The sequence below is a fragment of the Streptomyces sp. NPDC046122 genome (assembly GCF_056429965.1).
Genome location: NZ_JBWKLQ010000004.1, coordinates 165752 through 211932 on the forward strand (window position 1 = coordinate 165752; position 46181 = coordinate 211932).

Sequence of the window (46181 nt, forward strand, 5' to 3'; positions counted from 1 at the left end):
GCCCGCCGGGCTGCTGCGCACCGCGCGCCCCCGCCAGTGGGTCAAGAACGTACTGGTCCTCGCCGCACCGGTCGCCGCCGGCGAGCCGGCCTCCTCCGGTGCCGTCGCCCAACTCGCGGTCGTCTTCGCGCTGTTCACCGCCGCCGCGTCGGCCGTCTACCTGATCAACGACGCCCGCGACGCCGCCGCCGACCGCGCGCACCCGGTCAAGTGCCGCCGCCCCGTGGCCGCCGGACAGGTCCCCGTGCCCGTGGCGTACGCGGCCGGGGCGCTCCTCGCCGTCTTCGCGGCGGCCTTCGCGGCCCTGCTCTGCAACCCGATGACGGCCGCGCTCCTCACGACGTACGTCGTCATGCAGCTCGCGTACTGCGTGTGGCTGAAACACGTCCTCGTCGTGGATCTCGTCGTCGTCACGACCGGCTTCCTGATGCGCGCGATGATCGGCGGCGTCGCGCTGGACATCCCCCTCTCCCGCTGGTTCCTGATCACCGCGGGCTTCGGCGCGCTCTTCATGGTCGCCGCCAAGCGCTACTCCGAGGCCGTGCAGATGGCCGCCCGCCCGGGGAAGCGCGGCGCCACACGCGCTCTGCTCGGCGAATACACCACCGGTTACCTGCGCTTCGTCTGGCAGCTCGCGGCCGGGGTCGCCGTACTCGGGTACTGCCTGTGGGCGCTGGAGAGCGGCGGCACGGCCAACGGCAGCCTGCTGCCGTGGCGCCAGCTGTCGATGGTCCCGTTCATCCTCTCCGTGCTGCGGTACGCCGTGTTCGCGGACCGGGGGACGGCCGGAGCCCCGGAGGACGTCGTCCTGCGCGACCGGGGGCTGGCCGTCATCGGCCTGGTCTGGGTGGCGATGTACGGGCTCGCGGTGGCCGATCTGTGAAAGGGGCGACAGCGGGCGTGACCTGGGCCGAACTGCGCGCCTTCGCGCTGGCCGGCGGCTGTGCGTACGCCGTCGACCTCGCGCTGTTCGTCTGGCTGCGCGGCCCGCTCGGCCATGACCCGCTCACGGCGAAGGCGCTGTCCTTCGTCGCCGGGTGCACGGTCGCGTACGCGGGGAACGCGCTCGGCGCCTGCCGGCGGCGGACGGCGGGGGAGCCGGCGGCCGGCGTACGGGTGCGGGTGCGGCAGTACGCCGTCTTCTTCGCCGTCAACGTCGCCGGCGCGGCGGTCCAGTTGCTCTGCGTCGCCGTGTCGCACCACGGACTCGGGCTGACCTCCGTGCGCGCCGACACCTTCTCCGGAGCGGTCGTCGGCATGGCGCTCGCGACGGTGCTGCGCTTCTGGGGGACACGGACACTGGTTTTCGCCCCGCGGGGTAGACAGACGTCATGGACTGGCTGAAGAACCTCCCCGTCGTCGGCCCGTTCCTGACCCGGCTGACGTTCACGCACGCGTGGCGCACGTACGAAACGCTCGACCGCGTGCACTGGACCCGGCTGGCCGCCGCGATCACCTTCATCAGCTTCCTCGCGCTGTTCCCGCTGATCACGGTCGCCGCCGCGATCGGCGCGGCCCTGCTCTCCGACGACCGGCTGCGCCGCATGGAGAGCAAGATCGCCGAGCAGGTTCCCGGCATCTCCGGCCAGCTCGACCTCGCGTCCCTCGTGGAGAACGCGGGCACCATCGGCGTCGTCGCCGGAGCCCTGCTCCTCGTCACCGGCATCGGCTGGGTCGGATCGATGCGCGAGTGCCTGCGGGCGGTCTGGGACCTGGACGACACCGACGAGGGCAACTTCTTCCTGCGCAAGCTCAAGGACGGCGGGGTGCTGGCCGGCCTCGGCCTGATCGGGCTCTCGTCCTGGGCCGCCTCCTCGATCGGCTCGACGGCCGTCGGCTGGACCGCCGAGCGGATCGGCGTCTCCGAGAGCGGCGCGGGCGGCGTGCTGTTGCAGATCGCCGCGCTCGTCCTCGCCGTCGGGGCGGACTTCCTGATCCTGCTGTACGTCCTGACGCTGCTGCCGGGGGTGCACCCGGTGAGGCACCGGCTGATCACCGCGTCGCTCATCGGCGCGGTCGGCTTCGAGCTGCTCAAGGTGCTGCTCGGCAGTTACATGAAGGGCGTCGCGGCGAAGAGCATGTACGGCGCGTTCGGCGTCCCCGTCGCCCTGCTGCTGTGGATCAACTTCACGGCGAAGCTGCTGCTGTGCTGCGCGGCCTGGACGGCCACGCGGCACGCCGACGAGCTGGCGGCGGAGGGCGCGGAGTCCGGGGACGAGGCCCGGACGGACGGCGAGGCCCGGACCGACGAGGACCGCGAGGCCCGGACCGACGACGCGGACGACGCGGACGGCGAGGACCCCGCCGGCGGCGAGGGCAGCCCCCCGCCCCGCCGCTCCGCTCCCCCCGGCGCGCCCCCTACCGGCGCCGGCGACGGGACAGGGCGGGCAGCGGCCAGCGCCGGTTGACCAGGAGGACTCCGGTGGCCAGTACCACCAGTACGCCGCCCGCGACGGCGAGCGCGGTGCCGACGCCACCGCCCCCCGCGCCGTCGTCGTCCGCCGCGAGCTGCGTCCGCGTGTCCTCGGCGCCGGCGGTGTCACCGGTGCCCGCGCCCTTGCCGCTGCCGCCCTTGCCCTGGGCGGCCGGCGCGCCCTGCCCCGTGTCGGCCGACTTCGGCGGGACCAGTTCGCCGACCGGCGTGACCTTGCCGGACGCCTCGAAGCCCCAGTCGAGCAGGCGGGCCGCCTCCTTGTAGACGGCGCTGCCCTCACTGGCGGACGGGTTCATGACCGTCACGAGCAGCACCCGCTCGCCGCGCTGCGCGACACCCGTGAACGTCGCGCCCGCGTGGGTGGTGTTGCCGTTCTTGACGCCCGCCAGACCCTTGTACGGCTCGACGCCCCAGGCTCCCGTCAGCAGGCGGTTCGTGTTCTGGATCTCGAAGCTCTCGCGCTTCTTCCCCTTCTTCTTCTCGCCGGGGAAGGTGGCGGTCGTCGTCGAGCAGTACTCCCGGAAGTCCTTCTTCTGCATGCCGCTGCGGGCGATGAGCGTCAGGTCGTACGCGCTGCTGACCTGGCCCTTGGCGTCGTAACCGTCGGGTGAGACGACGGTGGTGTCGAGTGCCTGGAGTTCCTCGGCGTGCGCCTGCATGTCCTGGGCGGTCTTGGTCCAGCCGCCGTTCATCTCCGACAGGACGTGCACGGCGTCGTTGCCGGACCTCAGGAACACCCCCAGCCACATGTCGTGGACGGAGTACGTGTGGTCCTCCTTGATGCCGACGAGGCTGCTGCCCGCGCCGACGCCCGCCAGGTCGCTGTCCTTCACCTTGTAGACCTGCGACTTCGACAGACGGGGCAGGACCGTGTCCGCGAAGAGCATCTTCAGGGTGGACGCGGGCGGCAGCCGCCAGTGGGCGTTGTGCGCGGCGAGTACGTCGCCCGACTCCGCGTCGGCGACGATCCACGACCGGCCGCTCACCTCCTTGGGGAGGACCGGCGCGCCCTGACCGAGACGCACCTGCGTGCCGGGCAGGCCGAGTTGGGCCCCGCCGACCGTCGACATCGACGCGGGCGGCTGCGGCTGCTTGGCGCCCGGCTTGTCGTCCGCGACGGCCGCCTGCGCGGGAAGTGCGGTGAGTGCGGGCAGCAGCGCGGCGGAGAGGACCGTCAGCGCGGTCCTTTTGACGGCAGACACGAACGTGAACGTACAGGGCGTGTCTGTGGTTGTGGACATGGCGGCGGTGAACCGCCGTGAGCCGGGCCGGGTCGGCCCAGCAGGGGCGCCGGCCCCCCGGCCCGCACCCCGGCAGTGGGCCCCGGGGGCCGGCGGCGATACTGGCTCCATGAAGCTCAGCCGCTCCGTCTCCTGGTTCCTGCTCGCCTTCGGGGTGTGGAGCTGGTTCATCTGGGTCACTTTCGTTAAAAATCTGTGGAAGGACGGCAGCGGGCTCGCCTTCGACGACGCGGGTGACCCGACTGCGTACTTCTGGGTGCATCTGCTGCTTGCCGTCACGTCCTTTCTTCTGGGGACGGCGGTTGGGGTGATCGGGTTCCGTGGTGTGCGGGCCCTGCGACGTGAGCGGAGCCAGGGATAACAGTGGTCGTCGTCTTCGTTCTCATCGCGCTTTCGGTCCTCGGCCTGCTCGCCGGGGCCCACTGGTACGTGTGGCGCCGGCTGGTCCGCGACACGACCCTGCCGGGCGGCGCCGCCCGGCGGGCGGGGACCGTCGCGGCCGTCGTGCTGCCGCTGCTGTCCGTCGGGACGATCGTCGCGTCGCAGGCGCGTGCGCCGTTCCGGGTGCAGCAGGTGCTGGCGTGGCCCGGGTACCTGTGGCTGGCGGTGCTGCTGTACCTGGTGATGGCCCTGGTGGTCGGCGAGGCGGTACGGCCGCTGCTGCGCCGGGTGCTGGGCCGCCGGGACTCCGCGGTGCGCGGCGGCGGGACGCCCCCCGCCGGGCCCGTTCCCGGGACGCCGGAGCCCGGCCCGGCCGCCGGCACCGGCCCGAACCCGCCGACGCGCGCCACCGCCGACGCGTCGTCCGCGCCCGCTGCCGTTGCCGCTTCTACGTCCGCGTCCGTCTCCGCGTCCGTCTCCGCGTCCGCCCCCGCCGCCGGCGGCACGGACACCGTGACGGAACCCGCACCGCCCGCGCCCCCCGTGGTCACGCCCGCGGTCGCGTCCGACGGGCCCGCCGGATCCACCGCCTCCGGGGACTTCTCGCGGCGGTTGTTCGTCTCGCGGGTGGTCGGCGCGGGTGCGGCCGTGGCCGCGCTGGGGACCGTGGGGTACGGAACGTACGGAGTGCTGCGCGGGCCCCGGCTGAAGCGGGTCCGGGTGCCGCTGGCGAAACTGCCGCGCGGCGCGCACGGGTTCCGCATCGCCGTCGTCAGCGACGTCCACCTCGGGCCGATCCTCGGACGCGCGCACACCCAGCGGATCGTCGACACGATCAACTCCGCCCAGCCCGACCTGGTCGCGGTCGTCGGCGACCTGGTCGACGGGAGCGTGGCCGACCTCGGCCACGCCGCCGAACCGCTGGCGCGGATCAAGGCCCGGCACGGAGCGTTCTTCGTGACCGGCAACCACGAGTACTTCTCCGGCGCCGAGCAGTGGGTCGACCACGTGCGCGAGCTGGGACTGAAGCCGCTGGAGAACGACCGCGTCGAGATCGCCGGCTTCGACCTCGCCGGGGTCAACGACGTGGCGGGCGAGCGGGAGGGCCAGGGCCCCGACTTCGTACGGGCGCTGGGCGACCGGGACCGGTCCCGCGCGTCCGTTCTGCTCGCGCACCAGCCGATCGTCATCCACGACGCCGTACGCCACGGGGTCGACCTGCAGCTGTCCGGTCACACCCACGGCGGCCAGCTCTGGCCCGGCAACTACATCGCCGCCCAGGCGAACCCGACGGTCGCCGGGCTCGAGCGGTACGGCGACACGCAGCTGTACGTCTCGCGGGGCGCGGGCGCGTGGGGCCCGCCGGTCCGGGTGGGCGCCGAGTCCGACATCACCGTGGTGGAACTGGAGTCCCGCCAGGCGTAGCCGGGGTCCGGCCCCCGCCGGGGAGCCGGACCGGGCGGCGGTCTCAGCCCTTGGCGCGGGCGGCCGCCGCCTCGGCCATGCCCGGCAGGAAGTCCGTGAACAGCTCGTGCACCTCGCGGACGAGCGGACGCAGCACCCGGAAGCGGGCGAGCGCGACCCCGCGTGTGGTGAGGCGGGCGCCGCGTTCGGCGAGGCGGTGGCTGCGGTCCCGGTCCTCGGAACGGTCGAAGACCCAGTACAAAACCAGTCCCATCTGGGAGAGCCACATCAACTCGGGGAGTATGTCCCGCAGTTCCTCGGGCACCTTGGCCCTGGAGCCGGCGAGCACCTCCCGGTGGACGGCGATGGCGGCCTCGCGGGCGTGCTCCGACTCGGGGGAGAAGGGGCTCAGCGGGCTCTCGGGGTCCGCCGCGTTCTTGAAGAACTGGGCCGCGAACTCGTGGTACGGCGCCGCGATGTCCAGCCACGCCTTCAGCACCCCGGCCAGCCGCACCTCCAGGTCGGTCTCCCGGTCCAGTACGGGACGGACCGCCGCCTGGTGCTCGGCGGCGATCCGGTCGTAGAAGCCCTGGACCAGGTGTTCCTTGGAACCGAAGTAGTAGTACGCGTTGCCTGTGGAGACCCCCGCCTCCTTGGCGATGGCCCGCATGGTCGTCTTGTCGTAACCGCGGTCCTGGAAGAGCCGGAGGGCGGTTTCGAGGATGAGCGTGCGGGTCTGCTCGCTCTTGGGGGCCTTGTCTTCAGTCACGGTGTCCGAGCCTAACCGGGTACGGCGCACCGGTCGTCGCAGGGCACCGGCACACCCGCTCCCGGCGCACCGGCCGTCGTCACCTGCCGGTACTTGGCCGCCGCGAGCATCGTCACCCGTACGAAGGGGGCACCCGCCGGGGTGGCGAGCCAGTTCGCCTTGGAGCGGTGTTCGGCCAGTGCCCAGAGGCAGACCACCCAGGCGGCGGGTCCGCCGTAGATCTGGCCCTTGTCGCCGATGACCGTGATCTCCCGCAGGGTGCGCTCGTGGTCGAGGCGGGGGTACCTGCGCCGCGCCTCGACCGAGCCGGCGGGCACGAGGTCCAGCGGTACGAGCTGACGCTGGCGCAGCAGCCAGTTCCGCAGGTGGACGCAGAGGGAGCACTGGGCGTCGTACAGCACGGTCAGTCTGCTGACCGGGAGCCCGCTCATCGCGCTCACGCCCCGGCGGCGGCGGTGGTGGTCCAGCCCTGCGGCGGGACCGGCGGGAGCTGCTCGCGCTCCATGACGGAGCGCCGCCGGATCTTGTTGAGGACCCAGACGTTGCCGAGGTGCATGACGCCGAGGACGAGCAGGACCACGCCGATCTTCACCGAGAGCGCCTCGAAGAGTCCCCGGGCGTTCTCGACGGTCTCCGCCGCCTTGAGGTACAGGGTGACGAAGCCGAGGTTGACGAGGTAGAAGCCGACCACCAGCAGGTGGTTGACGGCGTCGGCGAGCTTCTCGTCACCGCGCACGACGCTGGCGATGAAGATGCGTCCGTTGCGGCTGAGGGTGCGCGCGACCCAGACGGTGAGCCCGACGCTGATCAGCAGGTAAACGGCGTACGCGACAACAGTGAGGTCCATACCCCACCCCTTCTTGAACGTGTTCAAAAGGCTGGCAGGAATGAATCTAGACCTCTTTTTGAACATGTTCAAGGCGACTGTCGCCCGCTGCGAAGCGGGGCTTGGCGAGGGGATCCGCCTCTTTTGGATAATCCGCAACGGATCGAATTGTTACGCTGGCTGCATGACCGCCATGACGCCCGCCCGCACGGAACCCGACCTGTCCTTCCTCCTCGACCACACCAGTCATGTGCTGCGCACCCGGATGTCGGCCGCGCTCGCCGAGATCGGCCTGACGGCCCGTATGCACTGCGTCCTCGTGCACGCGCTCGAAGAGGAACGCACGCAGATCCAGCTCGCCGAGATCGGCGACATGGACAAGACCACGATGGTGGTGACGGTGGACGCGCTGGAGAAGGCGGGCCTCGCCGAGCGCCGCCCCTCCAGCACGGACCGGCGGGCGCGGATCATCGCCGTCACGGAAGAGGGTGCCCGCGTGGCCGTCCGCAGCCAGGAGATCGTCGACCGCGTGCACGAGGAGGCCCTGGCGGCACTCCCCGACGCCGACCGGGAGGTGCTGCTGCGCGCCCTCGAGCGACTGGCCGGCGACGGTCTGGCCGTCCCCGCAGACCTCCCGCGTCCGGCTCGCCGCGCGCGCCAGTCCCGGAAGTGAAGGCTGAGCGGTACCGAAAGAAATAGTCTTTAACGAAACAATCTGCTACGGTCTCACTCGTCGTCCGACGGACAGGAGAGACCGCCACCGAAAGCCTCGTGGCCGACGGTGCGCGGTGGGCGCCGGTCTCCTGGGCGCCGCCTTCGCCGTCGCCGCCACGATGCTGCGCGGCCCCGCCCGCCCCGAGCCGGCCGGCCGGGGCGACAGCGCCTCCCGGGGCGGCGGCGCACCCAAGGCCCCTCGCGGCGTTACTGTCTGACAGACCATCACACGAAAGGCCGCTCCCGATGAACGCGAACGCTCCCACGAAGAACGACGGTGTGCCGCCCCGGGCGCTCACGGACGACGAACTGACCGCCCTGCTGCGGCAGCAGCAGTTCGGCGTGCTCGCGAGCGTCAGGAGCACGGGCCACCCGCACCTGTCCACCGTGCTCTACTCCTGGGACGCCGAGCAGCGGGTCCTGAGCGTCTCGTCCACCGCCGCCCGCCTCAAGGTGCGCCAGCTGCGCCGCGACCCGCACGCGTCGCTGCACGTCAGCGGCCCGGACGTATGGTCCTTCGCGGTCGCCGAGGGCAAGGCGGAGATCATCGACCCGGCGGGCGAGTCCGCCGCCGCGTCCCAGGAGCAGCCGGACCCCGACCGCCGCGTGGAGATCCGCATCCGGGTCTCCCGCCTCTACGGAGCCGCGCTCGACATGCCGGCCGGGAGCTGACGCCCCGGCGCGTACGCCGAGGGCGTCGCGGCAGTGCGCCGTGCGCGCCTCAGGCGCTCAGCGAGCGGGCGTAGTTGACCTGGCCCATGACCAGGGGGAAGGTGTGCGGACCGAGGGCCGGGACGACCGTGGAGTGGTGACGGCCGCCGCTGGTGACCGTGACCTGGATCCAGCCGGTCGTCACCTTCTCCCGCATCAGCAGGAACAGCAGACCGAGCAGGCAGAACACCAAGAACACGACGGCGAGGACGACCGCGACCGCCGGCATCCGCTCCTCGGTCCGGGACATGTCCGTCACCGTCCACACCGCGCCCTTGAGCGGCATCGTGCCGGACGGCGTGACGACGGAGTCGGGCAGGACGGTGATGTCCCCGAGCCACATGAGCGGAGCCGGCGCGAAGCCCCCGGGCACCGGCGCCCCCGGAAGCGCCGGCTGATACTGCGGCGGCCCGCCGGGGCCGGGCGCGGGGCCGGGGTAGCCGTAGCCGGGGACCGGGCCCCACTGGTAGTCGCCCCGCGGATCGCCGTCCGCCGCGTACGGGTTCGGATTCTGATCGCTCATGCTTCCCGGTGCTCCCCTCGGCGCGCCTGCAATGTCCTGATAGTGGCACATGACGGCGAAAGGCCCCGGCCTCCGGTGAGAACCGGGGGCCGGGGCCTTTCGTACGTACAGCCGGAAGGGCTAGAAGCGACGCGTGATCAGCGCGCGCTTCACCTCCTGGATGGCCTTGGTGACCTCGATACCGCGCGGGCAGGCGTCCGTGCAGTTGAACGTCGTGCGGCAACGCCACACGCCGTCCTTGTCGTTCAGGATCTCCAGGCGCTGCTCGCCGCCCTCGTCGCGCGAGTCGAAGATGAAGCGGTGCGCGTTGACGATCGCCGCCGGGCCGAAGTACTGGCCGTCGTTCCAGAACACCGGACACGACGACGTGCACGCGGCGCACAGGATGCACTTGGTGGTGTCGTCGAAGCGCTCACGGTCCTCGGCGGACTGCAGACGCTCGCGCGTCGGCTCGTTGCCCTTCGTGATGAGGAAGGGCATGACGTCGCGGTACGCCTGGAAGAACGGGTCCATGTCGACCACGAGGTCCTTGAGGACCGTGAGGCCCTTTATGGCCTCGATCGTGATCGGCTTCTCCGGGTTGATGTCCTTGATCAGCGTCTTGCAGGCGAGCCTGTTCTTGCCGTTGATCCGCATGGCGTCGGAGCCGCAGATGCCGTGCGCGCACGAGCGGCGGAAGGTCAGCGTGCCGTCGGTCTCCCACTTGATCTTGTGGAGACCGTCGAGCACGCGCTCCTTCGGGTCGATCTCGATCCGGAAGTCCTGCCACTCGGCCTCGGCGGAGATCTCCGGGTTGTAGCGGCGGATCCGGAACGTGACGGTGATGTACGGAGAGGGGACGGCCGCGGGCTTCGCGTCGTCGACCTTTTCCAGAGTCGGGGTAGCCATCAGTACTTACGCTCCATCGGCTGGTAGCGGGTCTGGACGACCGGCTTGTAGTCGAGACGGATCGACTCGGTGCCGTCGTCGCCGACCTCGCGGTACGCCATGGTGTGGCGCATGAAGTTGACGTCGTCGCGGTTCGGGAAGTCCTCGCGGTAGTGCCCGCCGCGGGACTCCTTGCGCGCCAGGGCGGACACGGCCATGACCTCGGCCAGGTCGAGCAGGTTGCCCAGCTCGATGGCCTCGAGGAGATCGGTGTTGAACCGCTTGCCCTTGTCCTGGATGGACACGTTCAGGTAGCGCTCGCGCAGCTCGCCGATCTTCTCGACCGCGGTCTTGATCGTCTGCTCGGTGCGGAACACCATCACGTTGGCGTCCATCGTCTCCTGCAGCTCACGGCGCAGGTCGTGGACCCGCTCGGTGCCGGTGGAGTTGCGCAGGCGCTCGACCTGCGCGACGACGAGCGACGCAGGGTCTTCGGGCAGCTCGACGTAGTCGGCCGTCGCGCTGTACTCCGCCGCGGCGATGCCGGCGCGCTTGCCGAAGACGTTGATGTCGAGCAGCGAGTTGGTGCCCAGGCGGTTCGCGCCGTGCACCGAGACGCAGGCGACCTCACCGGCGGCGTACAGACCCGGAACGACCGTGGTGTTGTCCGCGAGGACCTCACCCCTGACGTTCGTCGGGATGCCGCCCATGGCGTAGTGCGCGGTCGGCTGGATCGGGATCGGGTCCGTGTACGGCTCGATGCCCAGGTACGTACGAGCGAACTCGGTGATGTCCGGGAGCTTGGCGTCGAGCTGCTCCGGCGGCAGGTGCGTGAGGTCGAGGAAGACGTGGTCGCCCTCGGGACCGCAGCCGCGGCCCTCACGGATCTCCGTGTAGATGGAGCGCGAGACGACGTCACGGGACGCGAGGTCCTTCATGACCGGCGCGTACTTCTCCATGAAGCGCTCGCCGTCCTTGTTGCGGAGGATGCCGCCCTCACCGCGGGCGCCCTCCGTCAGCAGGATGCCCATGCGCCAGATGCCCGTCGGGTGGAACTGGAAGAACTCCATGTCCTCCAGCGGCAGCCCGCGGCGGTACGCCGCGGCCTGGCCGTCACCGGTCAGGGTGTGGGCGTTCGACGTCACCTTGAAGAACTTGCCGGTGCCGCCGGAGGCGAAGATGACGGCCTTCGCCTGGAAGACGTGGATCTCGCCGGTCGCCAGCTCGTACGCGACGACGCCCGCGGACCTGCGGACCCCGTCGACCTCCTGCATGAGCAGGTCCAGGACGTAGAACTCGTTGAAGAACTCCACACCCTCCTTGACGCAGTTCTGGTACAGCGTCTGGAGGATCATGTGGCCGGTGCGGTCCGACGCGTAGCAGGACCGGCGGACCGGGGCCTCACCGTGGTTGCGGGAGTGGCCGCCGAAGCGCCGCTGGTCGATGGTGCCGTCCGGCGTGCGGTTGAACGGCAGGCCCATCTTCTCCAGGTCGAGGACCGAGTCGATGGCCTCCTTCGCCAGGATCTCGGCGGCGTCCTGGTCGACCAGGTAGTCGCCGCCCTTGATCGTGTCGAAGGTGTGCCACTCCCAGTTGTCTTCCTCCACGTTCGCCAGCGCGGCGGCCATGCCGCCCTGCGCGGCGCCCGTGTGGGACCGGGTGGGGTACAGCTTCGTCAGCACGGCGGTGCGGCTGCGCTTCGTCGACTCGATGGCCGCGCGCATGCCCGCGCCGCCGGCGCCGACGATGACGGTGTCGTACTTGTGAATCTTCATGGGTGGATTACCTCAGCCCCGGGCCTAGCGGATGTTCGGGTCGAAGGTGAAGATCACCAGCGTGCCCAGAAGGACGGTGAACACCGTGGCGGTGTACAGCAGGTTCTTCAGCCAGAAGCGGGTGGTGGGCCGCTCCGCGTAGTCGTTGATGACGGTACGCAGGCCGTTGGCGCCGTGCAGCATCGCCAGCCACAGCATGACGAGGTCCCAGGTCTGCCAGAACGGCGAGGCCCAGCGGCCGGCCACGAAGGCGAAGCCGATCTTGGACACGCCGCCGTCCAGCACGAGCTGGATCAGCAGGTGGCCGAGGACCAGGACGACCAGCACGATGCCGGACAGCCGCATGAACAGCCAGCCGTACAGCTCGAAGTTGGTGCGCGTCGACCTGGGGGTCTTCTTGGTGCGCTTGCGGGGCGGCTCGATGAGCGGAGCCGGGTTGTCCACGTCGTAGAGGCTTTCGCCCTCGACGGGACCGACAGCGGAAGTGGTGGTCTCGGACATGTGCGTCAGCTCCCGAAGACTTCGCGTGCGGCGTGGCCGAGCACGGGGTACAGGGCGCCTGCCATCAGCACGATCCAGACGGCCATGACGGCCCAGAGCATCTGCTTCTGGTACCGCGTGCCCTTCGTCCAGAAGTCCACGGCGATGACACGGAGACCGTTCAGCGCGTGGAAGAGGATGGCGGCGACAAGGCCGTACTCGAGCAGTGCGACGAGCGGGGTCTTGTAGGTGGCCACGACATCGTCGTACGCCTCGGGAGAGACGCGGACGAGAGCGGTGTCGAGGACATGCACGAACAGGAAGAAGAAAATGAGGACGCCGGTGACTCGATGAGCCACCCAGGACCACATACCTTCCCGGCCGCGATACAGCGTTCCAGCCGGCACGGAAAAACCCTCCGGGAGCGGGGATCAGGGCCATGCCGGCTTCTCTGTCGGTCTGGCCCGGCCGGGTACGGTCCACCGGCCCCGGCCATCGTAGCGACGAGTTGTCGGTTCGCTCGCGCGGGGTCCACACGTGTGATCAAAGTGGCACTCAAACGGGCACGGACGGGCTATCGGGCCGGTCCGTGCAGCCGCCGTGACCTGGAGAATCCGTTTTTGTCAGACAAACGTCCGCTTTCTGTGGATCGGAAACGAGACGGGCGAGCCGTCCCCGGGCGAGTCCCCGCAGCTCGTCGGCGGCGACCGCCCGCTCCTCGTCCGGCTCGTTGCCCAGCCGGGATCTGATCCCGGCGAGCACCTGGTCGAGCCGTTCCTCGGGCCGGAAGCCGTCGAGGCAGATGACGAAGGCGTGGCCGAAGCTGCTCTCGTACGCCGCGTGGGCGGCGCGCAGCGCGGTGTGCGCGACGGCGGGCGCGCCCGCGCGCGGGCCGGCGGAGGACTCGCCGCTCAGCGCCTCGGCGATCTCCTCGTGCGACAGGTCGTACGACGCCTCGTCGGCCGCCGCCAGCAGCGCGCCGAGATCCGGGTACGGGCGGTGCGCGGCGACGCGGCGGCCCCAGCGCGGGCTGGCGCAGCAGGTGAGCAGGGCGGCCTCGGCGGCGTCGGCGGACGCGGCGTTGAACCGGTCGAGCCCGGCCGCGGCGGCGGGGTCGGGTTCCGGTGGGCCGGCGGGGGCGGGTCCGCGGTTCTGTGCGGGTAAGGCCGTACGTCCCGGCGATGCGCTGGACAGCGGGAGCTCCTCGAAATGGGGCCGGCGAGACGAATGGAGTGGGCGGAGAGGGGAACCCTAGCGATGCTCCGGGACAACCGTCCGACGGTGGCGCGAACCTCACCCTAACGGGAGAGGTTGGCCACACATACCGCCCGATTGGTGGACTATTGGGGGGTTGGTTGGGCATCGTTCGTCCAATGATGTCGCAATTCCGTGGGCCGCTGGCCATAGCCGCGGTCGTCCTGACCGTCCCGCTCGTCGCCACCGTCACGCACGCGGAGCCGTCCGCCCGGTCCGAACCGTCCGAACCCTCGGCGTCCCCGGCCACCCCGGCCGCGCAGCCGAAGCGAGCGGTCCCCCCGACGCCACCGGCCGCACCGCCGAAGAAGCCGTCCGCGAAGCCAGGACCGACGAAGGCGCCCAGCGCCGTCCCCTCCGTGCGGGACTACGACGCCGCCTCCGGCCCCGGCTGGCAGCCGCAGCGCTCCACGCGGGTCGTCGTGGCCCCGGGCGACCGCGGCGCGCTCGGTGACGAGGGCAGGCTCCTGGCCCAGGAACTGAAGCGCGGCTACTCGGCCGCCGGGGCCGGCCGCGCCGGGGACATCGAGCTGGCGCTCGCCCCCGGTGGCGCGCCCGAGTCGTACACCCTCACCGTGCGTGACGGACGCGTCCGCGTCACCGGTGCCGACGAGGCCGGCGTCTTCTACGGGACCCGCACCGTCAAGCAGGCGCTGGCCGCCGAGGGCCGCCTGTCCGAGGGCGTCGTACGGGACAGGCCGGCGAAGCCGCAGCGCGGCGTCATGCTCGACACCGCGCGCAAGCACTTCACCGCCGACTGGATCGAGGACACCGTCCGCGAGATGGGCGACCTCAAGCTCAACCAGCTCGGCCTGCACTTCTCCGACGACCAGGGCTTCCGCATCGAGTCGGACAGCCACCCCGAGATCGTGTCCGAGCAGCACCTCACCAAGGCCGAGGTGCGGCGGATCGTGAAGCTGGCCGAGAGCCGTCACATCACCGTCATTCCGGAGATCGACTCGCCCGGTCACCTCGGCGCGGTCATGCGCGCGCATCCGGACCTCCAGCTGCGCGACACGCGGGGTGTGGCGACGCCCGGCGCGGTGGACATCGCCAACCCCAGGTCGGCCCGGATCGTGGACGACCTGCTGAGCGAGTACGCCGACGTCTTCCCCGGCAGGTACGTGCACCTCGGCGGCGACGAGTACGCGGCCCTGCTCAAGCGGAACCCGGAGCTCTCGTACCCGGGTCTCGCCGGCGAGGCGGTCCGCAAGTACGGCCCGAACGCGAAGGTCCAGGACCTCGCCACCGGCTGGCTGAACGACCGCGCCGCGGCGCTGCGCAAGCACGGCAAGACCCTCAAGGCATGGAACGACGGCCTGCACGCCGGCGGCGTCGTCAAGGCCGACCAGGACCGCGAGGTCGAGTACTGGACCGGCAAGGAGATCGGCGCGCGGCAGCCGCAGGAGTACCTGAGCGAGGGCCGCAAGGTGGTCAACGCCAACGACGAGTTCCTGTACTACGTGCTGGGCGAGCCCAACACCTTCACCTACCCGACGGGCCGCCGCATCTACGAGTCCTGGACCCCGCAGGTCCTGCGGGGCACCACCCCGGTGCCCGCGCGCTACGCGGACCAGATCCTCGGCGGCCGCCTGGCGATCTGGTGCGACCTGGCGAACGCGCAGACGCAGGAGCAGGTCGCACGCGGCATCCACCTCCCGATGCGCGCCCTGGCCGAGAAGACGTGGGACACGGGCGCCCCGGCCCTCAGCTGGGAGGGCTTCAAGGCACTGGCCGAGCGCACGGGCTGAGCCCGCGATACGTGATGGACGGCCCGGCCGGCGGCGGCGTATGTTCCGCTTGCAGCCGCCGGCCGGCGTCCGCACCACCGCCACGCCTCTGGGGAGGGGCCGGCGCTTGGAACACCGCGGGGGCGGCGGACGGCGGCGACGCGGACGGGCCCGGCGACGGCACGGCGTTCGCGAGGACGCCGACGTCTTCGCGCCCGACCTCCAGCGCAAGGGGCGCGGCTGGGCGATCGGCTCCTGGTTCGTCCCGATCGGAAACTTCTGGCTCCCGCGAGGGGTCGCCGTGGACGTCTGGGCGGCCAGCAGGCAGGACCCCCACGGCCTGGACGCCCGCAAGGAGGAGCCGCACGCCGTCCTCACGGCGTGGTGGACGCTGTGGGTCGTCTCGGCGCTCTTCACCCGGTTCGCCGTGAGGCGTTACGCGGGGGCCGAGGAGCCGGCCGCGATCCGGGACGCCGTCGACCAGCTGATCGTCGCCGATCTCCTCGACATCGCGGCCGCCGTGCTCGCGATCCTCTTCGTGCGCGCGCTGACGCGCATGCAGGCCGTGAAGGCCGAAGCCCGGTCCGCCGCCTCAACCGAGCGTCCCGCAGAGGCACTTGATGCGGGCAGAATATGACAGCACTGTTGGGAACCGTGGGGGGACCGGGGCATGGGTTTCTGGGGTTACTTCGTCGTGGGCCGGAGCGCGCGGCCGCTCTCCGAGCTGGCGGCGCTCGCCGACGTACGGGAGGGGCTGTCGCTCCACGAGACGCGGGGCGACGGGTGGCAGGTGTGGGCGCGGCCCAGTGAGCCGCAGGTCGGTGACATGGGGGCGCTCGCCCGCGGGGTGTGCGGGGAGACGGGGACGCCGGCGCTGTTCGCGTTCGTCATGGACAGCGCCTGCGTGGTCGTGGAGGCCGCCACCTCCAGGACGGCGGACGGGTCCTGGTTCGGCTGCCTGGGGCGTGAGGCCATGGCGCGGCACCTGAGCGCCGACGGGATGGTCCTGGAGGACCTGTTCCTGCCGCCCGAGCGGGCCGCGGCGAAGGCGGTGGAGTGGGCGGCCGCCACCGGGCGGACGGTGGCCTCCGGCGCGCTGCTCGAGGTGCTGCGCGAAGAGGCCGATCCGGTGGCCGAGGAACTCTTCGCGCGCTTCCTGGACCGCCTGGGGCTGTGAGCGGCGATGAGCGCACTGTGACGTAATCGCCGCCCGGTACGCAGTCGGAAGGAGAAGGCCCGCACCGAGCGGGCCCAGCAGTGCCGAGGGAGGCACCGTGACCCTGGTGGAACTGATCGGCCGTGCCGACGAGCGGACCCTGGCGGCGAGCGCGGTGGCCTGCCTGGACCGCTGCCTGCCGCTGCTGGAGTACGTCGAGGGCGCCGAGCGCATCGGGCTCGACACGGACGAGGCGCTCCGGCCGCTGTGGGTCGCGGTGGAGGGCGGCGACGCGTGGCTCGGCCGGCTGCGCAGGGTCGCCACCGTCGTCGAGCGCGTCGCGGGCGCGGCCCCCGGCGAACTCGCCGGCTTCGCCATCCGCATGGCCGCCGCGGTCCCCTCCGCCTTCGACGGGCCCGCGCTGCGCGCCTGGGCCGAGGACTGCTCGGCGGCCGTGCTGGAGGTCCACCTGCGGCTCGACGGGGCGGCGCCCGGCGGCCACGAGGAGCGGGTGAAGGCGTACCGCAACGGCGAGACCGACGGGATCAGCCCGCTCACGGCCGGCGAACTGCGCCGCCAGTGCCAGCTGCTCGACATGCTCTCGGAGGTCTCGGGCGGCGGCCTGAACCACGCCCTCCAGCTCTCGAACGAGGGCAAGCGCGTCCTGCGGGCCGCGGCTTCCCGCCGGGCCCGCAGCAGCGGCTGAACGGCCGCCCCCGGCAAGAGGGCCCCGCCGCTCAGACGTCACGCCGGGGGATCGGCGTGCGGCGCGCATCACCGAAGACGCTCCGTGTCGCACGGCAGCGCGCTCGGGAACAGACTGGGACGAGGCGGAGATTTCGGCCTCGCAAACGGTCCGCCGTGGAGGAGACATGCAGGCGACGACCCGGAACGACGCACCTGTCGCGATCGAAGGCGGCGGAGTGGAGCTGCGCGTGCGGGAGATCGGGGGCGACATGAGCGTCGCCTTCGCCCGCTTCCCCAAGGGCACGGACATGGGCCCGCTGGCCAAGGGCCTGCCCGGCGACCTCTGCCAGTGCCCGCACTGGGGATACCTGCTCAAGGGGCGGCTGAGGATGCGCACCGAGGACGGCGAGCAGGTCTACGAGGCGGGACAGGCCTTCTACTGGGCGCCCGGCCACGTGCCGGAGGCCCTCGAGGACTGCGAGTACGTCGACTTCTCGCCCACCGAGGAGTTCAACGAGGTGATCGGCCACATCAAGGCGCAGATGGGCGGCTGACTCCGGACGGTGGCGAGCCTGTGACGTTTCTCCGCCCCCGGGCGCAGAGCAAGGGGGGGCCGGTGTCTCCCAGGGGGCATGGGCACGGTGACCAGTGCCGGGTCGGCACGAAGAGGGACGTGTGGTCAGGGGTGGGGAACGGCGTCGTACGCAGGTGTGCGACGCGGAACTGGGCGCTGCCGTCGAGCGGGCCCAGCAGGGGGACGAGCAAGGCTTCGCCGCGGCGTACCGGATCGTGCATCCGGGGCTGCTCGGATACGTGCGGGGGCTCGTGGGGGAAGACGCCGAGGACGTGGCGTCCGAGGCATGGCTGGAGATCGCCCGGGACCTCGGGCGGTTCCGCGGCGACGGGGCGGGGTTCCGCGGCTGGACGGCGACGATCGCCCGGCACCGCGCGCTCGACCACCTGCGCAAGCAGAAGCGAAGACCCCGTACGTCGCTGATGGAGCAGGACGTGCTGGAGCTGCCCGGCAGGCAGGACACCGCCGACGACGCGATCGAGGCGCTGTCGACCGGGCAGGCGCTGGAGATGATCGCCGGGCTGCCGCGCGAACAGGCGGAGGCGGTGCTGCTGCGTGTGGTCGTGGGGCTGGACGGACCGGCGGCGGCCAGGGTGCTGGGCAAGCGGAGCGGGTCCGTACGGACGTCGGCATACCGGGGGCTCAAACGGCTGGCCGAGCAACTGGCGGGCGACGAGGCGGGCGCTGTGACGTCTGCGGCGCCGCGCACGCTGGGAGATGAGACATGAGACGGGCATCGGAACGAGCACTGGCGCAGGCACGGTCGCGGATCCGACGCGGGGCCGCCGCCGATGCGCGGGACCCCGAAGCGGTGGGCGAGGAGCCGGCCACTCCCGAGGCCGAGGCGTTGCTGGCCGCCGTACGCCGGTCGGCGCCAGGGTCCGGCGGCGCGGACGCCGCTGCCGGTGCGCGGGCGGCGCTCGCCGCGTACCGGGAGGCACGCGACTCGGGCCTGCACGCCTCGCCCGGACGCCGCCGGTGGGGAGCGCGCGGGCGCGACGACTGGCGGCCGGCACGGCGGCGGCGCGGAGCCCTCCCGGTGCGGGCGGCGTTCGCCTCGCTGGCGGTGACGGTGACGCTGGGCGGAGCGGCGCTGGCCGCCGGCGCGGGGGTGCTCCCGGCGCCGTTCGGGATCGGCGGGGGCGACTCCCGCAGCCCGGGTCCGGTGGCGACCGCCCCGCACGGCGGTGCGCCGGCGACGGCGGGTGCGGGGCACGGGGACGGTGCGGCGGAACGGGACGCGGCGCGGATCCCTTCGGCCGGCGCCACCCCCTCCGGGGCGGCGCTCGCGGCGCGGGCGCGGGACGAGGTGGCGCACTGCGTCGCGTACCTCGTGCCGCGGGGGCGCTCGCTCTCCGGCCGGGGTGCGGCGACCGAGCGGCTCACGGCGGCCGCCGCCGACGCGGGCCTGACGCTCGAGTCGTACTGCGAGGGTCTGCTGGCGGCCGGGGAGAGGCGGCCGGGGGCCGGCCGCGAGGGCGCCACGAACCAGCCGCAGGACACCGGAGCCTCCGCAGGCGCGAAGGCCCCGAAGCCGGACACGGCCCCCGGGGCGCCGAAGCCGCCGGGGGAGCCGGCCGGCGGGACGACCGCACGGCCCGACGGGCCCGCGGGCGAGGGAGAAGCGGGGGAGGACGGCCGACCGGCCGGCGAGGAGAACGACCGGGGCGGCAGCGGCGGCGACGGCCACCGGGACGGCACCCGCGACAAGGCCGGAAGCGGTTCCGGCCCGCGCTGACGACGGCCGCCGGGACGCGGGGAAGGGGCGTCCCGTACGGCGGATGTCTCCTGCGGCGTGAATCTCCGTACGAGGGGACGAGGTGGGGCCGCCGCCGGCCGCGGAAGGACGACCGGGGCCGCCACCCCCCACAGGAGAGGCCCCGGTCGTCGTCCGCGGACCGTGCGGCGGCCCGTACTACTCTCAGCGCCGGGCATGCGTTTTCTGTCACACCGCTCTGTGTCAGTGAACGGTTGCGCGTTGTACAAGACGTGGACGCGACCCCTTCCGACGCCGTAGCGTGCAGACTCGCGCTGGGCTGCGCGGCAGTGGTGACCAGCTGCGACTCGGGACAGGTTGAGGGAGTGCTGGGGGACGACGCGGAGCTGACCGCCGCGGTGCTCGCGGCACAGGACGGGGACGAAAGCGCCTTCCGTACTGTGTACCGCGCCGTGCACCCACGGCTGTTGGGCTACATACGAACGCTGGTCGGCGACCCGGATGCCGAGGACGTCGCCTCCGAGTCCTGGCTCCAGATAGCCCGCGACCTCGACCGGTTCAGCGGGGACGCCGACCGGTTCCGGGGCTGGGCGGCGCGCATAGCGCGCAACCGCGCCCTCGACCACATCCGAATGCGCGGCCGGCGGCCCGTCGTCGGCGCCGACGAGACGGAACTCGCCGCGAAGCCCGGCGTCTCCGACACCGCCGGCGAGGCGATGGAGGCCCTCGCCACCGGCGACACCCTCGCGCTCATCGCCCAGCTCCCGCAGGACCAGGCCGAGGCGGTCGTCCTGCGCGTCGTCGTCGGGCTCGACGCGAAGAGCGCGGCCCAGACCCTGGGCAAGCGCCCCGGCGCCGTACGGACCGCCGCCCACCGGGGCCTCAAGCGCCTGGCCGAGCTGCTGAACGCGCCGGACCCCGGTGCTCGCGGCGAGGGCGGCGACGGCAGCGGCGCGGGTGGTGCAGACGACAGCCGCGAGAGGGAGGAAGGCGCCGGCGGTACGGTTGCGGGGCGGCCGGAGCTCGGCGCGGTACCGCCGCAGCGAGGTCCCCGGGCGGCCCGGGTCACGTCCGCCGGTGTGACGCATTGGCGCGTGCGGACGCAGAAGGACATGTGATGGCCGACGAGCGGTACGAGTGGCTCGACAAGGACGCGGCGGAGCGCCTGCTGCGCGGAGAACCCGTCGGGCCTGTCGGTGATCACGCGCGCGCCCAGGCCGAGCGCCTCGCCGCCGCCCTGGACGGCGTGGCCCGGGCCGGCGGCCACGAGCCGGGCGAACTCCCCGGCGAGGCGGCCGCGCTCGCCGCCTTCCGCAAGGTCCGGGCCGCTTCTCCCGAGAATTTCTCCACGGTGCGCATCGGCCGCCCGGCGCCCGTACCCGTGCGCTGGGCGCGTCCCGTGCGCATCGGCCTGGCGGGCGCCCTCGCGGGCGTCGCGCTCGGCGGCGTCGCGGTGGCGGCGGGCACCGGCGTGCTGCCCAGCCCGTTCGGCCGGGACGGCGGCCCCGCCCCCGCGTCCACCGTGTCCGCCGCCGCGACACCGCCCCCGCCCGCCCCCGGCACCACCGCCCCCGGGCCCGGCGGCACAGGCGGCCCGACCCCGGACGGCACCGGCGACGCGCACGGGAAGCCCGACAGCGGGGACGGCGGAACGGACGGTACGCACGAGCCCTCGGCCGGGCCGGACACCGCCGTGTCGCCCACGTCCCCCGGCCGGCCCGGCGCCGGCACCCCGGGAACGGGCGAGGACGGCCCGGTGCCGGGCTCCGACGACTGGTACCGCAAGACCGTCCAGGCGTGCCGGGACCACCGCTCCGGCAGCCTCGCCCCCGATAACGAGCGGCGCCTGGAAGAGGCCGCCAAGGGCGCCGACCGGGTGGAGCGCTTCTGCGACCGCCTGCTGGACGGCCCCGACGACCGTGACGGCGCGGACGACGGCTCCGCCGACGGCGGCAAGAACGGCGGCCGTGACGGAGACGGCCGCTACGACGACGGTGGGAGAGGCCGGACCGGCGACGGTGGGGCGACCGGCGGGCGGGAGAACGCCACCGGCGGGGCGCAGCGGCGTGTACCGGCCGTCTCGTACACCGTGTCGCCCTCGGCGGCCACCGGGCCGGTCGCCTCGGCCACGGCCCTGATGCACGTCGGCTGAACCCCGCTGAGCTGGGCTTTCTCATCTTCGCTCGCGCAGGTGTGACGTTTTTGGAGTGGGTGACGCAGTAGAGAGTGAGCCGACTGGTCATCGGCAGCGCGACGAGCCGGGGTTCCCCCCGTACCTTCGGCTCCGCGCAACAGGCGCGGGCGGGACACGTTCCCCCGGTCCCGCCCGCGCCACTCTTCTTCTCCTGCTGGTCGCCGCCTACCAGTGGATGACGACCTTGTCGCCGTCGCGCACCTGCGCGAACAGGCTCGCGATCCTCCCCTCGTCCCGGACGTTGACGCAGCCGTGCGACGCGCCGCTGTAGCCGCGTGCCGCGAAGTCCGACGAGTAGTGGACGGCCTGCCCACCGCTGAAGAACAGGGCGTACGGCATGGGGCTGTCGTACAGCGTCGACACGTGGTGCCGGGACTTCCAGTACACGGTGAAGACCCCTTCGCGGGTGGGCGTGTACTGCGATCCGAACCGCACGTCCATCGCCGAGACGACCCGCCCGTCGATCATCCAGGACAGCGTGCGGCTGGTCTTGCTGATGCACAGGACCCGGCCCGTCAGGCAGCGCGGGTCGGGCTTCGCCACCGGACGGGCGGTCGCCGGGTACAGCTCGGCGCGCGCCGGCTCGCGGGTCATCCCGAGGAGTCTGCTCCAGGTGACGGTGTCGGTCGTGCCCGTGCGGGGCAGTCCCCGCTTGAACTGGAAGGACGAGACGGCGGCGGCGGTGACGGAGCCGTAGTGGCCGGTCGGCGTGCGCGTGAAGTGGCCGATCTGGCGGAGCCTGGCCTGGAGTTCCCGTACCCGGGCGCCTTCGGACCCGCTCCCCATGAGGGTCCTGGGGGCGGGCGGTGCGGACCTCGGCGCCGTGGGCGGCTCGGCGGGCGCCTTCGTCCCGCCGGTCATCGGCGGCTCGTACGCCGTCGCCGGGGGAGCGTGGGCGGGACCCCGCGTCGGGGCCCCCGCCGCCCGCCCGGCGGCGCCGGGCCCGGCCTCCGTCGCCTGTGCCCGGCAGCCCGCCGTGACGGCGGCCAGGGCCACCACGGCCGCCACCGCCACCGCTGCCCGCCCCGGCCCGCTCCCGCGCTGCCTCACGTCCATCCCCGCCCCCGTGTCTCGGCCGTCCCGGGGATGATTCCCGCTGCACCCGGTCGCGAAAGCCCCCGCCGGTCGCGAAAGCCCCCGCCGGTCGCGAACGCGCCCGCATGATGGGAGGAGCGACGTTGTGAGCAAGGTCCCAGCCTGCGGCTCTCCACCGGCCGCACGCCCGCCGCTACAGTCCGTCGCGAGGGTCGGTTCATTACCAGCCAGTACGTTCAGCGGGAGGCACAGCAGATGGCGCGCGAGTCGGAGTCGGGACTGCCTATTGAGCCGGTGTACGGGCCGGACGCCCTGGAGGGCTGGGACCCCCGTGAGAAGCTGGGCGAGCCCGGCTCGTACCCCTTCACGCGCGGCGTCTACCCGTCGATGTACACCGGACGGCCGTGGACCATGCGGCAGTACGCCGGCTTCGGCACGGCCACCGAGTCGAACGCCCGCTACAAGCAGCTGATCGCCAACGGCACGATGGGCCTGTCGGTCGCCTTCGACCTGCCGACCCAGATGGGCCACGACAGCGACGCGGCGATCGCGAGCGGCGAGGTCGGCAAGGTCGGCGTCGCGATCGACTCGATCGACGACATGCGGGTGCTCTTCGGCGGCATCCCGCTGGACAAGGTCTCGACGTCCATGACGATCAACGCCCCCGCCGCGCTCCTCCTGCTGATGTACCAGCTGGTGGGCGAGGAGCAGGGCGTGCCGGCGGACCAGCTGACGGGCACGATCCAGAACGACGTGCTGAAGGAGTACATCGCGCGGGGGACGTACATCTTCCCGCCGAAGCCGTCGCTGCGTCTGATCGCGGACATCTTCAAGTACTGCAAGGCCGAGATCCCGAAGTGGAACACGATCTCGATCTCCGGCTACCACATGGCGGAGGCCGGGGCGTCGCCCGCGCAGGAGATCGCGTTCACGCTGGCCGACGGGATCGAGTACGTGCGCACGGCCGTGGCGGCCGGGATGGACGTGGACGACTTCGCGCCCCGGCTCTCGTTCTTCTTCGTCTCGCGCACCACGATCCTCGAAGAGGTCGCCAAGTTCCGTGCCGCGCGCCGGATCTGGGCCAGGGTCATGCGTGAGGAGTTCGGCGCGAACAACCCCAAGTCGCTGATGCTGCGCTTCCACACCCAGACCGCCGGTGTGCAGCTCACCGCCCAGCAGCCCGAGGTCAACCTGGTGCGCGTGGCCGTCCAGGGCCTGGCGGCCGTCCTCGGCGGAACGCAGTCCCTGCACACCAACTCCTTCGACGAGGCCATCGCGCTCCCCACCGACAAGTCCGCCCGCCTGGCCCTGCGCACCCAGCAGGTCCTCGCGTACGAGACCGACGTCACCGCCACCGTCGACCCCTTCGCCGGCTCGTACGTCGTCGAGAAGATGACCGACGAGGTCGAGGCCGCCGCTCTCGAACTGATGGAGAAGGTCGAGGACATGGGCGGCGCGGTCAACGCGATCGAGCGCGGCTTCCAGAAGAACGAGATCGAGCGCAGCGCCTACCGCATCGCACTGGAGACGGACAGCGGCGAGCGCGTGGTGGTCGGCGTCAACCGCTTCCAGCTGGAGACGGAGGAGCCGTACGAGCCGCTGCGCGTCGACCCCGCCATCGAGGCCCAACAGGCCGACCGCCTCGCGAAGCTGCGGGCCGAGCGCGACCAGGCGGTGGTGGACGCGGCGCTGGTGGAGCTGAAGAAGGCGGCGGAGGGCACCGACAACGTCCTCTACCCGATGAAGGACGCGCTGCGGGCCCGTGCGACGGTCGGCGAGGTCTGCGACGCGCTGCGCGAGGTGTGGGGGACGTACGTCCCGACGAACGCCTTCTGAGGCCGGCGGACGCCTTCTGAGACCGGCTGATGAGACCCCCCGGACGAGACCGGCGGCGGGGCCCCGTCGGCGGTCCCGCCGCCTGCCGGATGAAACACAAAGGCGGAGTGCCGTACGGGCATGCGACACTCCGCCCATGCTGGGTGTAACCGATCTGCCGACCTACCTCGTCGGGCTCGTACTGATCATTCTTCTGCCGGGACCGAACTCCCTCTACGTCCTGTCCGTCGCGGCGCGCCGAGGCATACGCACGGGCTACCGGGCCGCCGCGGGCGTCTGGTGCGGCGACGCGGTGCTCATGGTGCTGTCCGCGGCCGGTGTGGCGTCGCTGCTCCAGGCGAACGCGTTGCTGTTCGGCATCGTGAAGTACGCCGGCGCCGGCTATCTGACCTGGCTGGCGATCGGCATGATGCGCGCGGCCTGGTCGCTGTGGCGCACCCGGGAGGAGCGCACCGAGCAGGGCGCGCCCGCCGCCGACGCCGCTCCGGCCGCCGAGCGCCCGTACCGCCGCGCTCTGGTGATCAGCCTGCTCAACCCGAAGGCGATCCTGTTCTTCATCTCGTTCTTCGTACAGTTCGTCGACCCGGCGTACGCCCACCCCGCCCTCTCCTTCGTCCTGCTCGGCGCCCTCGCCCAGCTCGCGAGCGTGCTCTACCTCTCCGCCCTGATCTTCGGCGGCACCCGCCTGGCCGCCGCCTTCCGCCGCCGCAGGCGCCTGTCGGCGGGCGCGACCTCGGCGGCGGGCGTCCTGTTCCTGGGCTTCGCGGCGAAGCTGTCGGTCAGCAGCGTCTGAGCACGCCCGCGCGGACGCCGGCGCAGCGTCGCGGTACGTCGAAGCCGGTCCACGCCGTGGCGCGGACCGCTTATCCCGTGGCGACGACCGGCCGGCGTCCCTACGCTGGCCGGCATGACCGACACCGTGCCGCTCAGTGACACGCTGCGTTCGCTGGTCGGCACGCCCGAGCGCGCCGCCCTGCTGGACAGCAGCCCGCGCTCACGGGTGTGGCGGGTGGAAGTGCGCGGCGGCGGGCGCGTGATCGTCAAGCAGGCCGTCGAGGGGAACGGCGGCGGGGTCGCCGCCGACGGGCGGTACGCGCGCGAGGCGGCGGCCCTGCGGCTCGCCGCCCGGGCCGGCGCCCCCGGCGTGGCGCCCGCGCTGCTCGGGGCGGACCCGGCGGCCCGCGTGCTGGTCCTGGAGCACCTGGACGACCTGGGGCCCGGCGACGACTGGCTGCCGGCGTACGCCGAGTCGCTCGCCCGGCTGCACGCGCTGACCGGACCGGCCGACGCCGGCACGCTGCCCGCCTGGTCGGGGCCGACCGGCGCCGACGCCGACGCCTTCCTGAAGCTCGCGCGCACCCTCGGCGTGCCCCTTCCCCCGGGCGTCGAGGACGAGCTCGCCGGTCTCCTCGGCCGGCTCGACCCCGCACCCCACCACGCCCTGCTGCACGGCGACCCGTGCCCGGGCAACGACCTGCGCACCGCCACCGGCGTCCGGTTCGTCGACTTCGAGCACGCCTCGCTCGGCAACGGCCTCGTCGAGCTCGCCTATGTCCGGATCGGCTTCCCGACCTGCTGGTGCGCCATGTCGGTCACCGGCCCCGCGCCGGCGGAGGCGGAGGACGTCTACCGCGCCACCTGGCGCGGTCTCACCGGGGCCGACGTGCCCGGTGACCTCGCCGACGCCTGCGCCGGCTGGCTCATCACCGGCGACGCCCTCGTCGAACGCGCCCGCCGCGGGTCCGTGGACCATCTCGCCCGGGTCGCCGCCGAGGACTTCCGCTGGGGCCCCGCCTCCGCCCGGGAGCGGCTTCTCTACCGGCTCACCGTGGTCGCATCACTGGCCCGCGACCACGACCGGCTGCACGCCCTGGGGCGCCTGAGCGACGCGCTCGCGTCACGGCTGACGGAGCGCTGGCACGCTCTGCGCCCGCTGCCCGCGCACACGGGGCGGCCCGGGTTCTGACGGGCCCCCGGCGGCCGTCCGCCCGGCGCCCGACTATTTCCCTCGCCGACAAGGGGAGTTCACCCCCCGGTAGGCAGCGGTTCCTAGGGTGACGCGGACCCGCGATCTGTCAGCGGGGCGGAATGACCTTGGAGCATCATGACGAAGGCCCGCAACCGATGGCCGAGACCGCGCGACGGCGAGAACCCCACCGGCGCGCCGGACGGCCAGGCGCCGTCGAACGTGCCGCCTGCCGGGACCGAGGGAAACAAGGGGATCAACCCGACCGGGCTCGACGCGTGCCTGCGCGCCTGCGCCGTGCACAGCGGCAAGCTCGTCGCGGGGCTCGACCGCAGGCGCGCCGAACTCGCCGAGAAACTACGGCAGGTGCTCGCCACCCGGGCGATGGCGCAGGCCCCCGCGCCGGCGCCGGCCGCCTCCGGCGCCACGGCCCTGCTCCGGCGCGCCGCCAAGGCCCCCGCCGGCTCCGCCGACGAGCTGAGCGGTGAGCTGCTCGACGCGTTGCTGGCCGTCGGCGGCAAGGCGCTGGAGTGCGGATACGACGACGAGCTGCGGCTGGCCCTGCTCATCAGCGACACCGTGCTCACCCTGCGCAGGAACTCGCGCGCCGGCTGGCGGCTGCGGGCCCGGGCGCTGGAGGCCCTCGGCGACGAGGCCGCCACCATCGAGGCGTACGAGCGCTACCTGGCCCTCACGGACGACGACGGCTTCGGGGTGGCCCCCAGGATCGCCGGACTGCGCGAGGGAGGCCGCCGTCAGGACGAACTGCTGCGGCTGCTGGAGCGCGAGTGCCCGGAGGCGGCGGCGTACTCCGCCGGACCGGCCACCGACGTCTGGGCCGAGGGGCTCGCGCTGCACGCGCGCGGCAGCGTGGAGCAGGCCGAACCGCGCCTGGTCGGCGCGCTGCTCGCGATGGAGCGCGACCACAGCCCGGTGGGGGACGTCCAGGCGGCGGTGAGCCAGTACCTCGACCTGCGGATCGGGGCGAACGGCGGCCGGGCCGCCGGGCTGCGCGAACTGATCACGCTCTACGCCGAACAGCGCCGCAACCGCATGCGGGGGCCGGTCCCCGACCCCACCTTCGGCGGCGTCGACTGGATCAGCCTGGGGGAGTTCCGCAACCAGATCGCGGGCAAATCCATCTGCCTGATCGCCAACAGCCAACGGGTCGGCAGTGGTTCCCTGGGGCCCGAGATCGACGCGTACGACCTCGTCGTCCGCTTCAACTCGTACACGATCGACGCGCCCGCGACCGGCAGCCGCACCGACATCCACGTCACCATCCACAAGCACGGCTTCAACTGGGAGCGGCCGGTGACGACCCGGCTCGTCTTCGGCGGGGTGTCCGGCGACTGGAAGCACTCGCTGCGCAACCGCCTGGTGCCCGGGGCCCAGAAGTACCTCGGCGACGAGTCGCTGCGCTGGCCGCTGCGCAATGTCGGCAGGGTCGGCGCGGAGGTGTGGCCGTCCATCCCCACCAGCGGGTTCAACATGCTGTGGCTGCTGGACTTCCTCGACGTCAGCCCGACGCTCGACCTCATCGGCTTCGACTTCTACGAGAGCGGCGCGTACCGCCTCCAGGAGGCGATGCGGATGCCCATCACGTCCGTGCACGAATACACCAGCGAAAAGGCGTGGGTCATGGAACGCGCCCAGAGCGTCAGTGACATGAGGATATCCCTGCGATGACATCCACTGCCCCGGCCACCGGTCCCGCCCGCGCCAACGCGCTCACCGGCAAGCGCCGCATCGCCTTCGCCAGTTTCGTCGACGAGAACTACCTGCCCGGCTTCCTCGCGCTGCTGCGCAGCCTCGCTCTGTCGAACCCGGGCCTGTGCGAGGACTTCATCGTGCTGCACGACGATCTGAAGCCCTCCTCCGTCGCCCGCATCCGGGCGCTGCACCCGCGCGTCGAGCTCCGCCGCGTGGACGCCGCCCGCTACGACGCCTACGCCAAGGGCGACCAGGACAACTACCTGGTGCGCAAGGCCTACTTCATCCTCGATGTCTTCCGCATCCGCGACTACGACACCGTCATCACCCTGGACACCGACATGGTGGTCCTCGGGGACCTGGGCGAGCTGCTGAAGCTGCGCGAGGGGCTGGCGGCCGTGCCGCAGTTCTTCTACGGACAGCACAAGCTCAACAGCGGTCTGCTCGTCATCCAGCGCGAGTACCTCAGCGACGAGTTCTGCGCGCGCCTCGACGCCACCGGCCGCAGCGGCTCGTACGAGCTCGACAAGCACGACCAGGGCGTTCTGAACGCCGTGCTCGACGGGGACTTCGTCCAGCTCGACGCCCGCTACAACTTCGTCAAGCGGCGGCTGTCCGGCGACCTTCCCGTGCCGGACGGCACCGCGATCCTGCACTTCACCGGGCGGCACAAGCCCTGGCAGGGCGGCGAGGCGGGTTACGGACAGGCGGAGGAGCGCTGGCGGGAGTTCGAGCTGTCGGACGCGCAGTTCCACGCCGCCTTCATGGCGCAGGCCAAGGGCGCGCACCACGACCTGCTCGTGCACTTCGGCACCCCGCACGTCCGGCGCACCGGCGACGTGGAGAGTGCCCGCAGGGTCGCCGCGGCCCACATCGCGGCGGGGGAGTACCAGGAGGCGGTGGACGTGCTGGAAAGCGTGCACATCCCGCTGGACTCGGCCTGGCCGCACGAGGTGCTGGGCCACGCCCTGATGAGCGTCTCCCGCTACGACGAGGCCCGCGCGCAGCTGCTGCTGGCCACCGCCGCCCCGAACCGGGCCGCCACGGCCTTCGGCCGGCTCGCGCAGATCGCCTGGATCCACGGCGACGACGAGGCGGCGCGGCAGTACGCGCTCGACGGGCTGCGGGTCGACCCGACGCACCGCGCGAGCCGGCTGATGCGCCTGCGCACCGAGAACCCGCAGGCCGCACCGGAGGGCGTGGCCGGCGAGCAGCTCGCCCACGTCGCCTTCTACATGGAGCGGCAGGGCAACGCGGGCGACAAGCTGCTCCCGGAGACCGTGCGGCTGGCTGTCGACCCGGACTCCGCCCCCGGCCCGCGCGGGTGGCTCTCCGTCCACGCGCACCGCCTCTTCGACGAGGCGGCCCTGGAACGCGTCAACGCCCGGCGCGGCCTGGTCGTCGGCGGCGGCGGACTGTTCATCCCGGACACCGCTCCCAACGGCAACAGCGCCTGGCAGTGGAACGTCCCCGACGCGCTGCTGAACCGCGTCGAGGTACCCGTCGTGGTGTACGCGGTCGGGTTCAACGCCTTCGACGGCCAGTCCTACCGGGCCGGGCGCTTCAACACCGCCCTGCGCACCCTCGTCGAGCGCTCCTCCTTCTTCGGGCTCCGCAACCACGGCTCGATCGAGAAGGTCCGGGCGCTGCTCCCCGCCGAGCTGCACGACAAGGTGCGCTACCAGCCCTGCCCGACGACCGTCACCCGGCAGCTGGTGGACGGCTGGACGGACCCCGAGCACCGCGAGAACACCGTCCTGGTCAACGCGGCGTACGACAGGGCGGGTCTGCGCTTCGGCCACGACTACGGCCACTTCCTCGCCGAGATGGCGAAGGCCGTGCGGGCGCTCGGCGCCCACGCCGAGGTGAAGTGCGTGGCGCACTCGCTCGACGACGAGAAGATCGCGTTCGACCTGCGGCGCGAACACGGCGTCTCGCTGCCGGTGATCCCCATGTACGACTTCGGCAACGACGCGATCAGGGACACCTACGCCCGGACCAGGCTGGTGATCGGGATGCGGGGCCACGCGGGGATGATCCCGTTCGGCTGCGGCACGCCGGTCATCAGCCTGATCTCGCACCCGAAGATGGCGTACTTCCTGTCGGACATCGACCGGCCCGAGTGGGGCATCTCCGTCCACGACAAGGACCTCGGAGCGGTGCTCACCGAGCGCGCGCTGGGGCTGCTGGACGACCACGCGGCGTCGGTGGCCGACGTGCACGGCCGCCAGCAGGAGCTGTGGAAGGTGACCGAGGCGAACGCCGCGGACCTGCGGGTGATCCTGGGCCGCCCGGCGTTCTGACGCGGAAGGCGGACACGGGTGAGGGCGGGCCACTGATCGTCAGTGGCCCGCCCTCACGTCGTACGGCCCGCCCTCAGCCCAGCGCGGCCTTCTTCAGCGCGGCCCGCTTGAGCGACCGGGCCCTGCGGACCACGCGCCGCAGCGCCGCGCTGCGCCGGACGAAGGCGAACTGCCGCGGCACCGCGCCGGGCAGCGCGAGCGTGGTCAGCCGGCGGCGCTTGAAGTACCGCCAGGTGCGGCCCCCGAGGTGCTGGGAGAGGAAGCGCTCGGCCGCCGGGCGCAGGTCCGCACGGATCCGCGGCTGCATCGCGAAGCCGACGGCCCGCAGGAGGCCGGTCAGGTAGGGCAGCGACGCCGGTTCTTCCGCACGGCCGTCGTCCCCGGCCAGCGCGGGCAGCAGCGCGTCGACGATCGTGACCGGCACGCGGTTGCTGTTCTGGTACGGCGAGAGGCGTTCCAGCAGGACGTCCGTGCCCGTGCGGGCCACCGGCACCCCGTAGAACGTGCTCGCCGTCATCAGCGCCGTCGAGAAGCACCCGACCACGAGCGCCGGACGGAACCGCTGGTAGAGCACCTCGGCCAGGACCGGGCTGTCCAGCACGGTCAGTTCGACGCCCAGCTTCCGCGCCTCGCGCTCCAGCACCCGCGACCAGCGGGCGGGCGCCGTGGGATGCGGCTTGAAGACCACCTGCCGGTGCCCGCGCTCGACGGCCCCGCGCAACATCGTGACGTGCAGGTCCTCCTCCTCCTCGGCGGTGAGGATGGACAGCGCCGACAGGTACTGGCCGAGCAGCAGTGCCGCGCTGGCGGGAATCGCCGACTCGTCCTCCGCGTCGGCCAGTTCCGCCAGGACCTTCAGGAACGCCTCGGTGGGCACGACCTCCGGCGGTACGTCGAACTCGCCGAGCAGCAGCGGCGTCAGCCCCGGCACCAGGTCGAGGTGGAGGAGGCGGCGTACGCGCGTACCGACCAGCGGGTCGAGCTTGTTGCGGGTCGGGCCGTAGCTCATCAGCCCGTCGGCGTAGACCTCGACGGGCGCGTCCGTGAACAACTGGGTGAGGGCCAGGGCCGGGTCGACCTGGATGGACTCGACGACCAGCTCCACCGTGTCGTCGCCGAGCCCCCACAGCAGCCGCAGGTGCCGTTCCCACAGGGGGACGTCGTCCACGCGCGGCGACCAGGCGCCGGGATGGAAGGGCGCGACGGCCTCGTTCCACGAGAGCACGCCGTCGAAGCGGGTCCGCAGCCGCTCGAAGCCCGGCATTCGGTCGACGGAGGGCGTCGTCTCGGGCGTCGCGGCGTTGTTGCTGACCAGCAGCAGACGCCGGCCGGCCGGGCCGAAGCAGCCGCTGTCGATCGCGGCGGCGAGCGTGGCCGCGCCGTACAGGGTGGAGGCGAAGAAGATCTGCGTCGTGGGCATCAGGCGGCCGCCCCCGGCGCGGCGGACGCGGGCACGGGCCGGCGGCGCAGCCGCCGCAGCCGTCCCGAACGCTCCATGTCCATGGATTCCAGTGCGTCCTTGAGAACATCCTGCGGCATACGCCTGAGCGCCGCCGCACTCATCGCCCGCAATTTCCGGGCCACCGCCGGTTCGAACCTTTCGATGCCGCTCAGATGGTGGGAAATGATGGCGCAGTACGTGCGGACGGCTTTGGGAAGAAGACGGTCCGCGTCCGGGTCCTTCGCCGTCTCCTCGACGACCTGGTCGAAGGCGCGGATGAAATCGAGCTGCCGTACGTCGCCGATCTGCGTCAGCGAGGACGAGACGCCCCGCCGGTAGAAGACGCCCAGCGCGCCGAGCACCGCGAAGCTGTCCGCCTCCCGGTGCAGCCGCCAGATCCACGGCCGGTCCTCGGCCGTGCGCAGGCCGTCGGTGAAGTGCAGCAGTCCCCGGTCGGCGAGCCTGCGGTGGTACATGCCGGCCCACGCGTACGCGTAGTCGACGGAGGTGGAGCGGCCGGCGGGCAGGATCGCGTCGCGCGGCGACATCACGACCCCGCGCCCGCCGTGCGGGACGCGGTGGACCGTACGGGCGCGCCCGGTGCACTGCACATGGTCCGTGCGCACGAAGTCGCAGCCCAGCTCCTCCACCGTGGCCAGCAGGCGCGCGAAGTGGCCGGGGGCCAGCCAGTCGTCGCCGTCGAGGAAGGCCAGGTACTCGCCGCGCGCCGCGTCGAGCCCGGTGTTGCGGGCGGTGGCCAGGCCGCCGTTGGTCTCGTGTCTGACCAGGACCGCCCCCGGCAGATCGCGCTCGGCGCGCCGGAGTATCTCCGGCGTTCCGTCGGTCGAACAGTCGTCGACGAGGATGAACTCGAAGTCCTCCCGCGCGTTCGCGCGGAGGCTTCGAAGGGTGTCCGGGGCGTATGTCTGCACGTTGAAGAACGGCACGACGACAGAGAGCTTGACCACCCCGGCGACGCTAGGGCGCGCCACGGCATTCGCCGCGACCCCCGGAGGGATGCCGGGTGAACGAAGAATGGCGGAACGGTTAACCCGCCTGCTTTCCGGGCCGCGAATCCGATCGTCGATGTGCTGTTAACCGTTTGTTGCGGCTGAGTTGGGCCGTCAATCGGAATGCCTCCCTAGTTTCTTCGACGTGCCAGCAAGTACCAGCAATGCCCTGCGGATCGCCGTGATCGCCGATTCCGACACGCGATGGAAATGGGGCGCCCTCACCGCCCGCCGCATCGCGCCGGAATCCCGTGTCGACGGATTCCTGCTGCGCGGCCGGGCCACCCCCACACCCCGCCAGCTCGCCGAGGTCGGCGTGCCGGTCGAGGGCGTGCGGGAGGTGACCGCCGCCGAATTCGTCGCGGAGGTCGAACACGAGCCGTACGACGTCGTCCTGCTCGCCCTCGTCGGAGGAGCCGTGCAGGCGATGCTGCACGGCCTCGCGCCGCTGTGGCCGGGCACCGGCCGCCGGCCGGTCATCGGCACCGGATACGTCGGCGTCGTCTACGAGAAGCTGGCCGACGGGCTGCTGCTGCGCCACGGCGCGGACATCGTCCTGGCCAACTCCCTCCACGACGCGGAACGTTTCCGCGCGGTGTACGAGGGCGTGGGCGCCGACGCCTCGGCCGTGACCGAGGCGGCGCTGCCCTTCCTGGGCGGCGACCGCTACACGGGCACGGAGACGGGCACCGTCGTCTTCGCCGCCCAGCCCTCCGTACCGCAGTCCCGCGCCGACCGCGCATACCTGCTGCGCCGCCTCGTCCGGCACGCCCGGCTGCACCCCGGCCGCGAGGTGCTCCTCAAGCTCCGCAGCAGGCCGGGCGAGCACACCACGCACATCGAGGAACTGCCCTACCAGAAGCTCGCCGCGCGGCTGGAGGGCGGCACACCGCCCAACTTCCGCCTCGTCTACGGGCACATGGGCGAGGCGCTCGACCGCACCGACCTGCTCGTCACGGTCAGTTCGACCGCCGCTCTGGAGTCCCTGCACCGCCGCGTGCCGACCGCCGTCCTCACCGACCTGGGCGTGCGCGAGACCCTCGGCAACCACCACTTCCTCGGCTCCGGATGCCTGGCCTCCTGGGACCAGCTCGACGCCGGCCACCGCCCGCACCCCGACGAGGAGTGGCTCCGGCGGCAGGGAGTGGCCGCGGACGGCTCGTACGAAACGGCCTTCGACGCCGTACGCGAGCGGGTCGCCGCACTCCTGGAGCGCCCCGGCCTCCCGCCGATCGCCCCGTACTACACCTGCGCCACCGCGCCGGGCTACCTCCCCGGCATCCTCGCCCGCCACCGCCTCGACGGCGCCCGCGCCACCACCGACGTCACCGGCGTACGCCGCGTCCTGCGCGACGCCGTACGGGAGGCGGCGCGCGGGGCGTACCGCCACGGGGTGCAGCGCGTGGCCCCCGTCATCCGCCGCATGGGAGAACTATGAGCAGCCAGCCGCAGCAGCAGTTCAGTACGGCCGAGCCCGTGCCCCGGGTCCTGGCCGTCATCCCCGCCCGCGGTGGATCCAAGGGCGTGCCGGCGAAGAACCTCGCCGCCGTCGGGGGAGCGCCGCTCGTGGCGCGCGCCGTCCGGGCGTGCCTGACGGCCGGCCGCGTCACGCACGTCGCGGTCTCCACGGACGACCCCGCCATCGCGGCGGCGGCACGGGACGCCGCGGCGGCCCTCGGCCACGCCGGCCGGGTGGACTGCGTGCCGCGCCCGGCCGACATCGCGGGTGACACGGCCACCAGTGAATCGGCCGTACTGCACGCCATGGACGCCCACGAGGCGATGCACGGCGCGGTGGTGGACGTGGTGCTGCTGGTGCAGTGCACGAGCCCGTTCCTCACCGGCGAGGACGTCGACGGCGTCTGCGCCGCGGTCGCCGAGGACGGCGCGGACACGGCGCACACGGTGGCCCCGTTCCACGGCTTCGTGTGGCGCGGGGCCGCCCCGGACGCCACGACCACCGGCGCCGTCGGGGTCAACCACGACAAGAACTTCCGCCCCCGCCGCCAGGACCGTCCGCAGGACTACCTGGAGACGGGTGCGGCGTACGCCATGGACGCCGCCGGGTTCCGCAAGACCGGGCACCGCTTCTTCGGACGGACCGCCCTCGTCGTCACGGACCCGGCCCGCGTCCTGGAGATCGACGACCCGCACGACCTGGCCCGCGCCCGGGCGCTCGCGCCCCTCCTCGACCCGCGGGTCGAGGAGGGCGCCCTTCCGACCCGCGCGGACGTCGACGCGGTCGTCATCGACTTCGACGGCACCCAGACCGACGACCGGGTGCTGATCGACTCCGAAGGACGCGAACTCGTCGCCGTGCACCGCGGCGACGGGCTCGGCATCGCGGCCCTGCGCAGATCCGGCCTCAAGCTGCTGATCCTGTCCACGGAGGAGAACGCCGTCGTCGCCGCGCGGGCCCGCAAGCTGCGCATCCCCGTGCTCCACGGCGTCGACCGCAAGGACCTCGCCCTCGAGCGCTGGTGCGAGGAGCAGGGCGTCGCACCCGAGCGCGTGCTCTACGCCGGCAACGACGTCAACGACCTGTCCTGCCTGGCCCTGGTGGGCTGGCCGGTCGCCGTCGCGGGCGCCCACGACACCGTCCGCGACGCCGCCCGCGCCGTCACGACCGTCCCGGGCGGCCAGGGCGCGATCCGCGAGATCGCCACCTGGATCCTCGGGCCGTCCCTCACCCCCACCCCGTAAGACACCTCCCCCACCTACCCGTTAGGAAAACGAACCACATGAGCACCAACTCGCGCCTCCGCACCCTCGGTTCCAAGACCGCGGGCCCGGGCCACCCCGTCTACGTCACCGGCGAGATCGGCATCAACCACAACGGCGACATCGAGAACGCCTTCGCGCTCATCGACGCCGCCGCCGACGCCGGCTGCGACGCGGTCAAGTTCCAGAAGCGCACCCCGGAGATCTGCACGCCGCGCGATCAGTGGGACATCGAGCGCGACACCCCGTGGGGCCGCATGACGTACATCGACTACCGCCACCGCGTGGAGTTCGGCGAGGACGAGTACCGCGCCATCGACGAGTACTGCAGGAAGCGCGGCATCGACTGGTTCGCCTCCCCGTGGGACACCGAGGCCGTCGCCTTCCTGGAGAAGTTCGACGTACCGGCCCACAAGGTCGCCTCCGCGTCCCTGACCGACGACGAGCTGCTGCGCTCGCTGCGCGCGACCGGCCGCACGGTCATCCTCTCCACCGGCATGTCGACCCCGCGCCAGATCCGCCACGCCGTGGAGGTGCTGGGCAGCGACAACATCCTGCTCTGCCACGCCACGTCGACGTACCCGGCGAAGGCGGAGGAGCTGAACCTGCGGGTCATCAACAGCCTCCAGGCCGAGTACCCCAACGTGCCGATCGGTTACAGCGGCCACGAGACGGGCCTGCAGACGACGCTCGCCGCCGTCGCCCTCGGCGCCGCGTTCGTCGAGCGTCACATCACCCTCGACCGCGCCATGTGGGGCTCCGACCAGGCCGCGTCCGTCGAGCCGGGCGGCCTGACCCGCCTGGTCCGCGACATCCGCACCATCGAGGCGTCCCTCGGCGACGGCGTCAAGAAGGTGTACGAGTCCGAGCTCGGCCCGATGAAGAAGCTGCGCCGGGTCGCGGGCGTCGTCGCCGAGGGCGCCGACCGCGAGCCCGTCGCGGTCTGACCGGAGAGACGGTCGACGTCGCCGTGAACGGCACCCCCGCCACCGAGGCCCCCGGCACGCTCGCCTTCGTCGAGAGCCCGGTCCAGCTCCTGAACGTCCTGGAGTGGGCCCACGCGAAGGCAGCCGCCTCCGGGACACGGGCGCACGACCTGACGGTCGTCGTCCTGTCGCCCACCGACCCCATGACCCGCGGCCAGCTGCGCCGCATGGCGGAGCTCGCGCGCCACGAGGGCATGCGGGTGCGGTGGGAGGAGGCCCGGGGCGGGGCGGGGGCGCCGTTCCGGACGATCGGCGGTCTGGCGGGCGCCCTGCGCCGGGCGCGGCGCGTCGTGATCGGCGACCCGTTCTCGCGGTACGTACAGCTCCTGCTGACGATCACCCGGGCCCGTGAGCTGGTCGTCGTCGACGACGGCACGGCGACCATGGAGTTCGTGGCCCAGCTCACCGGCGGCGAGCGCCTGGTGCGCTGGCACCGGCGCGGCGGCCGGCGGGGGCCGCGCGACCTGGTGTTCGGGCCGGTTTCGGGGGCCGCGCGCCGCCGTCTCACCCCGTCCCGTACGCGCACGGTCGAGATCTTCACCTCGATGCCCGTGGAGGCGGCGCCGGGGGTCGCCGTCACCGCCAACGACTTCGCCTGGACGCGGGCCCGCTTCGGTCCGCCGCGCGTCTCGCGCGGCGCCGACCTGGTGGGGACCTCCCTGGTGGAGACCGGTGTCGTGGACCCCGACCGGTACGTCGAGGCGGTCACCGCACTGGCCCGCGCCCACGGGGCCACGCGCTACTTCGCCCACCGCCGCGAGAGCGCGGACAAGCTGCACCGGCTGGCCGTGGAGACGGGCCTGGAGATCGTCCGCCCCGATCTGCCGCTGGAGCTCATAGCCCGGCGCGGTCCGATCGGCCGGCTGATCCTCAGCTTCCCGTCCACCGTGGTCCACACCCTGCCGCTCGCCCTGGCGGGCACCGGCGTACGGGTCGCGGTCTGCGATGTCGACCCGCTGTGGCTGCGGGACTCGGCCTCTCCCCGGGCGCAAGGTTTCCTGACGGGCGTCACCACCACGGCACGGGACGTCCAGCGCCTGCCCGCCCTGGGGTGAATGTCTAGTTCGCCACATATATGACCTTGCTCACGGGCATCCGGGGCGCATCCGCCGGGCGGCCGGTCGCCATCACCCCTGCCCGGCACGGAAAACCCCAGGCCGCGAAGGGGAGGGGAACGGCGGAGCTTACCCGCCCCCGAAGGCGCCCAAGCGCCCCGCAACCGACTTTCTTTCCCCTATGCGGCTGAAGTTTTGTTGATCGCTGGCCGGTTACCCGTCAAACACGCCTACCCTTTCAGAGATGAGCCAGCTGATCTGCGAGTCCGAAGAAGCAGCACTGCCGGGCATGGGCATGGTCCCGCTCCCCGGCACGCTGCCCGAGTCCCTGCGCCTCGAGCTGATCGCCTTCCGCCGCGACCTGCACATGCACCCCGAGCTCGGGAACCAGGAATTCCGCACCACCGCCGCGATCAAGGCCCGCCTGGAGAAGGCCGGCCTGACGCCGCGCGTGCTGCCCACGGGCACCGGACTCGTCTGCGACATCGGCACGGCCGCCGCCGGCGCCGACGCGCGCCCCGTGCTGGCCTTCCGCGCCGACATCGACGCGCTGCCGATCCCGGACACCAAGGCGGGCGTCCCGTACCGCTCCACCGTTCCGGACCGCGCGCACGCCTGCGGCCACGACGTGCACACCACCGTCGTCCTCGGCGCCGGCCTGGTCCTCGCGGAGCTCGACCGCCAGGGCCTGCTGCCGCAGCCGGTGCGGCTGATCTTCCAGCCCGCCGAGGAGATGATGCCCGGCGGCGCGCTCGGCGTGATCGAGGCCGGCGGCCTGAACGGCGTCGGCAAGATCATCGCCGTGCACTGCGACCCGAAGGTCGACGCCGGCCGCATCGGGCTGCGCACGGGCCCGATCACCTCGGCCTGCGACCGGCTGGAGATCTCGCTGGACGGCCCCGGCGGCCACACCGCGCGCCCGCACCTCACCACCGACCTGGTGACGGCCGTCGCCCGGGTCGCCACCGACGTTCCCGCGCTGGTCGCCCGCCGCGTCGACGCGCGCGCCGGTCTCGCGGTGACCTGGGGCCGCATCGAGTCCGGCCACGCCTGCAACGTCATCCCGCAGCGCGCCGTGCTCGCCGGCACCGTCCGCTGCCTGGACCTCGACGCCTGGCACGAGGCGCCGGACCTGGTGCACGCCGCGATCGACGAGATCGCGACCCTGCACGGCGCCAAGTCCGAGATCAACTACGTCCGCGGCGTCCCGCCGGTCGTGAACGAGCACGCCGTCACCGAGCTGCTCACCGACGCCATGGCGGCCCGGCGCGGGCTGCACTCGGTCGAGGACACCGAGCAGAGCCTGGGCGGCGAGGACTTCTCGTGGTACCTGGAGCAGGTGCCGGGCGCGATGGCCCGTCTGGGCGTACGCACTCCGGGTGACACCGCCCGACGCGACCTGCACCGTGGCGATTTCGACGTGGACGAGTCCGCGATCGAGGCCGGAGTCGAACTCTTCACCGCTGCCGCGCTACTTGACGGACACCGTTCGTAATCAGCCACGGCGGCTTTCGTTCACGACGATCCGATAACAGCTGTCGTACGGTCGCTTATCCGGCATCTACGCGCGTTACGATCGCCGCGAAACCAGCGCCGGCAGAGGCGCTTCGGTCAGGTCGAAGGAGCCCTCCCTTGCGCCGCGTAACCAGGCTTGCCACTGTGGCCATCGCGTCCACAGCTCTCGCACTCTCCGCCACCGCGTGTGGCAAGACGTCGGACTCCGGTTCCGGCTCGAAGGAAGCCAGCGCCGCCATCGCGTACGACATCGGCGGGCGCGGTGACCAGTCCTTCAACGACGCGGCGTACGCCGGTCTCGTGAAGGCCGAGAAGGAACTGGACATCAAGGGCAACGACCAGGAGCCCTCCGAGGGCGAGTCGGACGCCGACAAGGTCCAGCGCCTCACCGAGCTGGCCCGCTCCGGCAACAACCCGGTGATCGGCGTCGGCTTCGCCTACGCCCCGGCCATCAAGAAGGTCGCGCCGAAGTTCCCGAAGACCACCTTCGGCATCATCGACGACACCTCGGTGACCGGTAAGAACATCGCCAACATGGTGTTCAACGAGGAGCAGGGCTCCTACCTCGCCGGCGTCGCCGCCGCCAAGGCCACCAAGTCGAACAAGGTCGGCTTCATCGGCGGTGTCGAGGTCCCGCTGATCAAGAAGTTCGAGGCAGGCTTCGCCCAGGGCGTCAAGGACACCAACCCCAAGGTCCAGGTGCTCAAGCAGTACCTGACTCAGCCGCCGAACTTCGACGGCTTCTCCAAGCCCGACCTCGGCAAGGCCGCCGCCCAGGGCCAGCTCGACAAGGGCGCCGACGTGATCTACCACGCGGCGGGCCTCGCGGGCTCCGGCTCGATCGAGGCTGCCGCCCTGGACGGCAAGTGGGCCATCGGCGTCGACTCGGACCAGTACAACCAGGCCGGTCTGGCGAAGTACAAGGCCAAGATCCTCACGTCCGTCACCAAGGACGTGTCCGACGCGGTCTTCAACCTGATCAAGTCCGTCAAGGACGGCAAGCCGCAGAACGGCGAGGTCCGCTACGGCCTCGAGGAGAACGGCGTCGGCCTCTCGGACTCCAACCCGGAGTACAAGAAGATGACGGACCTCATCACCGCCGTCGACAAGGCGAAGGCCGACATCGTCTCCGGCAAGATCAAGGTCCAGACCGCCCCGTAAGGTTGCCGGTCAGAACGTGACCCCGGGGGCCCGGTGAGGCGGTTTCCGCCGCCTCTCCGGCCCCCGGGCCGCATTCCCTGCCCGGTCTTTTCTTCATTTGGCGTTGCTACGCGCGTAGACGTTCGCTCAGCACGATAGTTTCGCCGCGCCCTGCCTCCTGCCTCCGCCTCCCGCCCGCCCTCCCGCTCCTTTCCGCCAAGGAGAGTGCGTCATCAACGCGTCCAGCCCGCCCCCCGCCGTAGAACTGCACGGCATCACCAAGCGCTTCCCCGGCGTCGTCGCCAACCACGACATCGACATCACCATCCGCAAGGGCACCGTGCACGCCCTCGTCGGTGAGAACGGTGCCGGCAAGTCGACCCTGATGAAGATCCTCTACGGCATGCAGAAGCCGGACGAGGGCACCATCACCATCGACGGGGAGCAGGCCGCCTTCCACAGCCCGGCCGACGCCATCGCGCGCGGCATCGGCATGGTGCACCAGCACTTCATGCTCGCCGACAACCTCACCGTCCTGGAGAACGTGGTTCTCGGCGGCGAGAAGCTGCACGGCATCGGCAGCAAGGCCCGCGACAAGATCAAGGAGATCTCCCAGGCGTACGGACTGAACGTGCGCCCCGACGCCCTGGTCGAGAACCTCGGCGTGGCCGACCGCCAGCGCGTGGAGATCCTCAAGGTCCTCTACCGCGGCGCGCGCATCCTGATCCTCGACGAGCCGACCGCCGTGCTGGTCCCGCAGGAGGTCGACGCGCTCTTCGCGAACCTCCGCGAGCTCAAGTCCGAGGGCCTGACGGTCATCTTCATCTCGCACAAGCTGGGCGAGGTCCTCTCGGTCGCCGACGACATCACCGTCATCCGGCGCGGCACGACCGTCGGCACCGCGGACCCGGCGAACACCACCACCAAGCAGCTCGCCGAGCTGATGGTCGGCAGCGAACTCCCGTCGCCGGAGACCCGCGAGTCGACCGTCACCGACGTACCGATGCTCCACATCGACAACCTCCAGCTCAACGCCACCGACCCGGACGGCGCGGTGCGCGAGGTGCTCGCCGGGATCTCCCTCACCATCCACAAGGGCGAGGTGCTCGGCATCGCGGGTGTCGAGGGCAACGGCCAGGCCGAGCTCGTCGAGACGATCATGGGCCTGCGCAGCCCGGACGGCGGTGTCATCACCCTCGACACCACCGACATCTCGCACGCCCCGACGCGCAAGCGCCGCGAGGACGGCATCGGGTACATCCCCGAGGACCGCCACCGCCACGGCCTGCTGCTCGAAGCGCCGCTGTGGGAGAACCGCATCCTCGGCCACGTCACCGAGAAGCCCAACTCCCGGCGCGGGCTGCTCGACCTGAAGGCGGCGCGCAAGGACACCGAGCGGATCGTGCGCGAGTACGACGTCCGTACGCCCGGCATCGAGGTCACCGCGGCCTCGCTGTCCGGCGGCAACCAGCAGAAGCTGATCGTCGGCCGCGAGATGAGCCACGCCCCCAAGCTCCTCATCGCCGCGCACCCGACGCGCGGTGTGGACGTCGGCGCGCAGGCGCAGATCTGGGACCAGATCCGCGAGGCGCGCCGCGAGGGTCTGGCCGTACTGCTGATCTCCGCCGACCTGGACGAGCTGATCGGGCTCTCCGACACCCTGCGGGTCATGTACCGCGGCCGCCTGGTCGCGGACGCCGACCCGGCCACCATCACCCCGGAGGAGCTGGGCTCGGCCATGACCGGCGCCGCCAGCGGTCACCTCGAGGCAGCCCCGGAGGACGAGGACCGATGAAGAAATTCGACAAGGACCGGCTGATTCTGGGTCTCGCCGGCCCAGTGCTCGCGCTGGTCGTCGCCATCGCGCTGACCTCGGTGGTGCTGCTCGCCTCGGGCCGCGACCCGTTCGAGCCGTACACGCTGATGGTCGAGAGCGCGCAGTACGCCGACATCCAGGTGCTCATCCTGAACCAGGCGGGCACGTACTACCTGGCGGCGCTCGCCGTCGCCGTCGGCTTCCGGATGAACCTGTTCAACATCGGCGTCGACGGCCAGTACCGGCTCGCGGCGATGATGGCGGCGCTCGCCGGCGCGGCCGTCGAGCTGCCGGGCCCGCTGCACATCGCGATGATCGTGCTCGTCGCCATGCTCACCGGCGCCTTCTGGGCCGGTATCGCGGGTGTCCTCAAGACCTTGCGCGGCGTGAGCGAGGTCGTCTCGACGATCATGCTCAACGCCATCGCCACCAGCCTGATCGCCTGGCTGATCCTCACCGACAACTTCGGTGTGCAGCTGGAGGGTTCCAACGACCTGACCACGGGTGAGATCGCGGAGTCCGGCTGGTTCCCGAGCGTCAGCATGGGCGACGGGGGCGAGATCTACGGCTTCACGTTCGTCGCCTTCGCGCTCGGCATCGTCTACTGGTTCGTCCTCAACCGCACCCGCTTCGGCTTCGACCTGCGCGCCACCGGCGCCAGCGAGAGCGCCGCCGCGGCCTCCGGTGTCGACGCCAAGAAGATGATCCTCACCGCGATGCTCATCTCGGGCGGTGTGGCCGGTCTCGCCGGTATGCCGACGCTGCTGGGCGACACCCACACGTACAGCCTCAGCTTCCCGACCGGCATCGGCTTCACGGGCATCACCATCGCCCTGCTCGGCCGCAACAACCCGGTCGGCATCTTCTTCAGCGCACTGCTGATCGCGTTCCTGGACAAGGCGTCCGCCGCGCTCGACCAGTACGGCTACGAGAAGGAGATCGCCACGATCATGCAGGGCCTGATCGTGATCGCGGTCGTCGTCAGTTACGAACTCGTCCGCCGCTACGGGCTCCGCCGCCAGCAGCAGAAGGTGGGCGAGGAGCTCGCCGCAGCCGCCCGCAAGAACCGTGAGGAGGTGGCGGCGTAATGAGTACCAGCACTGTCTCCGCCGTGAGCGCGGCGCCCAAGAAGAGCGCCCGCCGCAAGCTGTCCGTACCCGTCATCCTGCTGATCGTCGCGGGCGGGCTCGCCCTGGTCTCGCTGGTGCGCATCATCAGCGGCGCCGACGACCTGACCTCCGTCGGCCAGGTCTCCGGCGCGCTCCAGCTCGCCATCCCGATCGGCCTCGCCGGCCTCGGCGGCCTGTGGGCCGAGCGCGCGGGCGTCGTCAACATCGGCCTCGAGGGCATGATGATCCTGGGCACCTGGTTCGGCGCGTACGCCGGCTACCAGTGGGGTCCGTGGACGGGCGTCGCCCTCGGCATCCTCGGCGGCGCGCTCGGCGGTCTGCTGCACGCCGTCATCACCGTCACCTTCGGCGTGAACCACATCGTCTCCGGTGTGGCCATCAACATCCTCGCCGTGGGCGCCACCCGCTACCTGTCGAACTTCACGTTCGACAAGGCCGAGGGCGGCTCCTCCAAGCAGTCCCCGCGCATCGAGGAGATCACCAAGATCACCGTTCCAGGGCTCTCCGACTGGTTGCGGGACATCCAGGGCAAGCACTGGTTCTTCCTCTCGGACCTCGCCGGAGTCCTCGGCGGCCTGGTCACCAACCTGTCGCTGCTGACCGTCGTCGCGCTGCTGCTCATCCCGGCCACCATCTGGATCCTGTGGCACACGGCGTTCGGCCTGCGGCTGCGCTCCTGCGGTGAGAACCCGGTGGCGGCCGAGTCCCTGGGCGTGAACGTCTACAAGTACAAGTACATCGCCGTCGTCGTCTCCGGCGGCCTGGCCGGCCTCGCGGGGGCGTTCCTCGCCATCGTCGCGACCGGCATCTACCAGGAGGGCCAGACCGGCGGCCGCGGCTACATCGGTCTCGCCGCGATGATCTTCGGCAACTGGATGCCGGGCGGAATGGCGCTCGGCGCGGGCCTCTTCGGCTTCACCGACAGCCTCAAGCTGCGCGGCGGCGCCGAGAACGTCCACGCGATGCTGCTCCTGCTGGCGATCCTGCTGCTGCTCGTCGTGTTCTGGCAGCTGTACAAGAAGAAGTACCTGCCCGCGGCGATCTCCGCGGTGGCCGCCGTGCTCCTCTTCGTCTGGTACTCGCTGACCAACGAGGTCCCGAGCCAGTTCGTGGACGCCGCCCCGTACATCACCACGCTGCTGGTCCTCGCCCTGTCCGCGCAACGCCTGCGGATGCCCAAGGCGGACGGCATGCCGTACCGGAAGGGCCAGGGCAAGTGACGGGCGCCGCGGCACCGGCCGACTGGGAAGCCCTGCGGGAGGCGGCGCGCAAGGCGATGTCGCACGCGTACGCACCGTACTCGGGCTTTCCGGTCGGCGCCGCGGCCCTCGTCGACGACGGCCGCACCGTCACCGGCTGCAACGTGGAGAACGCCTCCTACGGCCTCTCCCTGTGCGCCGAGTGCGGCCTCGTCTCGCAGCTCAACGCCACCGGCGGCGGCCGCCTGACGCACTTCACCTGCGTCGACGGCGGGGGCGACCTCCTCATGCCCTGCGGCCGCTGCCGGCAGCTGCTGTACGAATTCGGCGGCCCCGCGCTGCTGCTCGACACGTCGGCGGGCATCCGCACGCTCGCCGACATGCTCCCCGACGCCTTCGGCCCACAGCACCTGGCGCCGGGCACCCCGGAAGGAACCTGAACTCCATGGACGTCATCTCCGTCATCCGGACCAAGCGCGACAAGGGCGAACTGAGCCCCGAGCAGATCGACTGGGTCATCGACGCCTACACGCGCGGTGAGGTCGCCGACGAGCAGATGTCCGCCCTCGCGATGGCGATCCTGCTCAACGGCATGAACCGGGTCGAGATCGCCCGCTGGACCGCCGCGATGATCAACTCGGGCGAGCGGATGAACTTCGCCCAGCTCTCCCGCCCCACCGCCGACAAGCACTCCACCGGCGGCGTCGGCGACAAGATCACGCTGCCGCTCGCGCCGATCGTCGCCGCCTGCGGCGCGGCCGTGCCCCAGCTCTCCGGCCGGGGCCTCGGCCACACCGGCGGCACGCTCGACAAGCTGGAGTCCATCCCCGGCTGGCGCGCCCTGCTCTCCAACGAGGAGATGCTGAACGTCCTGGAGTCCACCGGCGCGGTCATCTGCGCGGCGGGCGACGGGCTGGCCCCGGCGGACAAGAAGCTGTACGCGCTGCGCGACGTCACCGGCACGGTCGAGGCGATCCCGCTCATCGCCTCCTCCATCATGTCCAAGAAGATCGCCGAGGGGACGGGCTCGCTCGTCCTGGACGTGAAGGTCGGCTCCGGCGCCTTCATGAAGAACATCGAGGACGCCCGCGAGCTCGCCGCCACCATGGTGGGCCTCGGCACCGACCACGGCGTGCGCACGGTCGCCCTCCTCACCGACATGTCGACCCCGCTCGGCCTCACGGCGGGCAACGCCCTCGAAGTGCGCGAGTCCGTCGAGGTGCTGGCCGGCGGCGGCCCCCAGGACGTCGTCGACCTGACCCTCGCGCTCGCCCGCGAGATGCTCGACGCGGCCGGCCTGAAGGACGCCGACCCGGCCAGGGCCCTCGCCGACGGCTCCGCGATGGACGTCTGGCGCCGCATGATCGCGGCCCAGGGCGGCGACCCGGACGCGGCCCTCCCGGTCGCCCGCGAGCAGCACGTCGTCCACGCGTCGGAGTCCGGCGTGCTCACCACCATGGACGCGTACGCCGTCGGCGTGGCCGCCTGGCGCCTCGGCGCAGGCCGCGCGCGCAAGGAGGACCAGGTCCAGGCCGGCGCGGGCATCGAGCTGCACGCCAAGCCGGGTGACAAGGTCACCGCCGGCCAGCGCCTGATGACCCTGCACACGGACACCCCGGAGAAGTTCGAGTACGCACTCGAAGCCCTGAACGGCGGGATCCTCACGTCCCCCGAGGGCACGGACTTCACGCCGAACCCGATCGTGCTGGGCCGTATCGCCTGACGCGCGAGCACGCACACAGGAGCGGGGGGGGGGGGGGGCCCCCCCCCCCCCCCCCCCCTTTTCCCCCAATTCCCTCGTCCCCCCCAAGTTTCTTCCCCTTGATGTCCCCACGATAACAACTCTCTTCCTTTCCGTCCCGGAGGACACCCCCCCCA

Annotated in this window: 46 protein-coding genes (1 of these 46 cut by a window edge); 33 read left to right on the forward strand and 13 right to left on the reverse strand. The window is 72.1% G+C overall.

The genetic code is table 11. The features are described from left to right. The 3 genes in view from AC07FK_RS13845 to AC07FK_RS13855 are tightly spaced (at most 17 nt apart) and all read left to right on the forward strand, a layout consistent with a single transcriptional unit that may run on beyond the window. Window positions 1-883 carry the 3' portion of a decaprenyl-phosphate phosphoribosyltransferase gene (locus tag AC07FK_RS13845; RefSeq protein ID WP_479105088.1) on the forward strand. Its footprint begins 197 nt before the window's first position, so the window shows 883 of its 1080 coding nt (coding positions 198-1080); its start codon lies beyond the left edge, outside the window; its stop codon occupies window positions 881-883. Between the two features lie 17 nt (window positions 884-900). After that, window positions 901-1344 carry a GtrA family protein gene (locus AC07FK_RS13850; protein WP_479105089.1) on the forward strand — a complete coding sequence of 148 codons (444 nt, stop codon included), beginning with the start codon at window positions 901-903 and terminating at the stop codon, window positions 1342-1344. Then, window positions 1332-2408 (forward strand): YihY/virulence factor BrkB family protein, encoded by a 1077-nt coding sequence (locus tag AC07FK_RS13855; protein ID WP_479105090.1) that lies wholly within the window; start codon window positions 1332-1334, stop codon window positions 2406-2408. The genes AC07FK_RS13850 and AC07FK_RS13855 overlap by 13 nt, the downstream gene beginning before the upstream one ends. Here AC07FK_RS13855 and AC07FK_RS13860 read toward each other — a convergent pair. Then, window positions 2359-3675: a D-alanyl-D-alanine carboxypeptidase family protein gene (locus AC07FK_RS13860; RefSeq protein WP_479105091.1), complete on the reverse strand. Its 1317-nt coding sequence runs from the start codon at window positions 3673-3675 to the stop codon at window positions 2359-2361. The two genes, AC07FK_RS13855 and AC07FK_RS13860, sit on opposite strands and share 50 nt — an antisense overlap. Before the next feature lie 109 nt (window positions 3676-3784). On the opposite strand from AC07FK_RS13860, the gene AC07FK_RS13865 reads away from it, so the two are divergent. Both AC07FK_RS13865 and AC07FK_RS13870 read left to right on the forward strand, forming a co-directional pair. After that, a complete protein-coding gene (locus AC07FK_RS13865; RefSeq protein WP_138898446.1) occupies window positions 3785-4036 on the forward strand; it encodes an SCO4848 family membrane protein in 252 nt (83 codons plus the stop codon). Between the two features lie 2 nt (window positions 4037-4038). After that, on the forward strand, window positions 4039-5481 hold the full coding sequence (locus AC07FK_RS13870) for a metallophosphoesterase (protein WP_479105092.1): 1443 nt from the start codon (window positions 4039-4041) through the stop codon (window positions 5479-5481). 43 nt (window positions 5482-5524) lie between these two features. On the opposite strand, the gene AC07FK_RS13875 is transcribed toward AC07FK_RS13870, so the two are convergent. From AC07FK_RS13875 to AC07FK_RS13885, 3 genes are read right to left on the reverse strand one after another with little or no spacing between them, the layout of a single operon-like run. Continuing rightward, window positions 5525-6229 (reverse strand): TetR/AcrR family transcriptional regulator, encoded by a 705-nt coding sequence (locus tag AC07FK_RS13875; protein ID WP_479105093.1) that lies wholly within the window; start codon window positions 6227-6229, stop codon window positions 5525-5527. Between the two features lie 11 nt (window positions 6230-6240). Continuing rightward, on the reverse strand, window positions 6241-6660 hold the full coding sequence (locus AC07FK_RS13880; protein ID WP_479105094.1) for a thiol-disulfide oxidoreductase DCC family protein: 420 nt from the start codon (window positions 6658-6660) through the stop codon (window positions 6241-6243). A gap of 5 nt (window positions 6661-6665) precedes the next feature. Further along, on the reverse strand, window positions 6666-7076 hold the full coding sequence (locus tag AC07FK_RS13885; RefSeq protein WP_479105095.1) for a hypothetical protein: 411 nt from the start codon (window positions 7074-7076) through the stop codon (window positions 6666-6668). 163 nt (window positions 7077-7239) lie between these two features. Between AC07FK_RS13885 and AC07FK_RS13890 the strand changes: the two genes are divergently transcribed. The 3 genes from AC07FK_RS13890 (at window position 7240) to AC07FK_RS13900 (ending at window position 8441) form a co-directional block, all read left to right on the forward strand. Continuing rightward, a complete protein-coding gene (locus AC07FK_RS13890; RefSeq protein ID WP_479105096.1) occupies window positions 7240-7728 on the forward strand; it encodes a MarR family winged helix-turn-helix transcriptional regulator in 489 nt (162 codons plus the stop codon). Window positions 7729-7843: 115 nt separating this feature from the next. Then, window positions 7844-7987 (forward strand): hypothetical protein, encoded by a 144-nt coding sequence (locus tag AC07FK_RS13895; protein WP_479105097.1) that lies wholly within the window; start codon window positions 7844-7846, stop codon window positions 7985-7987. A gap of 28 nt (window positions 7988-8015) precedes the next feature. Further along, window positions 8016-8441 carry a pyridoxamine 5'-phosphate oxidase family protein gene (locus AC07FK_RS13900; RefSeq protein WP_479105098.1) on the forward strand — a complete coding sequence of 142 codons (426 nt, stop codon included), beginning with the start codon at window positions 8016-8018 and terminating at the stop codon, window positions 8439-8441. Window positions 8442-8490: 49 nt separating this feature from the next. Here the strand turns inward: AC07FK_RS13900 and AC07FK_RS13905 are convergent, their stop codons facing one another. The 6 genes from AC07FK_RS13905 to AC07FK_RS13930 all read right to left on the reverse strand — a co-directional run bounded on the left by AC07FK_RS13905 (window position 8491) and on the right by AC07FK_RS13930 (window position 13319). Continuing rightward, window positions 8491-9003, reverse strand: a complete 513-nt coding sequence (locus AC07FK_RS13905; protein ID WP_479105099.1) for a hypothetical protein — start codon at window positions 9001-9003, stop codon at window positions 8491-8493. Between the two features lie 120 nt (window positions 9004-9123). Next, complete coding sequence (locus tag AC07FK_RS13910; RefSeq protein WP_479105100.1) at window positions 9124-9891, reverse strand: succinate dehydrogenase iron-sulfur subunit; 768 nt, start codon at window positions 9889-9891, stop codon at window positions 9124-9126. Next, on the reverse strand, window positions 9891-11645 hold the full coding sequence (gene sdhA / locus AC07FK_RS13915; RefSeq protein WP_479105101.1) for a succinate dehydrogenase flavoprotein subunit: 1755 nt from the start codon (window positions 11643-11645) through the stop codon (window positions 9891-9893). Before sdhA ends, AC07FK_RS13910 begins: the two co-directional genes overlap by 1 nt. Before the next feature lie 24 nt (window positions 11646-11669). Beyond that, complete coding sequence (locus AC07FK_RS13920) at window positions 11670-12146, reverse strand: succinate dehydrogenase hydrophobic membrane anchor subunit (RefSeq protein WP_479105102.1); 477 nt, start codon at window positions 12144-12146, stop codon at window positions 11670-11672. A gap of 5 nt (window positions 12147-12151) precedes the next feature. After that, window positions 12152-12532: a succinate dehydrogenase, cytochrome b556 subunit gene (gene sdhC, locus AC07FK_RS13925; RefSeq protein WP_453406478.1), complete on the reverse strand. Its 381-nt coding sequence runs from the start codon at window positions 12530-12532 to the stop codon at window positions 12152-12154. A 148-nt stretch (window positions 12533-12680) separates the two neighbouring features. Continuing rightward, window positions 12681-13319, reverse strand: a complete 639-nt coding sequence (locus AC07FK_RS13930) for a 2-oxo-4-hydroxy-4-carboxy-5-ureidoimidazoline decarboxylase (RefSeq protein ID WP_479105456.1) — start codon at window positions 13317-13319, stop codon at window positions 12681-12683. Window positions 13320-13501: 182 nt separating this feature from the next. Here AC07FK_RS13930 and AC07FK_RS13935 point away from each other — a divergent pair, with 182 nt between their 5' ends. The 9 genes from AC07FK_RS13935 (at window position 13502) to AC07FK_RS13975 (ending at window position 21395) form a co-directional block, all read left to right on the forward strand. Next, window positions 13502-15130: a beta-N-acetylhexosaminidase gene (locus AC07FK_RS13935; RefSeq protein WP_479105457.1), complete on the forward strand. Its 1629-nt coding sequence runs from the start codon at window positions 13502-13504 to the stop codon at window positions 15128-15130. A gap of 106 nt (window positions 15131-15236) precedes the next feature. After that, window positions 15237-15746, forward strand: coding sequence for a DUF4328 domain-containing protein (locus tag AC07FK_RS13940; protein WP_479105103.1), 510 nt, complete (start codon window positions 15237-15239; stop codon window positions 15744-15746). 33 nt (window positions 15747-15779) lie between these two features. Then, the gene (locus tag AC07FK_RS13945) at window positions 15780-16286 is read left to right on the forward strand and encodes a hypothetical protein (protein WP_479105104.1); all 507 of its coding nucleotides are present in this window, start codon (window positions 15780-15782) and stop codon (window positions 16284-16286) included. A gap of 97 nt (window positions 16287-16383) precedes the next feature. Continuing rightward, a complete protein-coding gene (locus tag AC07FK_RS13950) occupies window positions 16384-16971 on the forward strand; it encodes a hypothetical protein (RefSeq protein WP_479105105.1) in 588 nt (195 codons plus the stop codon). A 166-nt stretch (window positions 16972-17137) separates the two neighbouring features. Continuing rightward, window positions 17138-17506 carry a cupin domain-containing protein gene (locus AC07FK_RS13955; protein ID WP_479105106.1) on the forward strand — a complete coding sequence of 123 codons (369 nt, stop codon included), beginning with the start codon at window positions 17138-17140 and terminating at the stop codon, window positions 17504-17506. A 121-nt stretch (window positions 17507-17627) separates the two neighbouring features. Beyond that, a complete protein-coding gene (locus tag AC07FK_RS13960; RefSeq protein WP_479105107.1) occupies window positions 17628-18254 on the forward strand; it encodes an RNA polymerase sigma factor in 627 nt (208 codons plus the stop codon). After that, window positions 18251-19264 (forward strand): hypothetical protein, encoded by a 1014-nt coding sequence (locus AC07FK_RS13965; RefSeq protein WP_479105108.1) that lies wholly within the window; start codon window positions 18251-18253, stop codon window positions 19262-19264. The genes AC07FK_RS13960 and AC07FK_RS13965 overlap by 4 nt, the downstream gene beginning before the upstream one ends. 344 nt (window positions 19265-19608) lie before the next feature. After that, entirely contained in the window at window positions 19609-20361 is a 753-nt protein-coding gene (locus AC07FK_RS13970) for an RNA polymerase sigma factor (protein ID WP_479105109.1), read from the forward strand. Next, window positions 20361-21395 carry a hypothetical protein gene (locus AC07FK_RS13975; RefSeq protein ID WP_479105110.1) on the forward strand — a complete coding sequence of 345 codons (1035 nt, stop codon included), beginning with the start codon at window positions 20361-20363 and terminating at the stop codon, window positions 21393-21395. Before AC07FK_RS13970 ends, AC07FK_RS13975 begins: the two co-directional genes overlap by 1 nt. A 207-nt stretch (window positions 21396-21602) precedes the next feature. On the opposite strand, the gene AC07FK_RS13980 is transcribed toward AC07FK_RS13975, so the two are convergent. Further along, window positions 21603-22493, reverse strand: coding sequence for a L,D-transpeptidase family protein (locus tag AC07FK_RS13980; RefSeq protein ID WP_479105111.1), 891 nt, complete (start codon window positions 22491-22493; stop codon window positions 21603-21605). Window positions 22494-22727: 234 nt separating this feature from the next. Between AC07FK_RS13980 and AC07FK_RS13985 the strand changes: the two genes are divergently transcribed. From AC07FK_RS13985 to AC07FK_RS14005, 5 genes are all read left to right on the forward strand, one after another. Then, the gene (locus AC07FK_RS13985; RefSeq protein WP_479105112.1) at window positions 22728-24308 is read left to right on the forward strand and encodes an acyl-CoA mutase large subunit family protein; all 1581 of its coding nucleotides are present in this window, start codon (window positions 22728-22730) and stop codon (window positions 24306-24308) included. A 136-nt stretch (window positions 24309-24444) separates the two neighbouring features. Further along, entirely contained in the window at window positions 24445-25101 is a 657-nt protein-coding gene (leuE, locus tag AC07FK_RS13990; RefSeq protein ID WP_479105113.1) for a leucine efflux protein LeuE, read from the forward strand. Window positions 25102-25215: 114 nt separating this feature from the next. Continuing rightward, window positions 25216-26274, forward strand: a complete 1059-nt coding sequence (locus AC07FK_RS13995; RefSeq protein WP_479105114.1) for an aminoglycoside phosphotransferase family protein — start codon at window positions 25216-25218, stop codon at window positions 26272-26274. A gap of 138 nt (window positions 26275-26412) precedes the next feature. Next, entirely contained in the window at window positions 26413-27963 is a 1551-nt protein-coding gene (locus AC07FK_RS14000) for a glycosyltransferase family 29 protein (RefSeq protein ID WP_479105115.1), read from the forward strand. Continuing rightward, window positions 27960-30290, forward strand: a complete 2331-nt coding sequence (locus AC07FK_RS14005; RefSeq protein WP_479105116.1) for a glycosyltransferase — start codon at window positions 27960-27962, stop codon at window positions 30288-30290. The genes AC07FK_RS14000 and AC07FK_RS14005 overlap by 4 nt, the downstream gene beginning before the upstream one ends. A 73-nt stretch (window positions 30291-30363) precedes the next feature. Here AC07FK_RS14005 and AC07FK_RS14010 read toward each other — a convergent pair whose 3' ends face one another. Then, complete coding sequence (locus AC07FK_RS14010) at window positions 30364-31710, reverse strand: alpha-2,8-polysialyltransferase family protein (protein WP_479105117.1); 1347 nt, start codon at window positions 31708-31710, stop codon at window positions 30364-30366. Then, window positions 31710-32699 carry a glycosyltransferase family 2 protein gene (locus AC07FK_RS14015; RefSeq protein ID WP_479105118.1) on the reverse strand — a complete coding sequence of 330 codons (990 nt, stop codon included), beginning with the start codon at window positions 32697-32699 and terminating at the stop codon, window positions 31710-31712. Before AC07FK_RS14015 ends, AC07FK_RS14010 begins: the two co-directional genes overlap by 1 nt. Window positions 32700-32886: 187 nt before the next feature. Here AC07FK_RS14015 and AC07FK_RS14020 point away from each other — a divergent pair, with 187 nt between their 5' ends. The 11 genes from AC07FK_RS14020 (at window position 32887) to AC07FK_RS14070 (ending at window position 46026) form a co-directional block, all read left to right on the forward strand. Beyond that, window positions 32887-34179 (forward strand): DUF6716 putative glycosyltransferase, encoded by a 1293-nt coding sequence (locus tag AC07FK_RS14020; protein ID WP_479105119.1) that lies wholly within the window; start codon window positions 32887-32889, stop codon window positions 34177-34179. Further along, entirely contained in the window at window positions 34176-35444 is a 1269-nt protein-coding gene (locus AC07FK_RS14025) for a cytidylyltransferase domain-containing protein (protein ID WP_479105120.1), read from the forward strand. Before AC07FK_RS14020 ends, AC07FK_RS14025 begins: the two co-directional genes overlap by 4 nt. Before the next feature lie 38 nt (window positions 35445-35482). After that, window positions 35483-36409, forward strand: a complete 927-nt coding sequence (locus AC07FK_RS14030; protein WP_479105121.1) for an N-acetylneuraminate synthase family protein — start codon at window positions 35483-35485, stop codon at window positions 36407-36409. A gap of 23 nt (window positions 36410-36432) precedes the next feature. Next, entirely contained in the window at window positions 36433-37503 is a 1071-nt protein-coding gene (locus AC07FK_RS14035; protein WP_479105122.1) for a hypothetical protein, read from the forward strand. Window positions 37504-37747: 244 nt separating this feature from the next. Next, window positions 37748-38998, forward strand: a complete 1251-nt coding sequence (locus AC07FK_RS14040) for an amidohydrolase (RefSeq protein WP_479105123.1) — start codon at window positions 37748-37750, stop codon at window positions 38996-38998. 137 nt (window positions 38999-39135) lie between these two features. Then, a complete protein-coding gene (locus AC07FK_RS14045) occupies window positions 39136-40179 on the forward strand; it encodes a BMP family lipoprotein (RefSeq protein WP_479105124.1) in 1044 nt (347 codons plus the stop codon). 244 nt (window positions 40180-40423) lie between these two features. Beyond that, a complete protein-coding gene (locus AC07FK_RS14050) occupies window positions 40424-41953 on the forward strand; it encodes an ABC transporter ATP-binding protein (RefSeq protein ID WP_479105458.1) in 1530 nt (509 codons plus the stop codon). Next, window positions 41950-43062 (forward strand): ABC transporter permease, encoded by a 1113-nt coding sequence (locus AC07FK_RS14055; RefSeq protein WP_479105125.1) that lies wholly within the window; start codon window positions 41950-41952, stop codon window positions 43060-43062. Before AC07FK_RS14050 ends, AC07FK_RS14055 begins: the two co-directional genes overlap by 4 nt. Continuing rightward, window positions 43062-44324, forward strand: a complete 1263-nt coding sequence (locus AC07FK_RS14060) for an ABC transporter permease (RefSeq protein WP_479105126.1) — start codon at window positions 43062-43064, stop codon at window positions 44322-44324. The genes AC07FK_RS14055 and AC07FK_RS14060 overlap by 1 nt, the downstream gene beginning before the upstream one ends. Then, window positions 44321-44743, forward strand: coding sequence for a cytidine deaminase (locus AC07FK_RS14065; RefSeq protein WP_479105127.1), 423 nt, complete (start codon window positions 44321-44323; stop codon window positions 44741-44743). Before AC07FK_RS14060 ends, AC07FK_RS14065 begins: the two co-directional genes overlap by 4 nt. A gap of 5 nt (window positions 44744-44748) precedes the next feature. Continuing rightward, window positions 44749-46026: a thymidine phosphorylase gene (locus AC07FK_RS14070; protein WP_479105128.1), complete on the forward strand. Its 1278-nt coding sequence runs from the start codon at window positions 44749-44751 to the stop codon at window positions 46024-46026. The last annotated feature ends 155 nt before the right edge of the window (window positions 46027-46181 follow it).

Excerpts from the sequence above, each read along its gene's own strand:
- AC07FK_RS13855 (WP_479105090.1), top strand. The coding sequence starts at position 1,332 with ATGGACTGGCTGAAGAACCTCCCCGTCGTCGGCCCGTTCCTGACCCGG.
- AC07FK_RS13860 (WP_479105091.1), bottom strand. The coding sequence starts at position 3,675 with ATGTCCACAACCACAGACACGCCCTGTACGTTCACGTTCGTGTCTGCC.
- AC07FK_RS13865 (WP_138898446.1), top strand. The coding sequence starts at position 3,785 with ATGAAGCTCAGCCGCTCCGTCTCCTGGTTCCTGCTCGCCTTCGGGGTG.
- AC07FK_RS13880 (WP_479105094.1), bottom strand. The coding sequence starts at position 6,660 with ATGAGCGGGCTCCCGGTCAGCAGACTGACCGTGCTGTACGACGCCCAG.
- AC07FK_RS13885 (WP_479105095.1), bottom strand. The coding sequence starts at position 7,076 with ATGGACCTCACTGTTGTCGCGTACGCCGTTTACCTGCTGATCAGCGTC.
- AC07FK_RS13890 (WP_479105096.1), top strand. The coding sequence starts at position 7,240 with ATGACCGCCATGACGCCCGCCCGCACGGAACCCGACCTGTCCTTCCTC.
- AC07FK_RS13900 (WP_479105098.1), top strand. The coding sequence starts at position 8,016 with ATGAACGCGAACGCTCCCACGAAGAACGACGGTGTGCCGCCCCGGGCG.
- AC07FK_RS13905 (WP_479105099.1), bottom strand. The coding sequence starts at position 9,003 with ATGAGCGATCAGAATCCGAACCCGTACGCGGCGGACGGCGATCCGCGG.
- AC07FK_RS13910 (WP_479105100.1), bottom strand. The coding sequence starts at position 9,891 with ATGGCTACCCCGACTCTGGAAAAGGTCGACGACGCGAAGCCCGCGGCC.
- sdhA (WP_479105101.1), bottom strand. The coding sequence starts at position 11,645 with ATGAAGATTCACAAGTACGACACCGTCATCGTCGGCGCCGGCGGCGCG.
- AC07FK_RS13920 (WP_479105102.1), bottom strand. The coding sequence starts at position 12,146 with ATGTCCGAGACCACCACTTCCGCTGTCGGTCCCGTCGAGGGCGAAAGC.
- AC07FK_RS13935 (WP_479105457.1), top strand. The coding sequence starts at position 13,502 with ATGTCGCAATTCCGTGGGCCGCTGGCCATAGCCGCGGTCGTCCTGACC.
- AC07FK_RS13945 (WP_479105104.1), top strand. The coding sequence starts at position 15,780 with ATGGGTTTCTGGGGTTACTTCGTCGTGGGCCGGAGCGCGCGGCCGCTC.
- AC07FK_RS13955 (WP_479105106.1), top strand. The coding sequence starts at position 17,138 with ATGCAGGCGACGACCCGGAACGACGCACCTGTCGCGATCGAAGGCGGC.
- AC07FK_RS13965 (WP_479105108.1), top strand. The coding sequence starts at position 18,251 with ATGAGACGGGCATCGGAACGAGCACTGGCGCAGGCACGGTCGCGGATC.
- AC07FK_RS13975 (WP_479105110.1), top strand. The coding sequence starts at position 20,361 with ATGGCCGACGAGCGGTACGAGTGGCTCGACAAGGACGCGGCGGAGCGC.
- AC07FK_RS13980 (WP_479105111.1), bottom strand. The coding sequence starts at position 22,493 with ATGGACGTGAGGCAGCGCGGGAGCGGGCCGGGGCGGGCAGCGGTGGCG.
- AC07FK_RS13985 (WP_479105112.1), top strand. The coding sequence starts at position 22,728 with ATGGCGCGCGAGTCGGAGTCGGGACTGCCTATTGAGCCGGTGTACGGG.
- leuE (WP_479105113.1), top strand. The coding sequence starts at position 24,445 with ATGCTGGGTGTAACCGATCTGCCGACCTACCTCGTCGGGCTCGTACTG.
- AC07FK_RS13995 (WP_479105114.1), top strand. The coding sequence starts at position 25,216 with ATGACCGACACCGTGCCGCTCAGTGACACGCTGCGTTCGCTGGTCGGC.
- AC07FK_RS14000 (WP_479105115.1), top strand. The coding sequence starts at position 26,413 with ATGACGAAGGCCCGCAACCGATGGCCGAGACCGCGCGACGGCGAGAAC.
- AC07FK_RS14005 (WP_479105116.1), top strand. The coding sequence starts at position 27,960 with ATGACATCCACTGCCCCGGCCACCGGTCCCGCCCGCGCCAACGCGCTC.
- AC07FK_RS14010 (WP_479105117.1), bottom strand. The coding sequence starts at position 31,710 with ATGCCCACGACGCAGATCTTCTTCGCCTCCACCCTGTACGGCGCGGCC.
- AC07FK_RS14025 (WP_479105120.1), top strand. The coding sequence starts at position 34,176 with ATGAGCAGCCAGCCGCAGCAGCAGTTCAGTACGGCCGAGCCCGTGCCC.
- AC07FK_RS14030 (WP_479105121.1), top strand. The coding sequence starts at position 35,483 with ATGAGCACCAACTCGCGCCTCCGCACCCTCGGTTCCAAGACCGCGGGC.
- AC07FK_RS14040 (WP_479105123.1), top strand. The coding sequence starts at position 37,748 with ATGAGCCAGCTGATCTGCGAGTCCGAAGAAGCAGCACTGCCGGGCATG.
- AC07FK_RS14055 (WP_479105125.1), top strand. The coding sequence starts at position 41,950 with ATGAAGAAATTCGACAAGGACCGGCTGATTCTGGGTCTCGCCGGCCCA.
- AC07FK_RS14060 (WP_479105126.1), top strand. The coding sequence starts at position 43,062 with ATGAGTACCAGCACTGTCTCCGCCGTGAGCGCGGCGCCCAAGAAGAGC.
- AC07FK_RS14070 (WP_479105128.1), top strand. The coding sequence starts at position 44,749 with ATGGACGTCATCTCCGTCATCCGGACCAAGCGCGACAAGGGCGAACTG.